This is a genomic window from Peribacillus sp. NPDC096622, assembly GCF_044762665.1.
GTDB lineage: Bacteria > Bacillota > Bacilli > Bacillales > DSM-1321 > Peribacillus > Peribacillus frigoritolerans_B.
Genome location: NZ_JBIWES010000013.1, coordinates 1 through 57,671, shown reverse-complemented (window position 1 = coordinate 57,671; position 57,671 = coordinate 1). Strand labels below are relative to the sequence as shown.

Annotated in this window: 54 protein-coding genes and 4 pseudogenes (1 of these 58 running past the window's edge); 38 read left to right on the top strand and 20 right to left on the bottom strand. The window is 37.0% G+C overall.

All coding sequences use genetic code 11. The annotated features are described in order from the left end of the window. The 3 genes in view from ACIQYG_RS20605 to ACIQYG_RS20595 are tightly spaced (at most 25 nt apart) and all read left to right on the top strand, a layout consistent with a single transcriptional unit that may run on beyond the window. Positions 1-672: the 3' portion of a DUF819 family protein gene (locus ACIQYG_RS20605; RefSeq protein WP_402841782.1), read on the top strand. It extends 489 nt beyond the left edge of the window; the window shows 672 of its 1,161 coding nt (coding positions 490-1,161); the start codon falls outside the window, past its left edge; its stop codon occupies positions 670-672. Positions 673-687: 15 nt separating this feature from the next. Next, positions 688-1,770, top strand: a complete 1,083-nt coding sequence (locus tag ACIQYG_RS20600; RefSeq protein WP_402841780.1) for a dipeptide epimerase — start codon at positions 688-690, stop codon at positions 1,768-1,770. A gap of 25 nt (positions 1,771-1,795) precedes the next feature. Continuing rightward, positions 1,796-2,797, top strand: coding sequence for a C40 family peptidase (locus ACIQYG_RS20595; RefSeq protein ID WP_402841777.1), 1,002 nt, complete (start codon positions 1,796-1,798; stop codon positions 2,795-2,797). Positions 2,798-3,222: 425 nt separating this feature from the next. Here the strand turns inward: ACIQYG_RS20595 and ACIQYG_RS20590 are convergent. Beyond that, a pseudogene (locus tag ACIQYG_RS20590) lies at positions 3,223-3,648 on the bottom strand (formylglycine-generating enzyme family protein); the annotation flags it as partial. A gap of 199 nt (positions 3,649-3,847) precedes the next feature. On the opposite strand from ACIQYG_RS20590, the gene ACIQYG_RS20585 reads away from it, so the two are divergent. The 5 genes from ACIQYG_RS20585 to ACIQYG_RS20565 all read left to right on the top strand — a co-directional run bounded on the left by ACIQYG_RS20585 (position 3,848) and on the right by ACIQYG_RS20565 (position 8,029). Then, entirely contained in the window at positions 3,848-4,645 is a 798-nt protein-coding gene (locus ACIQYG_RS20585; RefSeq protein WP_402841774.1) for a DUF2935 domain-containing protein, read from the top strand. Positions 4,646-4,852: 207 nt separating this feature from the next. Continuing rightward, positions 4,853-5,503, top strand: coding sequence for a GntR family transcriptional regulator (locus ACIQYG_RS20580; RefSeq protein WP_402841772.1), 651 nt, complete (start codon positions 4,853-4,855; stop codon positions 5,501-5,503). Positions 5,504-5,616: 113 nt separating this feature from the next. Then, positions 5,617-6,405 (top strand): SDR family NAD(P)-dependent oxidoreductase, encoded by a 789-nt coding sequence (locus ACIQYG_RS20575; RefSeq protein ID WP_402841769.1) that lies wholly within the window; start codon positions 5,617-5,619, stop codon positions 6,403-6,405. A 34-nt stretch (positions 6,406-6,439) separates the two neighbouring features. Beyond that, positions 6,440-7,192 (top strand): SDR family NAD(P)-dependent oxidoreductase, encoded by a 753-nt coding sequence (locus tag ACIQYG_RS20570; protein WP_402841766.1) that lies wholly within the window; start codon positions 6,440-6,442, stop codon positions 7,190-7,192. A 51-nt stretch (positions 7,193-7,243) separates the two neighbouring features. Continuing rightward, entirely contained in the window at positions 7,244-8,029 is a 786-nt protein-coding gene (locus ACIQYG_RS20565; protein WP_402841763.1) for a glucose 1-dehydrogenase, read from the top strand. A 219-nt stretch (positions 8,030-8,248) separates the two neighbouring features. Here the strand turns inward: ACIQYG_RS20565 and ACIQYG_RS20560 are convergent, their stop codons facing one another. Next, positions 8,249-8,407, bottom strand: coding sequence for a DUF4021 domain-containing protein (locus ACIQYG_RS20560; protein ID WP_402841760.1), 159 nt, complete (start codon positions 8,405-8,407; stop codon positions 8,249-8,251). A 229-nt stretch (positions 8,408-8,636) separates the two neighbouring features. Between ACIQYG_RS20560 and ACIQYG_RS20555 the strand changes: the two genes are divergently transcribed. Next, complete coding sequence (locus ACIQYG_RS20555) at positions 8,637-9,287, top strand: lysozyme family protein (RefSeq protein ID WP_402841757.1); 651 nt, start codon at positions 8,637-8,639, stop codon at positions 9,285-9,287. Between the two features lie 86 nt (positions 9,288-9,373). Here the strand turns inward: ACIQYG_RS20555 and ACIQYG_RS20550 are convergent, their stop codons facing one another. From ACIQYG_RS20550 to ACIQYG_RS20535, 4 genes are all read right to left on the bottom strand, one after another. Next, on the bottom strand, positions 9,374-9,925 hold the full coding sequence (locus ACIQYG_RS20550) for a DUF402 domain-containing protein (protein WP_402841754.1): 552 nt from the start codon (positions 9,923-9,925) through the stop codon (positions 9,374-9,376). A gap of 207 nt (positions 9,926-10,132) precedes the next feature. Then, positions 10,133-10,633: a VOC family protein gene (locus tag ACIQYG_RS20545; RefSeq protein ID WP_402841751.1), complete on the bottom strand. Its 501-nt coding sequence runs from the start codon at positions 10,631-10,633 to the stop codon at positions 10,133-10,135. A 300-nt stretch (positions 10,634-10,933) separates the two neighbouring features. Further along, on the bottom strand, positions 10,934-11,347 hold the full coding sequence (locus ACIQYG_RS20540) for a VOC family protein (protein WP_402841748.1): 414 nt from the start codon (positions 11,345-11,347) through the stop codon (positions 10,934-10,936). A gap of 62 nt (positions 11,348-11,409) precedes the next feature. Continuing rightward, a complete protein-coding gene (locus ACIQYG_RS20535; protein ID WP_402841745.1) occupies positions 11,410-11,877 on the bottom strand; it encodes a DinB family protein in 468 nt (155 codons plus the stop codon). Between the two features lie 164 nt (positions 11,878-12,041). On the opposite strand from ACIQYG_RS20535, the gene ACIQYG_RS20530 reads away from it, so the two are divergent. After that, positions 12,042-12,533 (top strand): hypothetical protein, encoded by a 492-nt coding sequence (locus ACIQYG_RS20530; RefSeq protein WP_402841742.1) that lies wholly within the window; start codon positions 12,042-12,044, stop codon positions 12,531-12,533. A gap of 197 nt (positions 12,534-12,730) precedes the next feature. Continuing rightward, on the top strand, positions 12,731-13,111 hold the full coding sequence (locus ACIQYG_RS20525; protein ID WP_402841739.1) for a VOC family protein: 381 nt from the start codon (positions 12,731-12,733) through the stop codon (positions 13,109-13,111). A gap of 99 nt (positions 13,112-13,210) precedes the next feature. On the opposite strand, the gene ACIQYG_RS20520 is transcribed toward ACIQYG_RS20525, so the two are convergent. After that, entirely contained in the window at positions 13,211-13,531 is a 321-nt protein-coding gene (locus ACIQYG_RS20520; protein ID WP_402841736.1) for a 2Fe-2S iron-sulfur cluster-binding protein, read from the bottom strand. 273 nt (positions 13,532-13,804) lie between these two features. Here ACIQYG_RS20520 and cdaS point away from each other — a divergent pair, with 273 nt between their 5' ends. The 23 genes and pseudogenes from cdaS to ACIQYG_RS20405 all read left to right on the top strand — a co-directional run bounded on the left by cdaS (position 13,805) and on the right by ACIQYG_RS20405 (position 40,096). Beyond that, a complete protein-coding gene (gene cdaS / locus ACIQYG_RS20515) occupies positions 13,805-14,425 on the top strand; it encodes a sporulation-specific diadenylate cyclase CdaS (RefSeq protein ID WP_402841733.1) in 621 nt (206 codons plus the stop codon). A 272-nt stretch (positions 14,426-14,697) separates the two neighbouring features. After that, positions 14,698-15,444, top strand: coding sequence for a type I methionyl aminopeptidase (gene map / locus ACIQYG_RS20510; protein ID WP_192204779.1), 747 nt, complete (start codon positions 14,698-14,700; stop codon positions 15,442-15,444). Positions 15,445-15,682: 238 nt separating this feature from the next. Beyond that, positions 15,683-16,435, top strand: a complete 753-nt coding sequence (locus ACIQYG_RS20505; protein ID WP_402841729.1) for a PadR family transcriptional regulator — start codon at positions 15,683-15,685, stop codon at positions 16,433-16,435. 116 nt (positions 16,436-16,551) lie between these two features. Next, positions 16,552-17,799: a GTPase family protein gene (locus ACIQYG_RS20500; protein WP_402841726.1), complete on the top strand. Its 1,248-nt coding sequence runs from the start codon at positions 16,552-16,554 to the stop codon at positions 17,797-17,799. A 116-nt stretch (positions 17,800-17,915) separates the two neighbouring features. After that, positions 17,916-19,058 (top strand): acyl-CoA dehydrogenase family protein, encoded by a 1,143-nt coding sequence (locus tag ACIQYG_RS20495; protein WP_402841988.1) that lies wholly within the window; start codon positions 17,916-17,918, stop codon positions 19,056-19,058. A 707-nt stretch (positions 19,059-19,765) separates the two neighbouring features. Then, positions 19,766-19,900, top strand: a complete 135-nt coding sequence (locus ACIQYG_RS20490; protein ID WP_402841724.1) for a heavy-metal-associated domain-containing protein — start codon at positions 19,766-19,768, stop codon at positions 19,898-19,900. Between the two features lie 605 nt (positions 19,901-20,505). Then, positions 20,506-20,838, top strand: coding sequence for a (2Fe-2S) ferredoxin domain-containing protein (locus ACIQYG_RS20485; protein WP_402841721.1), 333 nt, complete (start codon positions 20,506-20,508; stop codon positions 20,836-20,838). Between the two features lie 155 nt (positions 20,839-20,993). Beyond that, a pseudogene (locus tag ACIQYG_RS20480) lies at positions 20,994-21,277 on the top strand (Lrp/AsnC ligand binding domain-containing protein); the annotation flags it as partial. A gap of 120 nt (positions 21,278-21,397) precedes the next feature. Beyond that, positions 21,398-22,669 (top strand): ATP-binding protein, encoded by a 1,272-nt coding sequence (locus tag ACIQYG_RS20475; RefSeq protein ID WP_402841718.1) that lies wholly within the window; start codon positions 21,398-21,400, stop codon positions 22,667-22,669. A gap of 108 nt (positions 22,670-22,777) precedes the next feature. Then, complete coding sequence (locus tag ACIQYG_RS20470; RefSeq protein WP_402841715.1) at positions 22,778-24,766, top strand: acetoacetate--CoA ligase; 1,989 nt, start codon at positions 22,778-22,780, stop codon at positions 24,764-24,766. A gap of 217 nt (positions 24,767-24,983) precedes the next feature. Continuing rightward, positions 24,984-25,577 (top strand): TetR/AcrR family transcriptional regulator, encoded by a 594-nt coding sequence (locus ACIQYG_RS20465; RefSeq protein WP_402841712.1) that lies wholly within the window; start codon positions 24,984-24,986, stop codon positions 25,575-25,577. Between the two features lie 110 nt (positions 25,578-25,687). After that, on the top strand, positions 25,688-26,011 hold the full coding sequence (locus ACIQYG_RS20460; protein WP_402841709.1) for an antibiotic biosynthesis monooxygenase family protein: 324 nt from the start codon (positions 25,688-25,690) through the stop codon (positions 26,009-26,011). Between the two features lie 69 nt (positions 26,012-26,080). Beyond that, on the top strand, positions 26,081-26,623 hold the full coding sequence (locus ACIQYG_RS20455) for an NADPH-dependent FMN reductase (RefSeq protein WP_402841706.1): 543 nt from the start codon (positions 26,081-26,083) through the stop codon (positions 26,621-26,623). 326 nt (positions 26,624-26,949) lie between these two features. Next, on the top strand, positions 26,950-27,942 hold the full coding sequence (locus ACIQYG_RS20450; protein ID WP_402841704.1) for a thiamine pyrophosphate-dependent dehydrogenase E1 component subunit alpha: 993 nt from the start codon (positions 26,950-26,952) through the stop codon (positions 27,940-27,942). Between the two features lie 21 nt (positions 27,943-27,963). After that, a complete protein-coding gene (locus ACIQYG_RS20445) occupies positions 27,964-28,998 on the top strand; it encodes an alpha-ketoacid dehydrogenase subunit beta (protein WP_402841701.1) in 1,035 nt (344 codons plus the stop codon). 106 nt (positions 28,999-29,104) lie between these two features. After that, positions 29,105-30,325 carry a dihydrolipoamide acetyltransferase family protein gene (locus tag ACIQYG_RS20440; protein WP_402841985.1) on the top strand — a complete coding sequence of 407 codons (1,221 nt, stop codon included), beginning with the start codon at positions 29,105-29,107 and terminating at the stop codon, positions 30,323-30,325. A 17-nt stretch (positions 30,326-30,342) separates the two neighbouring features. Further along, the gene (gene lpdA, locus ACIQYG_RS20435) at positions 30,343-31,725 is read left to right on the top strand and encodes a dihydrolipoyl dehydrogenase (RefSeq protein WP_402841699.1); all 1,383 of its coding nucleotides are present in this window, start codon (positions 30,343-30,345) and stop codon (positions 31,723-31,725) included. Positions 31,726-31,744: 19 nt separating this feature from the next. Next, a pseudogene (locus ACIQYG_RS20430) lies at positions 31,745-32,522 on the top strand (acetoin reductase). 214 nt (positions 32,523-32,736) lie between these two features. After that, positions 32,737-34,626 (top strand): sigma-54-dependent Fis family transcriptional regulator, encoded by a 1,890-nt coding sequence (locus tag ACIQYG_RS20425; protein WP_402841696.1) that lies wholly within the window; start codon positions 32,737-32,739, stop codon positions 34,624-34,626. Positions 34,627-34,698: 72 nt separating this feature from the next. Next, complete coding sequence (locus ACIQYG_RS20420; RefSeq protein ID WP_402841693.1) at positions 34,699-35,676, top strand: NAD(P)H-dependent flavin oxidoreductase; 978 nt, start codon at positions 34,699-34,701, stop codon at positions 35,674-35,676. A gap of 1,257 nt (positions 35,677-36,933) precedes the next feature. Further along, positions 36,934-37,629 (top strand): response regulator transcription factor, encoded by a 696-nt coding sequence (locus ACIQYG_RS20415; RefSeq protein WP_402841690.1) that lies wholly within the window; start codon positions 36,934-36,936, stop codon positions 37,627-37,629. 3 nt (positions 37,630-37,632) lie between these two features. Beyond that, positions 37,633-38,568 (top strand): sensor histidine kinase, encoded by a 936-nt coding sequence (locus ACIQYG_RS20410; RefSeq protein WP_402841687.1) that lies wholly within the window; start codon positions 37,633-37,635, stop codon positions 38,566-38,568. Between the two features lie 1,087 nt (positions 38,569-39,655). Continuing rightward, on the top strand, positions 39,656-40,096 hold the full coding sequence (locus ACIQYG_RS20405) for a tyrosine-type recombinase/integrase (RefSeq protein WP_402841982.1): 441 nt from the start codon (positions 39,656-39,658) through the stop codon (positions 40,094-40,096). 463 nt (positions 40,097-40,559) lie between these two features. Here the strand turns inward: ACIQYG_RS20405 and ACIQYG_RS20400 are convergent, their stop codons facing one another. Next, positions 40,560-40,904: a hypothetical protein gene (locus ACIQYG_RS20400; protein WP_402841684.1), complete on the bottom strand. Its 345-nt coding sequence runs from the start codon at positions 40,902-40,904 to the stop codon at positions 40,560-40,562. A gap of 437 nt (positions 40,905-41,341) precedes the next feature. Between ACIQYG_RS20400 and ACIQYG_RS20395 the strand changes: the two genes are divergently transcribed. Further along, positions 41,342-41,794 carry a hypothetical protein gene (locus ACIQYG_RS20395; RefSeq protein ID WP_402841681.1) on the top strand — a complete coding sequence of 151 codons (453 nt, stop codon included), beginning with the start codon at positions 41,342-41,344 and terminating at the stop codon, positions 41,792-41,794. 323 nt (positions 41,795-42,117) lie between these two features. Here the strand turns inward: ACIQYG_RS20395 and ACIQYG_RS20390 are convergent, their stop codons facing one another. The 10 genes from ACIQYG_RS20390 to ACIQYG_RS20345 form a co-directional block, all read right to left on the bottom strand. Continuing rightward, a complete protein-coding gene (locus tag ACIQYG_RS20390; RefSeq protein ID WP_402841678.1) occupies positions 42,118-43,677 on the bottom strand; it encodes a restriction endonuclease in 1,560 nt (519 codons plus the stop codon). A 640-nt stretch (positions 43,678-44,317) separates the two neighbouring features. Next, the gene (locus tag ACIQYG_RS20385) at positions 44,318-44,818 is read right to left on the bottom strand and encodes a hypothetical protein (RefSeq protein ID WP_402841675.1); all 501 of its coding nucleotides are present in this window, start codon (positions 44,816-44,818) and stop codon (positions 44,318-44,320) included. Positions 44,819-44,958: 140 nt separating this feature from the next. Then, positions 44,959-45,267 carry a hypothetical protein gene (locus ACIQYG_RS20380; RefSeq protein WP_402841672.1) on the bottom strand — a complete coding sequence of 103 codons (309 nt, stop codon included), beginning with the start codon at positions 45,265-45,267 and terminating at the stop codon, positions 44,959-44,961. A gap of 789 nt (positions 45,268-46,056) precedes the next feature. After that, the gene (locus tag ACIQYG_RS20375) at positions 46,057-46,863 is read right to left on the bottom strand and encodes a DUF6602 domain-containing protein (protein WP_402841670.1); all 807 of its coding nucleotides are present in this window, start codon (positions 46,861-46,863) and stop codon (positions 46,057-46,059) included. 238 nt (positions 46,864-47,101) lie between these two features. Then, positions 47,102-49,438: an AAA family ATPase gene (locus tag ACIQYG_RS20370; protein ID WP_402841667.1), complete on the bottom strand. Its 2,337-nt coding sequence runs from the start codon at positions 49,436-49,438 to the stop codon at positions 47,102-47,104. Then, complete coding sequence (locus ACIQYG_RS20365; RefSeq protein ID WP_402841665.1) at positions 49,428-50,180, bottom strand: ABC-three component system middle component 1; 753 nt, start codon at positions 50,178-50,180, stop codon at positions 49,428-49,430. Before ACIQYG_RS20365 ends, ACIQYG_RS20370 begins: the two co-directional genes overlap by 11 nt. Continuing rightward, positions 50,177-51,601, bottom strand: coding sequence for an ABC-three component system protein (locus ACIQYG_RS20360; RefSeq protein WP_402841663.1), 1,425 nt, complete (start codon positions 51,599-51,601; stop codon positions 50,177-50,179). Before ACIQYG_RS20360 ends, ACIQYG_RS20365 begins: the two co-directional genes overlap by 4 nt. 1,086 nt (positions 51,602-52,687) lie before the next feature. Continuing rightward, positions 52,688-53,509, bottom strand: coding sequence for an NmrA family NAD(P)-binding protein (locus ACIQYG_RS20355; protein ID WP_402841979.1), 822 nt, complete (start codon positions 53,507-53,509; stop codon positions 52,688-52,690). 184 nt (positions 53,510-53,693) lie between these two features. Beyond that, positions 53,694-53,831 carry a hypothetical protein gene (locus ACIQYG_RS20350; protein ID WP_402841660.1) on the bottom strand — a complete coding sequence of 46 codons (138 nt, stop codon included), beginning with the start codon at positions 53,829-53,831 and terminating at the stop codon, positions 53,694-53,696. 388 nt (positions 53,832-54,219) lie between these two features. Next, positions 54,220-54,552 (bottom strand): hypothetical protein, encoded by a 333-nt coding sequence (locus ACIQYG_RS20345; protein ID WP_402841657.1) that lies wholly within the window; start codon positions 54,550-54,552, stop codon positions 54,220-54,222. Here ACIQYG_RS20345 and ACIQYG_RS20340 point away from each other — a divergent pair. Then, positions 54,547-54,741, top strand: a pseudogene (locus tag ACIQYG_RS20340) (tyrosine-type recombinase/integrase); the annotation flags it as partial. The gene ACIQYG_RS20345 and the pseudogene ACIQYG_RS20340 sit on opposite strands and share 6 nt — an antisense overlap. Positions 54,742-55,072: 331 nt before the next feature. On the opposite strand, the gene ACIQYG_RS20335 reads toward ACIQYG_RS20340, so the two are convergent. Then, the gene (locus tag ACIQYG_RS20335; protein WP_402841655.1) at positions 55,073-55,438 is read right to left on the bottom strand and encodes a winged helix-turn-helix transcriptional regulator; all 366 of its coding nucleotides are present in this window, start codon (positions 55,436-55,438) and stop codon (positions 55,073-55,075) included. Positions 55,439-55,694: 256 nt separating this feature from the next. Here ACIQYG_RS20335 and ACIQYG_RS20330 point away from each other — a divergent pair, with 256 nt between their 5' ends. Further along, the gene (locus tag ACIQYG_RS20330; RefSeq protein WP_402841652.1) at positions 55,695-56,297 is read left to right on the top strand and encodes an NAD(P)H-dependent oxidoreductase; all 603 of its coding nucleotides are present in this window, start codon (positions 55,695-55,697) and stop codon (positions 56,295-56,297) included. A gap of 180 nt (positions 56,298-56,477) precedes the next feature. Further along, positions 56,478-56,609 carry a hypothetical protein gene (locus ACIQYG_RS20325; protein WP_402841649.1) on the top strand — a complete coding sequence of 44 codons (132 nt, stop codon included), beginning with the start codon at positions 56,478-56,480 and terminating at the stop codon, positions 56,607-56,609. A 527-nt stretch (positions 56,610-57,136) separates the two neighbouring features. Here the strand turns inward: ACIQYG_RS20325 and ACIQYG_RS20320 are convergent. Continuing rightward, complete coding sequence (locus tag ACIQYG_RS20320) at positions 57,137-57,460, bottom strand: hypothetical protein (RefSeq protein ID WP_402841646.1); 324 nt, start codon at positions 57,458-57,460, stop codon at positions 57,137-57,139. Between the last annotated feature and the right edge of the window lie 211 nt (positions 57,461-57,671).

The window sequence follows — 57,671 nt, the reverse complement described above, 5'->3', positions numbered from 1 at the left end:
ACAATCAATTATTCCATTTGGGTCATGTTCTTGTTTTGGCTGGTGCCTCTTGCTGGAAAATTCAATATTTGGACTAAAGCAGATACATCTTTCATTGATCAAATGACTTCCGAGCTTGAAGCGGGGGAAACCGCCAAGACGGAATTTGGATTCGTGGAATTGATCGGTTTCTTGGCGCTGGCATTAATTGTTTCAGCAGGGGCAACCAAAATTGGGGAGAAACTGCCGGTACTCGGTGCCGCTGTGAATGGAACCACTTGGACGATCATCATCGCTTCGACCGTAGGATTAATTCTGGCTGTCACGAAGGTTGGACGTATTGCCGGTTCCATGGAAATTTCCAAAGTCATGCTTTATATAGTCATTGGTTTAATTGCTTCCCATGCCGATTTTTCACAGCTGTTTCAAGCACCTGTGTATATTATATCCGGATTTATGATTCTATTCTTTCATGGATTGATCATGGTCATTTTGGCCAAAATCTTTAAGTTGGATCTATTTACAATGGGAGTTGCCTCGTTGGCCAATATAGGGGGTGTGGCATCGGCCCCTATATTGGCTGGAGCATTCAACCGGGCGCTAATACCGGTCGGGATATTGATGGCTGTACTTGGCAGTCTTCTGGGCACCTATTTTGGAATTCTTACATCATATATACTCTCAAGCTTTTAAGGAAGGGTTGTTAATATGAAGATTGAAAGTTTACAAGTATCAGTGGAAACCTTGCCACTTGTCAAGCCATTCAAGACTGCATTACGCACCGCAATGGAAATTGAAAACATCATGGTTTCCGTAAAGTTGGAGGATGGAACGGAAGGTTTGGGAGCTGCAGCCCCTACGGTTGCCATCACAGGTGATTCTGTAAAAGGAATCATGACGGTCATTGAAGAAGTGATCACACCACATTTAATTGGCCGCGACATCGAGAATATCAATGCATTGTCTCAACTGATCCAACGATCCTGTGTAGGTAACACAAGTGCAAAAGCTGCTGTTGAAATCGCTTTGTACGACGCAGTCAGCAAACGATGGCAGCTCCCATTATATCAATATCTGGGAGGTAAAACCAATGTCCTGAAAAATGATATGACCATCGGCGTTGATGAACCCGAAAAAATGGCAAAGGCGGCATTGTCCCTTATCGATGGAGGGTTCTCTACGATGAAGATAAAACTGGGGAAAGATTGGAAGAGTGATGTGGAGCGGGTTGCCAGCATTCGTGCTGCTGTTGGCGACCAGGTTATGATCAGGATTGACGCAAATCAAGGGTGGACAACAAAACAAGCGATTTCCATCATTCATGAAATCGAGGAAAGAAAGCTGAACGTTGATTTGGTGGAACAGCCCGTTCAAGCCCATGATATCGAAGGATTGAAAGAAATAAAAAGGTCTGTCCAAGTGCCGATCATGGCCGATGAAAGTTTGTTTTCCCCACGTGATGCCATGAGACTCCTGAATGAACATGCTGTTGATTTCCTTAATATTAAATTAATGAAAACTGGCGGAATCCGACGTGCACTCCAAATCGCCGATATGGCAGAAGCAGCTGGAGTGGAATGCATGATCGGGAGCATGATGGAATCAACCGTAAGTGTAGCGGCCGCGGCTCATCTGGCAACCGCCCATCCAAATATTACAAAGATTGATTTAGATGCACCATTATGGATTAAGAATGAGCCATTTGAAGGCATTCAATTTATAAAAGATCAACTTCTAATTTCCGATAAACCTGGACTGGGAGTCAAGAGGAAATCCTCTTTTACTCAATAAAAACAATTTGGAAAGGGTGAGTATTTTGAAAAGCTTAACTGTGTTTGTACTTTCTTTATTTGCGATTGGTATTTTAGTATTCAGTCCCAATGAAGCTAGTTCAAGAGAGAAGCTGCGAATTGCCTATGTTGATGTGAACGTGGCAACTCTTTGGACTGAGCCGGGATTATTAAGGGAAATCGATGCTCCATCTGCATCAAATCCCGTTGATTTGAACGCATGGATCGGCTCGATGAAATATGAAGACAAGCTGTGGCTTGTAGGTAACCTGGAAACACAAGCTTTATATGGTTCTAAAGTGACGATTCTTGAAGAACTGGGTGAATGGGTGAAAGTAGCCGTTGCCAATCAACCGACACCCCGCAATGATATTGGTTATCCAGGATGGATGCCAAAGGTACAATTAAAAGACGGAAATTCTTTTGAGAAGCAATTTAAACGAGGATTTGCCCTTGTAAATGCCCCAAAGACTTGGCTTTATTCGGATTCGAAACTTCGGTCCAAATTCATGGAGGTCAGCTTCAATACCCGCCTCCCGCTATTGCAGGTGAAAAAAGATAAAGTGAAGGTGATGACACCGAGTAATGGGGCAAAATGGATAGAAAAGCAGGATGTGTCAGTCTATAAAAATGAAAATCAAATACCAGCTCCAAACGGTGAGGACATCGTTGAATCAGGAAAAGGATTTTTAGGGCTACCTTATCTATGGGCTGGAATGTCCGGTTTTGGATTTGACTGTTCTGGATTTACGTATACCATGTATCATGCTAATGGAATAACGATCCCAAGGGACTCTTCCGTTCAGGCTCAGCATGGCAAAAAGGTTGAACAAGAAAATCTTCAACCAGGTGACTTACTATTTTTTGCCCATGATAAAGGGAAAGGAAAGGTCCATCATGTCGGAATGTATATTGGTGACGGCAAAATGATCCATTCGCCTAACAGCTCAACACATGTAAGGATAGATGAAATAAAAACATCGGGTTACGGAGAGGAATATGCCGGGGCAAGAAGATATATCGATTGATGCTTAATAAGCTAGAAGCTTAAGAGCACTGTGCTCTTAAGCTTTTTTCGTATTTAAACAGATCTTACTTTCAGTCTAGCGAATGACAAAACGATGCTACGATTTCTTTATAGAGGAATAGTTTTGAATAACCTGAAGTAGCGGATGCCTATATAATGTTTAGTTAAGATTAATTGAACTAAATTTATTTTAAGGGAGAGAAGATTATCCTTTTTACGCTAGTAAAAACCTTAATTCACTACTTCCTTAATATCAATGAGGAAAAAAAGGGTATAAATATTTACGGATATTTCTCAATATTACTAAATGTAAGGGGTTGCCAATGATGATCACTTTTCCAAAACCTGATGTTGAGCAATTTTTAAGAACGTTTTCCATTGCTGATTTTGCTGTAAGTCCAGATGAAAAGCATCTGGAATTCAAGCCCATGGATTAGGTTCCTTTGTTCCTATTTCATGGATTTTGTCCCCTGAATTTTCGTTATACCTGTTATTCAGCTCTCCTTTTCTATAACCAGCAGTACCGGCTTTACATGCATTGCTTCTGTAGGAAGTCGAAAACCGTTTGATTCCCAATCACAAACAATGTTTTCACTATTAATAGAATAAGACTCTCCCAGTCCAGCTTTTTGTGAAAGTAGATTACAAAAAGAAATGGCATCATACCAAGAAATATTCACAACAGGTTTTAAATCCCGATCAAAAGGAATTAGGTGATTCATTTGTAATAGTATAGTAGAAATCCGTAGTAACAAGATAACGGCCAAGAAGAAACGGTCTGATTTCAGCTTTCCATTTGCTTTTAATTCTATCGTCCCTTAATTCTATTTCTCCACCTGGAACTTTCACCATTGGATAGTTATTGTAACTCATTACTTCCTTTGACAATCTACCTACCTCCAACTGACCCTGATTCACAATTTTCACCACTTGAAGAACATCTTAAGCTTAATCACGCCCCATATAATTTATATTAATAAGTTTGTAGGTTTAGGAATACAAATTATAAGTGAGTTTCTTTTCTTAGACTTTAAATTATGGGGGAGAGCAAATGAACGAGTTTTTGGAGAAAACAGCAAGATTCGAGCATCGGTTTTGGCTGCAAATCTTAGGTGACCATGCCAGGTTCATCCATGAGTCTTTAGCTCCGGTTGAAGTGGAATACATTGAAATTGCCTCAGAATTCATTCAAGTTTTTGATTCTCTCCTTGGTAAAGCCAATTCAGAAGAGATTTCCCAACTTACCGCCAAGGCTGAAGAAGAAACATTAAGATTTCGAGAATTTAAGCTATGCCTAATTAAAGAACATCTGGTGGGTAAAATAAAAATACATCTTTCACCTTCATTCCTTAATCATATGGTGAATGAATTAGAAGAATATTTAAGATTATTGAAATACTTCAATTCAAATCAAATGCCACCGGTTTTTCATGAACTTCATCATCATTTAGTTTGGCTATTAGATGCAGCAGGACATGCAGGTGCAATATCATCCAATATGGATGAAGTTGAAAAAAGGTTAAAAGAGAAAAGTGACCAATATAAAAAACATTTTAATGATTTTTATTTAAAAGCTGTTGAAATGGCTGGATTTTTACGAACCAATCTGTCAACATTCCCAGCATTGGAAAAAATGAATGCGGACGTCACATTGGAAATTAAATTCTTCCAGCACTTCCTGCTTGAATTGGAGGAACTTGACCTCAGTGCGCAGGCCCTTGGAACGCTTTCGCCATTAATGGCAGATCATATGTGGCGTGAAGAATGTTATTATTTAACGAAACTAGCTGAATCGACAGACACGGAAAAGCCAGACTGCGATCCAGCGAAACCGAGGCTAGTGGAATAAAAGTACACCATGGAGCCCTTTCTTTAAATGGGCTCTATATCAGTTGCATTTAACCCCAAAAATCAACAGGGTATGCATTGCTCATCGAAGAAGCTTTCGGTTTATTCTAGGTTGGTTACCATACGGGATGTGATTTTTAAAGGAAGTTAATTCCTATCCTTATGTTATACTAGAAGAACTAAAATAGAAGTATAGGAGTGCTGAAAGATGTTTGGAAATACTTCCAATTTGGCAGATGGCATTTATTTTGGAGAATCGTTACCCCAACAAATTGCTAAACACATTTTAAAAAAAATCATTGAAGGTGAAATAGAAGCTGGAGAGAAAATCGTCGAAGAAGACATTTCCAAAGAATTGAATACTAGCCGTGCACCCGTACGCGAAGCTCTTTATCTATTGCAGGTTGACGGTATTGTTGAGAGGATGCCGCGGCGGGGAACGATAGTCAAGCCATTTTCACAAAAGGAAATCATTGAATATAATGATGTTACGATCGGGCTGATCCAGATGGGCATTGAATTTTCCCAAGGGAAGTGGCACGCAGAAAATAAGCAATCATTACGAATGCATTTGGCAAGTGCTACCGATGAGTGTGAAAAAAGGAATGTAATCGAGTATCAAAAAAGGGCAACACAGATATTTCGATATATTTTTTCAATCGCTAATAACAAAGCATTATCAAGATTTTTTGAAGAAGCCAGTCATATTCTAATGGTTTTTGCCCAAAGTCAATGGAGCACGGAAACAATGGAAAGTTTCCATTTCAGATTAAAAATGTCCATAGAAGCCATTCTAGAAGATGATTTCCTTAAAGCAAAAAATGAAATTCATGAAGCATTGAATCGTGGAGTGATGTAGAGTCTTTGACTCTAAAACCAAATTGTCGACAATCGACAAAAATGGTGTTATGATGTAATCGTATTCAAACAAGAATATCATCACCAAGATTAAAGGGAGAAAGGGAGAATATTATGCAAGCATTCAATTTTACAGAAAAAGTAGCAATTGTTACCGGTGGCGGCGGGGGTATCGGCCGGGCGGCGTCTATTACACTTTCAGAAAATGGGGCCAAAGTGGTTGTTGTAGACCTTTCCGAAGAGGCTGGCATGCTAACGGTTAATAAAATCAAAGAAAAAGGCGGCGAAGCGAAATTCGTTAAAGCCGATGTTACAAAGGAAGATGATATTAAAGATTATGTTCAAAAAACGATAGATTTCTATGGCAAAATCGATATTTTCTTGAATAATGCCGGATGGGAAGGCAAAATAATGCCGCTTATCGATTATCCTACTGAGGTTTTCGATCAATTAATGTCAATAAATGTACGCGGCGTTTTCTTGGGCTTGAAACATGTATTGCCACATATGATTGAACAAAAAAGCGGTGCGGTCGTAAATACAGCTTCTGGAGCGGGTTTACTGGCAACACCAAACATGGTGGCGTATGGCGCAAGTAAACATGCGGTTCTTGGAATGACGAAAACAGCTGGTGTCGAAGTTGCTCCATATGGTGTCCGGGTGAATGCCGTCTGCCCAGGTGTCGTCAATACGGCTATGATGCGGTCGATTGAAAGCGGCTTTGGTCAAGGTGATTCCGAGGCAGCTGAAACGGCTAGAAAACAGTTGGAAGCAACGACTCCGGATGGACGGTATGCTGAACCGCAGGAAATTGCGAATTTAATGATGTACTTAGTATCCGATCTTTCCAGCCACATTACGGGTCAAGAACTTGTAATTGACGGAGGGGCCATTTTAATTTGATAAGCAACAAACTTTGTTATAGGGGGACGATTACATGAGTTTACAAGGAAAGGTCATTATAATTACAGGAGCGGGCAGCGGCATTGGCAAGGAAACGGCATATAGTTTAGCTGAACAGGGAGCTATTGTCGTTGCGGCTGATTACAATGATGTTGCTGCCAAAGAAACGGCTGAATCTATTCAACAAAAGGGAGGCACGGCATCTTTTGTGAAAGTGGATGTAGCTAAAGCGGAAGAAGTGGAAGCGATGGTGGAAGCTGCAATTGCCAATCATGGCACCATCAATGGCATTTTCAACAACGCTGGAATTGGACTAGTAAAACCATTTTTAGAAATGGATCCAGAATCATACCACAGAGTAGTTGATGTTGACCAACACGGCGTATATTATGGCATGTATTATGCAGCAAGGAAGATGGTCGAGCTTGGTGTAACTGGGGCAACGATCGTCAATACAGCCTCAATATATGGAACGATGGTTTCAATTGGCAGCTTTAATTACCATGCTGCAAAAGCTGCAGTCATCGCCATGACTAAATCCGGTGCAATTGAACTTGCGCAATATGGGATTCGTGTTGTCGGCGTTGCACCAGGTTTTATCGAAACGCCGATCATTGGCGAAGATCCAGGGTTCCTGGACAGTTTGGCACAACTTCATATGAGGAAAAAATTGATTCAGCCAGAAAAAGTTGCTGAAGTTGTAACGTTCTTGTTCTCTGAAAAAGCGGATGCCATTAATGGACAAGTCATTCCTGTTGATGATGGATTCTTAAGCTTTAAGGGATAATCAGTATTCAAATAGATTTTCGGGATAACTTAAAAAAGGGAGTTTTGACAAATGAGCAAACGATTCGATGGCAAAGTTGTAATCATTACTGGGGCAGGATCCGGTTTAGGACAAGCAGCCGCATTGGAATTGGCTAAAGAAGGGGCTAAACTTTCATTAGTTGATTTAAACGATGCATCTTTGGAAGTGACAAAAAAATTAATCTTGGAAATTGCACCAGAATCGGTCGTGCTTCTGGTGACTGCAGATGTATCGGATGAAGGAGCAGTTAAGAACTATGTAGACCAAACAGTCAGCAAATATGGCAGAATCGATGGATTCTATAATAATGCGGGTATCGAAGGTAAACAAGCCCCTATGGCTGAGTACGATAGTAAAGTTTTCAACAAAGTAACGGACATCAATATCAATGGTGTTTTCTTTGGTATGAAATACATTCTGCCAATCATGAAAGAACAAGGATCAGGCGCAGTGGTGAACGTGGCTTCCGTAGGTGGAATTCGTGCTGTGCTTAACCAAGCTGCGTACGTTGCAAGTAAACATGCTGTAGCAGGCTTAACAAAAACAGCTGCCATAGAATATGGCCAATATGGAATCAGCATAAATGCCATTGCACCAGGGGTAATCTTAACAGCGATGGTAGAAGGATCATTCAGGCAAATAGGCGGGGAAAATTGGGAAGAGGCAATGGCGGATTTCGTCAGTGTGAATCCTAAGAAACGCTTTGGTAAGCCTGAAGAGGTCGGCCGCTTAGTCGCCTTCCTATTATCAGGGGAATCAGAGTTCATCAACGGTGCAGTCATTCCCATTGATGGCGGACAGTCTTCACAATACTAATCGAGTAAAGGGAGTGACAGTATTTGGTCACCCCCTTTTTTAATCGTATCCTTTTAGTTAATGACCGAATGGATCTAAATTTGAAAAAAACGAAGACTTTCTCGGTTTTCGTTTTTTTTGTATATTTAAAAATCAGTTTATATGAAACAAAATACGAACCTTTGGAATATGAACACATAGAAAAACGCCATATAAGGCGCTTATACAATAACCCAATCGTTACTTTTCTTTATCGTGAAGCTTATCTTCATATTCAGTTTCCAACATACCATACAGGCCATTCATTTCTTGTTCATCCGGATCTGCCCCAAACTCGTTTCTATATTTTTTCTTTTTATCATCAAGGATGATTTCTTCTTTTTCATTCTTCTTGTCCATACATATCACCTCCAACCAATAGGGTGACTCATTGTTCGATAAAATATGCACAGTGTGACACTGTTCCTTCTAAGATTTTGCGGTTAAGTTTAGAGTTGAAGGAAATATATTAATTTCAATTACTGGCAGTCTCATTTGCAAAACATTTAATTGGGTATTCTAAATAGTTATCAGTCTTACTATTTGTTAAGATATAAATATATTAACTTAGAGATATCGGAGAGAGAATGTGAAGAAGAAGAAACGTAATAAATCAAAGAAAGTTTTTGTCATTTTTATCCTGGTTTTTACATTTTTGCTCATTAAGGAGATCATGAAAACCCCCAATTCCGAAAATGTTTCCACATCAGTAAATACGCTTGATTCTTTTGCGAACGTAAAAAAGTATAGCTCACTTCTTCAAGGGGAGTTGTCTAAATACGGACTTGAGGAGCATACTTCGACATTGATTGCTTTGATGCAGCAGGAAAGCCGAGGACGGGGCGGAGACCCCATGCAGGCATCTGAGTCAGCGGGACTTGATCCAAATGCAATCACAGATCCAACGGAAAGCATTAAGTATGGGGTGAAACATTTTAAGAGGATCAATGAATATGGCAATGAAAAGGGCGTGGATTTTGCCACGATCATTCAAGCATATAACATGGGAATCGGTTATATTGATTTCGTTGCGAATGAAGGGGGCAAGCATAATGAAAAACTTGCGAAGAAGTTCTCCATGCTTCAGGTCGAAAAGAACCCCACTCTCTATGATTGCGGCGGAGACAAAGATAATTTTCGATACCCATATTGCTACGGTGACTACACATACAGTGCGAAGGTATCTAAGAACATTGAGGAGCTTGCCAACAGTATATCGGCTCAAGCTGATGGTGAGTGAGAGGGAACAAAAAGCCTACTGAATGAAGTAGGCTTTTTGTTCATGAAGTTACCTCTATTGTGGAGTTCAAAGAATCAAAACCATTGTCATTTATCGTTCAACCACGGAAGGAGGTCGTAATGTTTATAGAGTTTCTTGGATTCTTCAATGATTTGTGAAAGAGAAATATCAATGGAATCAAGTAAAGAGTTTAAGGCTTGTTCTACAGAACCACTCTCAAATTGCTCTAATGGCACAGGTAACTCTTCCTCGTCCAAAATAAAATGGGCGCCACTTGGAAGCACCAAGATATCAATGATCAAATCCTCAAAGGATATCAACTTATCCGCCATATATGTATTTTTTACAATATTAAAATAGGATCCTAAATAATTGCCTTCATTATCTCTCCAAATGTATAAATTATAAGGGCGGTCTTTCCAATAATAAGCAATCGTATAACTTCCAATAGGAATGGTTAATTTTATAGGACCCGCTTTCATCGTGAACGAATCCATGATTTCATGAAACAGCACGACATGATGATTTTGTGCTTTTAAAAGCAAACAGTTATGTTCTACAACTAAGGAATCATAGCGGATTTTTCTTTCTATTATTTCATCGCCACGTTGAAGTGCTGTTGTAAATATATTGTCCATCGATTCTATTTCTCCCTTAAAAACTATCTAGATCATTCATTTTCCTTGAAAGTTTTTCTTTTTTACTTTGATAACGACAGGAAACTTTAAGGAAATTCAAATATCAACACCTAATTTCAAGTACCGAGAAACTAGGCTTTTGTTACTTCAAAATCGTCCATTTTTCTGCAATGAACACAGCTTACTAGAAATTTGTTTCTTGGAACTTTATCCTATATACGCCTGATTTAAAGTTTTAATGTCAATTTTCTTCATTTGGAGCAGCGCTTTCATCATCCTTTCCGATTTTTCAGGATTGGAGTCGTTTACCATCTCGGTTAGATTCGCAGGGACAATTTGCCATGACACGCCAAATTGATCTTTCAGCCAACCGCACACTTGCGCCTTTTCATCTCCGCCTTCGGAGAGTTTTTCCCAATAATAGTCCAATTCTTTTTGATCCTCGCAATGGATGATAAATGATATTGCCTCTGTGAATTTGAATTGCGGACCGCCATTTAATGCTACGAATGCTTGTCCTTCCAATTCAAATTCCACTGTCATCACTGTTCCCTGTGGCTTCCCATGGATTTGATTTCCTTCATTTCCATAGCTAGTGATTCTTCCGATCTTAGAATTTTCGAAGATGGAAGTGTAGAACTTCGCCGCCTCTTCAGCTTGTGAATCAAACCACAGATTGGTTGTGATTTTTTGAATTTTGTTTTTCATGATTTTTCTCCTTTATTATTTTTATGTATAGCCAGGGTAACTAAACTTGCTATTATGATCATGGAAATGGGAATTTAGCCGATTAGATTAAATACCTTGAAATTACCCTTTTACTATACACCATTTATCATGAACCAAGATAATGATGTAAAGTCAGGGTGCGTTGTGTATTCGAACCGACATTTATCTAATCCCCTTAATCCTTTGCTGTTACAATATCCTTGCCTCATGGTGATGGAAATACAAAAGGATATAGAAACTTTTCAAAACCGTGAAAAGTCCTATATCCAAATTTCTTTTCTAGCTTTCGAAGTTAAATTGCCATTGGATTCCGAATTTATCGGTTAACTGACCGTAAATTTTACTCCAGAATGTTTCCTGTAGCTCTAAACCAACCGTGCCTCCTTCACTTAGTTTGTTAAAGATCGATTTAATTTCATCCATATCATTACCGACATATGCCAGGCTGATATTATTTCCTTCTACAAAAGGCATACCAGGAAAAGTATCTGAAAACATGATATTGCTTCCATTAATAGTAAGCCTTGTATGCATGACTAAATTTTTCGCTTCTTCTGGAAGGGGAAATTCCGGATTAGGCGGTGTTTCCCCAAAAGTCATGATATTTGGTGGTTCCGTTCCAAAAACCTCTGCGTAGAACTCTACTGCTTGTCGACAATTTCCATTAAAATTAAGATATGCATCAACTGACATGTATCTCACTCCTATTTTCTTATTTATTTTTCATTGCTCCCACTTTATTACTTAATGCATTATTACCTTACGAAAAATTCCGGTGGTTCAATTCCAAGCGTTCTAAGATAAATATAACCCTGTCCCCTATGGTGGATCTCATTTTCCAGGGCATATTGAAGTCTATCAAAGTGGCTTTGTGAGGGACCGAAAAAAGGATCTTTTTCAACCACTCCAAGCGTTTCCTCGGTCATTTCCTCCCACAATTTCCTCGTCTCATCCCTTACTGCTTCGCATGCTGATACGAGATCTTCTTTGGTGGAAATTACGGAAAAGGAATCTGGAAACTCCCAAATACCCAGTGCAATTCCACGCATATATCCAGTCTCAATGTTCATGACTTCTTTAACCATCTCTGCGAAAGGGCGAAGCTTCCCGGCCGGTGTATAATGAAATAATTCCTCTTCAGGGAAAGCTTCAACCACCCGCAACGTCAATCTCCTGTTGCCTTCCAAAATATTTAACAAACCCTCTTTCGAAAGAACCACCATTTCACTCTCCTTTGATAAATACTCTGTAAAGAAGTTCTGTGAAAAATCGAAAAGTCCTGCAAATTTATGTATATAAAGATTGCGCAGCTTTTTTAATTAAACAATGGAGCAATTCCATTAATGTATAATTAACCAATAGATAATGTGAAAAGGGGAAATGTCATATGTTCGGTTCCTTAAATAAAACTAAATTAATAAAAAATGATTTACAAGGCATTGCGAAATTAATGTATCAGGATGTGTCAGAAGACACTTGGGATCAAGAGAACCTAACAAAGAGAAATTTAGATTTCACTATTGAAAGCATTCGTTATATAGATGCTTATACGAAAAGATTAAGTACTACTCAAATGGGGAGGGAACTTTTAAAGAATCATTTTGATAATTTTGTGATAAGGATAGGTGGGTATATTGGAGAAGTTATAAAAAGGAATATAAATCAAGATTATAAATGGTATGAATATGATTCTGTATATCATTTTTCTTCTGAACTAGATGAAGTGAATAGGGGCATTAAAACAGAGACGGTTCTTTACTCCAAAAAGAGAGATAGAGTTATAATACCATTAACTGTGGTAGCTCAATATCTGGAAGGGAATACGGCACATACAGATTTCTTGGAATACGTAGAAGAAACAATTAAGCAAAATTCGTAAGAGATATCTGCTTTCCTTAAACACTTGTGTTGGTTATTAAAAACCCTCTCAAAAGCGGAAAAATTCAATTTTTGTAAATATTGATTAAATCTTGCATTTATAATACGATTAAATCAGTTTATTATTCCCAACCAGCATGATGCTTATACATAAACGATTCAATCAATAACGGAACCAGCAGAAAAGGAGAGAACCCAATGATTAATAAAGTCGGTCAAATTATGTTATATGTTAATAACCAAGATGAGTCATTGAAATTTTGGACGGGAAAATTCGGATTTAGCGTAATTTCTGAAGAAGATAACGGCCAAGGGTTTAGATGGATTGAAATAGCCCCAACAAAGGAAGCACAAACGAGTATCATTCTGCATAATAAGGAATTCATTGCTAAAATGCAGCCTGAATTAAATCTTGCTACACCTTCATTAATGTTTTACTCGGATAATCTTGATGAATTATATAAAGACTTTTCGGAGAAGAATATCAAAGTGGGAGAACTTGTAAATATGCCATCTGGAAGAGTCTTCAACTTTGCTGATAATGAAGATAATTACTTTGCGGTCATGGAAAAGAAGTAAATCATTTAGCTAAAGATAAAAAAACATCAAAACGACTAGAAAAAATATTTTTAGTCGTTTTGATGTTTTTTGATCAAACTACACTATTTATGAAACTATTTAGTCTTCAGGCCTTGGCCCAGCAGGAAGTCCAGAGTTCTCAACCGTTTTGATCGGCCGAATGGTTATGTCTCCATTCACGTAAATTTGACAAGATAAACGCAAATGATCTTCCATTCCTTTTTCCTCAAAGACCTTTTTTTCTTTATTTGTGACCTCCAAAAAATCACCTGCCAATATTTCCACTCTGCAAGTTGTACACTTAGCCTTCCCACCGCATCGGTGGAGAATATTTATTCCGTTATCTTCCAATGCTAATACTAACTTTTTTCCCATTTCAACTTCAAACGTTCCTTGGTCAAATACTGTTACATAAGGCATCTAATACCACCTCTTATTATAGGATATCTATCAACAGGTCATTAATATATCTATTCTCTTATCTTGCCCATATGACATAAAAAAATGTGAAGTCATTGCTGATTGATAGTAAAGATGAATAATTAATTATCTTGAAGACAAACTTTAAGTACATTCATAATTATTAATTTTACAAGGGTAAATAATGCTAGGGAAATTAAAAAAGGTCTTTTCGAGGCCATTTAACATTTTTGGAAAAAAGAGAGTGAAATAATAAAAGGGAGGTGCATGCCTGTGAATAATGGCAATTGTGATTTTTCACCGATGAAACAAATGTTAAAAGAGGAGATACGCCAAGTAATATCGGCATTACAGGATAATTTAGAAGCAATGGGTGATGAAAATTATTGTCTCCTTGGAAATTTCGAGAAAATAAAGGATAAATTCATATTCATCGATATGAAGGCAGCAACATTTTATTTAAACTGTTATTTGTCACCGTTTACAGACAAATATCCCGAATTATCAATTTGCGTACAAAATTTGTCAAATTTGAGACATGGCGGATTGATCGTGATTCAACGGGGAGATCCTCTTGATTCATTGATTAAACCCGGTATTTCAATAGGAGCGGAGTTAACCCATTCTTTATTGGAATCAATTTTTTTCCCTGGAAATCCACTGCATGATGGTGCCGTTTTGGTTAGTCAAAACCAGATTGTTTCCGCAGCAAATGTCCTTCCGCTTTCAGACAGATCAACAGGGGGAAAAAAACTTGGTACACGCCACCGCTCTGCATTAGGTTTATCTGAACGAAGTGATGCACTTGTATTGGTAGTATCAGAGGAAACAGGAAGAGTTTCTTTTGCGTTTAATGGGAATCTGTACCCAATTAATACACATGGTCCTATATAGAATTTTTGAAACAATAAGCCATATGGTGATTAATATTTTCTAGGTAAATCACACCTGGAATATTCAATTGTGTAAATAACGTAGACGCTCGCTTCCATTTTTAGCACTTTTGTAAAAGCTTATTTTTCTAAGAAATGCAGGTACAGAAAAGGTCATGAATTAATGAACCCGGTGATTTTTACCGGGTTTTTGGTTGCTTTTTATATAAAAAAAGGCATATGATAAATAAGGAGACTCAAGCAGAAAAGTTATAAAACGAAAGAGGATTTTAAATGATAACCATTAAAAGTGAACGAGAAATAAATTTGATGCATGAAGCGGGCAAACTTCTTGCTGCGACGCATAGAGAAATTGCAAAAATGATAAAACCGGGCATCACGACTTGGGAAATAGAAGAATTTGTCGATAAGTACTTGGCAGAGCATGGTGCTACACCTGAACAAAAGGGCTATAACGGCTACAAATATGCAACATGTGCATCAGTGAATGATGTGATTTGTCACGGCTTTCCGCAAAAAAAAGCATTAAAAGAGGGAGACATCGTTACGATTGATATGGTGGTGAACCTTAACGGCGGTTTGGCGGATTCAGCTTGGACATATGCAGTCGGTGAAGTTTCCGATGAAGCTCAGCGCTTAATGGATGTAACCAAGAATGCTTTATATAGAGGCATTGAAGTTGCACGGGCAGGAAATCGTCTCGGGGACATCGGGCATGCAATCCAGTCATATGCAGAAGGTGAAAAGTTTTCTGTTGTCCGCGATTTTACAGGACACGGAATCGGCAAAACCATGCATGAGGACCCAACCGTCCTACATTATGGTAAGCCAGGTAAAGGTGCCCGTTTAAAAGAAGGTATGGTCATCACGATCGAGCCAATGCTGAATGCAGGAACATGGCATATGAAAATGGACCAAGACGGCTGGACGGCGAGAACGGCAGATGGAAAGCTTTCCGCCCAATATGAACATACCCTCGTCATTACAAAAGAAGATCCGATCATTTTAACGGAACAGTAAAAACAAAAAGAAACGGCCTTATCATAGGCCGTTTCTTTTTGTTTTAAACTAATTCACAATAAACCTCGACAGAATATTCGAAATTCTCCCATCCCACAATAGATCGAATCCAAAAAATTAGCACTAGGCAGTTTGGCATTAAAAACTTTACTATTATGTGGTAGCACAGGATAATAAGGGGAAGAAAGAAATATTTATTTATGTATTATTTAAACAGTATATTAAGGGGGGAATGACTGTGAAGAAAGGGGAAAAACTGTCTGCGACGGTTGAAACGGTTGGTTTGAGCCAGCGTGAATTTTTAACGATTTTCTTACTTCACTCTTTGAGGATAAAAGCGAATTATCCAAGAGCGATTCATCAGGACCTGAAAAATACGTTCACGGGAAAAGTGCATAGCTATGACTATCTATGTAAAATATCCAATACACTAGTCGAATCCAATCATTTATCATTATATACGAATAAGGGAAGAAATTATTATCAAATAACGGAAAAAGGCAAAGAGCTTTACATATGGTATCAAGAAAATTTCCTGGAACGGTTTTCCGAAGTGAAAAAGGTCATTGATCGCTTCATGTATGATTTAAGGGGATCTGGTGAAAACCCACCGGTTGTTAATGAGCTTCCTGAAGAATACAGGTCGTATTTCTCGAAAATAATATCGGTGAAGGACCTTGTCCGTTATGTAACTTTAAAAGCCGCTTTCACTAAGAAACCCATTTATATGGGGGAAATTGGCGATCTGCTTAAAAATCAGTTCGGTTGGATCGCTTCAAACGGCTATTTATACGATTTATCTCATGAAATGGAAGAGAACGGCCTTCTTGTCGGCAGGTGGGAAAGTGAAAAACGAACTAAACGGTATTTACGGATCACTGATGAAGGACAGCATCATTACAAACAGATTGCGGATTCTGCCGCCTTTCAAGTTCAGGAAATCCAAAAATATATGGCCAGTGTCGTTATGTTCTTAAAAGAAAAGAGCTAAATGAATAGAGAAATGGAGCCCCTTAATTTTGCAAGGAGAATGGAGTTACATGCTTAAATTGAATCGTTCAAGGGTAAATGTTACTTAAAACACTTCTTAAAATGGGGGAATGAGTGATGGCGGAAAAACACGATGAAATGGGAAGCATATTCAGTTTCATTAAAGGTCAGGTAGATAAGCTCCCAATTTCACAATCAAAAAAGAACAAAATGCTCGACCAGCTCTTAAAGCTTAAAACGATGACAGTTGATGCAAGGGAACCTCGAATTGCTCTTGTCGGAAGGCGAGGATCTGGGAAATCATCACTGATCAATGCGATGTTTGGTCAGGAACGGCAATATGTCAGTTCCGTTAAATCTGGAACAGGTAAGGGGAAATGGCTATGGTACCCGAGTGATGCCGAACCCAAAATCCGTTTGCTGGACTCACGCGGGCTGGGTGAGAGTGAAGCTCCTACGGAAGAGTTCGAAGAAGAAACACCGTTGGATGAATTGATGAAAGCGGTGACTGAAGAACAGCCTGATGTGTTTCTTTTCTTGATTAAAGCAAAAGAAACGGATTCACGTATTGAAGAAGACTTGCAGGAATTGAATAAGCTGCGCAAGATCGTTAAAGAGAATCACCATTATGATGTACCCGTCATCTGTGTGGTCACCCAAGTGGATGAATTAGATCCGCCACATTATAAGCAAGTACCTTTTGATGCCAATCCTAAGAAAAAAAAGAATATTGACGAAGCCATCGATTTGATGTCAAAACGATTTAAAGATAGTGAAATACCACTTTTGAACATCATTCCCACTTGTTCGTATATTGATTTTGATGAAAGCGGAAATATTGAATATGATATGCGTTGGAACATAGATTTGCTTTCTGATTATTTAATTGAGGCCTTACCCAGTGAAGCGAAGCTGAAGACTGCCAAGGCGATGCAAAGCCAATTCGTTAAGAAGAAATTCGCTCGGACGATAGTGGGAACGTTTACGGCAATCGCAGGTTTAATCGGTGCAGAACCAATACCTTTTGCCGATTTTCCCATTTTGACCGGCATTCAAGGTTTGATGATTGTGGTGATTGGTTTTATCGCGGATAAAGAAATCAATACGAAAACGGCAAGTGAATTCATTGCAGCATTAGGAATCAATGTTGGTATCGGGCTCCTTGTCAGGGAAGGTGTCAGGGCTGCAGTCCGTTTCATCCCAGGGGCCGGTCTAGCCGTTTCCGGTGCGGTAGCGGGCGCCGTCACTTATGGAATCGGGCAAGCCGCGATAGCTTACTTTCTCGAAAACAAAAATATTGATCAGGCGAAGGAAGCTTACAAGAACGCGAACAAAGAATATAAAAATGAAGACATTGACTCTTAATGTGCAGATTCCAACCATAAACTACACTAAGGTGATATGATAAAGTGGAGTTCGCAGTTCTGTTTCTGCTGCTGGCTGGTTCAGGATTTTTGTTTACTAGAGGAGGGATGATCTTCATGTCGTTTTTTCAATCATGGAAGCAAAAAGAATATATACAAAAATTAGAGGAAGCGATTCAGGCCTTTTCCGGCCGATCTGAGGCTCTTGATGATTCAAAGGGATTTCCTTTTGAAAACATTCAGGAGTTAAAGGAATTCGGATATCCCCAATTAACTTTAGCAAAAGAAGATGGAGGATATGGCGGTTCCTTATATGATTTTCTCCTATGCCAGGAAAAAATAGCTCAATATTGCGGACCAACAGCCTTAGGAATAGGCTGGCATGTCGGAACGGTCCTATCCTTAACGGAGAAGAGACCATGGGAAAAAGGAGTCATGAATGAATTGTTTGATGAAGTGTCGAAAGGCGCTCTAATCAATACGGCAGCATCTGAAGCTGGAACGGGAAGCCCGACGCGCGGAGGCCGACCGGAAACGACCGCGATCAAAAAGGGTAATCAATGGAACTTGAATGGTAGAAAAACTTTTACTACACTCTCTCCCGTCCTTGATATTTTTCTCGTAACGGCATGGGTACCCGAAGATGAGTGTTTAGGCACATTTTTAGTTCATCGTGATGTTACGGGTGTAAGTATAGAAGAAACTTGGGATATGATTTCGATGCAGGGGACAGGAAGTCATGATCTGGTGTTAAATGATGTCAGCCTGCCTGAAAAGTATTATGTCATGAAAAGCAATCCTGGTGAAAAAAGAAAACCTGAAGCGTGGCTTTTACATATACCGGCATGCTACTTGGGAATTGCAGTGGCTGCCAGAAATTACGCAGTCGAATTTGCGAAAACCTATTCTCCGAATAGCTTACCAGGACCAATCAGGGACCTTCCGAATGTTCAACGTACAATTGGGGAGATGGAACTGGAATTGGGGGAAGCACACCATTTCCTCTACTCTGTCGCAGAAAAATGGATGCGGCAGCCTGAAGATCATGATGAATTATCGAAACAATTGGGGGCTGTTAAATTATCGGTCGTCAACAAATCGATTTCCATCGTCGATAAAGCGATGAGGGTTGTCGGAGCCAAAAGTTTACAACGAAACAATCCCCTGCAACGCTACTATAGAGATGTACGCGCAGGTCTCCATAATCCTCCGATGGATGATGCGACTATAACGATGCTCGCAAAATCCGCACTTTATTAAGGTCGTATTCGAATATGGCACTGATTTGACTTCGTCGCTTTCAGTGTTTTTTTCTATTTTAAGGTTGGAAAAACCAGGTATTCACAAACTTAAGAACAAAGATCTGACCGAGTTAAATGGATTCAATTGCAAAATAAAAAGATTCAGGAAAAATACTATTCACACCTAATCAAAGGGAAGGTGCCCTGCCACCCTAGTTGAAAGCTAACTGATATTTGAATTAAGCTCTGTAGAGATGAGTCTCTACAGAGTTTTTCTACATTTTTCTTTTTTTTGCCCTAAACCATATTCCAACTCTCTGTCACTTATAGAACCTTTATTTTTTTCTAGAATTCGGGTGAAAATAGTAAATGGAAAGCCCGGTTCTTTTTCAAAGGACTGGCTTTTTTTAATTAATCTATGAATTGGTTATTATATCGAGAAGTCCTATGATGATAACCACTCTTGCGCATGTTTGTATGGTATTGCCAAACTTCTATTAGGAACATTCTGACCCAATCCGGAAAGGTTTAACTATGAAACAGCTGCTTTTATGTTCTCTATGATCTTCAATGAGCATTTTTGGTTTTACATAAATTACTTTAAGTATGGCCCCTTTACCAATACCGAGAAACAAAGCGCTCGAAATTGGGGGAGAATCCGCCAACCCATGTACCTGCCATAATTCCTAGTATTAGAAAGTCTCTGAATCGGTGCTTGGCTTTTTTATGTTTTGTGGGCATTGTTATAAAGCGATTGAAGGTATTGCAGAGAAATTACATGGAGTTAACTCTGTGAAAGTAAACTTGGATTCAGGTACCGTTGAAGTGGAATTTAATCCAGACATGAACCATAACATTTAAAAAAGAACGTGCGAATTGTAGCACGATTTCTTTTAGAATAACATATACTTTACCAGGGTATGGTTTATTAGTATGGTTTTTCATTACCCTGGTCGTTAATTGTTTTGTAACTTCCTGTGGAAAAGGGAAATGGCGTTTATACTCTGAAATTCGACCTACCTGAAAACTTTTATAAAGCGTTTGTTGATATTAAACCTAGAAACTTTGCTATCAGGTTGGTCCGATAGAGATGCATGTGGGAAAGGTTATGGTGAACATAAGGGAAATCCACTTAAGGTTGATAAAAATTTAATGAAAACAATAAATGAAAATACAACGTGAATTAACAACTACAAAGCTGGGAAAAAACATAATGGTAGATTAAGTTTTGATACGAAAGGGGTTACTCCAGTTCCCTATCTGGGGGCTTTAGGCCATGTTATTATTTTGGATGTTAAGGGTGGGAAATTTGTTCGTACACCCTACATCAGAAGAAAAGACTCCATTTGAAACAAAATTTGATAAACCTGGCATATACAAAGTGTGGGGAGAATTTAATTTTGATGAAAGTCAATAGCTATCCATTTGTTATAGAGGTCAAATAAAAAGGAAAAAGGGGAATTAATATGAACTTAGATGGGGTTAGCAAACATCTATTAATTTGCAACGGGAAAACATGCACGAAAAATGGAGCAGAAGAAGTAACGGAGACCATTAGGGGAGAATTGAAAAACTTAGAACTACAAAAGGAGATTCATACAACAAAAACATTATGCAACGGCCAATGCAAGCATGGTCCGATCGCTGTTCTATATCCACAAGGAACCTGGTATAAAGAAATGAATAAAACAAAAAGTGAAGAACTTATTCGTCAATTGAAAGAAAATGACACTGTTCATTTAGGCTCTGAACTTTATTACCATGATGGGAAAACATTCAAGAACCATGAGAGTGAATGAACTATACATCTTACTTCCATATCTAAAAAGGGTTTCTGTACAGGGCGCTTAAAAATTGCGATATTCAATGGACTGATCATTTTTACCAATCAGTCCATATTTGCACCAATAGGGTTTACTTCTCCCCATTAATACTAATTGAAAATGTTCTCTTAGAAAAAAAGGAAGTATTGGAAAGGGCATTAGAGTATGTGTCAGAAGTAATGGAGTTTCATTGTTTAACAGGTGAGTATGATTATCTTTTAAAAGTGGATAACAAAGATTGGAAGGAATTAGATTTATAAGAAAGTTAAATAAACTAGGAATTACAAGAATACTAACTAGCCTAGCTCTTAGAAAATTCAACAGTTTCACCAATATGGGAAGAAAATACCCGTTCGTAAAAGTACACTTTTACGAACGGGTATTTTTTATAACATCACCTCAAATTCTTTTCTGATGTCGGAAGAGGAAACTTTTAATTCCCTCATATTAATTTCACTAGCTTATCATTCTCTATCTTGTTATGATTGTTACACCTGTCTAAATCTTCAAAAAATATCGAAAGCTCGGTGTGAAAATGAATCTTATGACCAAAGATTTACTGATTAACTTTTTAATTATCCTTATTCCGATCTTTTTATTGCAAATGAGCTATCTAGTGAAGTACGTTTACCGTTTAGATGCATTAAAAGGACCCTTCCTATCGATATTCCCTATTCTTTCCCTTGTTCTATGCATGCTATTTCCCGTTGTTATGGAAGAAGATTTTGTGTGGGATCTTAGATGGATCCCTTTTCTGTTAGGCGGTTTATATGGAGGCTACCGGTTAGGAATCATATTGATAGTCATCACTCTTATTATCCGCTATTTAACAGGGGGGGAAAATGGATTTTATATATCATGCATCACTTTTCCGCTAGTGGGTGTTTCCCTGTTTTTTATATCTAAATACTATTTGAAAATGTCTGTCAGTAAAAAAATTATCATCGGTATATCATTAATCTTCATTGTACATATTCTCACACAGTTTATTTCAACAGTAGTATTTGAACTTACTATCGGCATAAGTCTATGGAAACAATACTTCACGATCCAAGTCATAGGAATCGTTGTTGTAATCTTACTATGGGAGGTCATCCTCACTAATTTTCAGGTTCTCGAAAAATTAGTGAAAGCGGAAAAATTGCAAATCGTTAGCCATCTCGCTGCAAGCATATCCCATGAAGTCAGAAATCCCCTTACAGTTACCAGGGGATATATACAAATGTTAAGCGAAGACGTGTCTTCCCATACAAAGGTCAGATATGCAAATATTGCATTGAAGGAATTAGATCGGGCCACGGATGTCATTAATGATTATTTGACGTTTGCTGCCATAAGCCCTGAAAACACAGAGCGATTAAGGGTATCGGAGGAAATTCAGCATGTCATGAACAGCATTAAACCCTTGGCTAACAATAATGGAACAGAATTGAAGTTATCACTAATCGAAGATGAAGCTTATTATATCATGGGGGAAAGGAAGAAATTCCAGCAGTGTTTGTTCAATATCCTAAAAAACGGCATAGAATCGATGGACCATGATGGCAAAATATACATACATTTAATTCATGCTGCCTCCACCATCCAAATTAGAATCCAAGATCAGGGAATTGGAATGACGCAGGAACAAATATACCGTCTAGGTGAGCCTTACTTCACGACAAAAAATAAAGGGACTGGATTGGGCATGATGGTTTCATATAGCGTTATCAAAAGCATGGATGGAACGATACATGTGTCAAGTGTACAAGGGAAAGGGACATGCTTCTCCATTAACCTGCCCATACATAAATACGAGCCTAATTGAGTTTAGTGTTAATTGACAGTTTTAAAACTCATAGATTACAATTTAAGTAAACTACCAATATTATGAAATGATTCAATGACGCATTTGATACCTAAGGGAGATGATTGAATGAAATCGCTTACAGATGGACAGATCATTTGGGAACCGACAAAGGAACAAATCGAGCAAACGGTATTGACTCAATATGTGAAATGGTTAAAAGAAAAGAAGGGTTTAACGTTTCATGATTATCATGAATTATGGAAATGGTCGGTAGATGAACTGGAGGAATTTTGGGCTTCAATATGGGATTATTGTGATGTAAAAGCTGCCAGGAAATATGACAGGGTTTTAGCGGAGCAATCAATGCCAGGTGCGAAATGGTTCGAGGGGGCAAGGCTTAATTATGCTGAAAATGCATTATTGAATGATCAAGAAGAGAAAACGGCGATTTTTTTTCGTTCCGAACATATCAGGCAGCAGGAGGTTAGCTGGAAAGAGCTGAAAGAAAAAGTAGCTTCTGTCGCTCATTCATTAAGAAAACTTGGTGTGAAATCCGGTGACCGTGTTGTTGCCTATATGCCAAACATACCCGAAGCGGTGATAGCTTTCTTGGCAACAGTGAGCATAGGTGCCATCTGGTCCAGTTGTTCACCTGACTTTGGGGCAAGAAGTGTCATAGATCGTTTCAAACAAATTGAACCTGTTGTATTACTGGCAGTTGATGGGTATCAGTACAATGGAAATGTATATGATAAAACACCAGTCATCTTACAGCTTAAACAGGAATTGGTCTCTGTCAAGCATACCGTGTTGGTTCCTTACATAGAAAAAAAGATTTTGGAAGTGAATCTGGAAGATACGATTCCGTGGGAAGACCTTTTAAAAGAAAAGGCAGAATTATCCTTTGAAAGTGTTCCTTTCGATCATCCGCTTTGGATTCTCTATTCATCAGGTACAACCGGGATGCCAAAACCGATTGTACAAGGCCATGGCGGTATAGTATTGGAGCATTTTAAATCAACAAGAATCCATCAAGGGATGACTTCCGAAGATACTGTATTTTGGTTTACGACTACGGGCTGGATGATGTGGAATCTCCTTATGGGCGGTTTGCTTAATGAAGGGACCATCGTCCTCTATGACGGCAGTCCTTCTTTTCCGAATATGGATGTTCTTTGGGAATTGGCGGAAGATACAGGCATGACTTTCTTTGGAACAAGCGCACCATTTCTTACGAATTCCATGAAGTTAGGAAACAAACCTCTGGGAAAATATGATTTATCTAAATTGAAGGCTCTTTTTTCCACTGGAGCTCCATTGTCTGGCGACGGTTATAAATGGGTGTATGAAAATGTCAAGAAGGATATCTGGCTCAGTTCATCCAGTGGCGGAACCGATGTATGTGCCGGGTTTGTAGGCGGTGTTCCAACACTGCCCGTGAGAATCGGAGAGATACAAGGAAGGGCATTGGGTGTTTGTGCGGAAGCCTTTGATGAGCATGGTCAAACATTGATTAATGAAGTCGGTGAATTGGTCATTACCAAACCGATGCCGTCCATGCCGCTGTACTTCTGGAATGATCAAGACGGGACAAGATACTACGAGAGTTATTTCGATACGTATCCTGGCATATGGAAACATGGTGATTGGATAAAGCTCGACGATAAGGGCAGATGTATCATTTATGGACGTTCCGACTCGACCATCAACCGTTCGGGTGTACGGATGGGAACAAGTGATATCTACCGGGTCGTCGAAGCGATAGACGAGGTGATGGAAAGCCTTGTCATTGATAGGGAAGTGCTTGGCCGCCGTTCCTCACTGCTGCTTTTCGTAGTCCTTAAGCCCGGGGAAAGACTGGATGAAGCATTGACGGCAAAAATCAAGGAACAAATCAGAGGGCATGTATCCCCTCGCTTTATCCCTGACCAAATCCATGTCGTTGAACAAATTCCTAAAACGTTGAACGGAAAGAAGATGGAAGTCCCGATACGTAAAGTGTTATTAGGTTTCGAGTTTGATAAAGTAGTGAATGCAGACTCCATGGGAAATCCAGAATCGCTACAGTTTTTTAAAGAACTAGCTCTAGAGTTGAATGAGAAAAAAATATTCTAGAATTCAGGCGGAGCAAAAAAGCTCCGTCTTTTTTTATAATTCTCTTGAATGATCTTGGTGATGATTCGCCAATAAGGTTCAATCTTCTGGAATGGCCTACCATCTTAAAAAGAATATATAAATGATGGAAAAATTTTCTTGACAATTTTAAAACAGATGAATAGAATGAAGTGAGAAGTCAGTAAGTACTGACAGTCTGTTTTTAGGGAGTGAGAACATGAGTAGCAGTAAGAAGCTAAGTACCGATGATAAGCTGCTGTTGGCGGCAATCGATCTAATAGCAGAGAAAGGGTACAATGGTGTTTCTACTCAGGAAATTGCCGGTGCCGCAGGTTTGAGTGAAAAAACACTATTTCGTCGGTTTGGAACCAAGCAAAATCTTCTAGAAACGGCATTTGACCGATATCATTATGCCGAAGAGATGACAAATCTTTTTAAAGAAAAACAAATCGTATGGGATTTACATTCAGACTTACAACTGATCAGTCGAACATATCATGAAATCATGAATCGTAACCGGAAAATGATTATGATAAGTATCAAGGAGGAAGGTAATTTACCTGGGTTTCGAGAAAAAACACAAGAGCACCCCCGACAGTTACTGGGAATTTTGACAAACTATTTTAACACGATGCATGAAAAAGGAAAGCTTATTCACACAGACCCAGAGCTTCAGGCGTTGTCGTTCATGATGATGAATTTTGGTGCCTTTATGAACAACCTGGATGCCGATGAAAACTATCCAACCGTGTCCCTTGAGGCATTTATAACGGAGAGTGTGCAAACATTTACTAGGGCTTTAACTCCCTAGTTTTACATGAAGAATAATGACAGTCAGTACTAACACACTTTGATGGTGAAAGGAAATGCCAATTTTTAATGAACTGAAAAAAATAGATTAAATGACAGGAGATTATGAATATGAAATCAAGCAATGCAATAGTATGGATTAATGTATTTACAGCTAAACCAGGCAAACTAGATGAATTGGTTGCTATCCAAACTGAAGAACTACTCAATTTTAAGAAGGGATCTCAAGGTGTTCCAGGTTGGATCAGCAGCCGTTGGCATCGTTCTGTTGATAATAACAAGGCGATTATGGTAACTACCTTTGAGAGTATTGATTTTCATGAAAATTGGTTAGAAAAAAGTGAATTCCGAGAACACCTTAACAAAATAAACCATCTCATTGAAGATACAGAAGGTGGGTACTACACGTTAGTGGAAGAGATTGAAAATTTGTGAATCCATTAAATTATAAGGTTTTTATTTTAAACAAATTATTTGTTTGTCATTAACAAGGAGGAGAAAACATTGGAAAAATTAAAGATTGGAATTATCTTAGGAAGCACACGCAAAGGACGCGTTAGCCCACAAGTGGGAAAGTGGGTAAAAGAAATAGCTGATAAACGAGAAGATGCGAATTACGAAATCGTCGATATTGCAGCCTTTAACTTGCCATTTGTTGGAGAAGGTTCTGGTAAAGAACCAGGAATATTAGCTTGGTCAGAAAAACTCTCTAGCTTGGATGGTTTTGTGTTTATCGTACAAGAATACAATCATAGCATTACAGGGGCATTAAAAAACGCACTTGATTCCGCACGTGATGAATGGAACAACAAAGCTGCAGGCATTGTGAGCTATGGTTCAACTGGCGGAGCTCGTGCAGCCGAACATTTGCGTGGCATCTTAGGGGAATTACTAGTTGCGGATGTTCGGGTAAATCCAACATTATCACTATTTACAGATTTTGAAAACTTCAAGACGTTTAAACCAGCTGATTTACACCTTGACAATGTCAATGCAATGTTAGATCAAACGATTGCCTGGAGCGGTGCCTTAAAAAGATTACGATAAGCTTGATAGTTTACTAGCTTTGTCCTTCCCTCTAATTTATTAACAATATTCTTGATAGTTATTACTAACACTCATATAAATGGTGCATAAAGAGCTTTTTCCTTAAGGAGGCTGCTTCCATATTCAAACCATCTTTGAACTTCAGTGATAAGTGAATTGGGATAGTATATTTTAAACAAAACGAGACAAAACGAGACAGTAATCTCATTTTGTCTCGTTTTTTTTCGACTGAAAATAGATAAAGTCCTAATTTTAACGCCTCCCATTTTGGCACGGCAATTGCACTATATAAGATTGACTCGCTATTACTGATTGGGGGCTGAAAAATGGAAACGGTTCAATCGAATGAAATAAAGTTATCACAGGACAAGGCTTATTGGATGTACAAAAAAATGCTGGAGATCAGAAAATTCGAAGACCAAGTTCATGAATCTTTTGCAAAGGGAATTTTACCAGGGTTTGTCCATTTGTATGCTGGGGAAGAAGCGGTGGCTGTAGGTGTATGTGCCCACCTATCCGAAAAGGACAGCATTACAAGCACTCACAGGGGTCATGGCCACTGTATTGCCAAAGAATGCGACCTAAACGGGATGATGGCTGAAATTTATGGGAAAGTGACAGGGCTTTGCAAGGGAAAAGGCGGTTCCATGCATATTGCCGATTTGGATAAAGGGATGTTAGGTGCGAACGGGATAGTCGGTGGAGGCTTTCCGCTGGCATGCGGTGCAGCATTAACTGCCAAATATAAAAAGACCGATCATGTTAGTGTTTGTTTTTTTGGTGATGGAGCCAACAATCATGGGACATTCCATGAAGGGATAAATCTGGCGGCAATCTGGAAGCTACCCGTAATATTCATCGCTGAAAATAATGGGTATGGGGAAGCCACCCCTTTCAACTATGCTTCTAGCTGTAAAACGATAGCCGACCGGGCGATAAGCTACAATATCCCGGGTGTCCGGGTGGATGGGAAAGATGTATTGGCTGTGTATAAGGCTGCTGAAGAAGCCGTTCAGAGGGCTCGCAGGGGAGAAGGCCCATCATTGATCGAATGTGTTACTTATCGTAATTATGGACACTTCGAGGGAGATGCACAGAAATATAAAAAGGAACAAGAAAAAAAGGAGCATAAACAAGAGAAAGATGCGATTGCCCTATTCAGGAGTTACTTACTGAATCAGAATCTGCTGGCGGAAAAAGAACTGATTTCTCTCGAGAATGCCGTTGAGGAATCTATTAAACAAGCAGTTAAGTTCAGTGAAGATAGCCCATATCCAGAAGCGTCCGATTTATTAAACGATGTTTATGTATCCTATTAAACTATAAAAGGAGGAATTGAGATGAGCAGAAAAATCAGTATGTCGCAGGCAATAAATGAAGCAATGGCCATGGCAATGAGAAAAGACGAAAATGTCATCCTTATGGGGGAGGATGTAGCCGGCGGTGCAGAAGTTGATCATTTGCAGGATGACGAAGCATGGGGTGGTGTTTTGGGTGTCACAAAAGGATTGGTTCAAGAGTTTGGCCGGGATAGAATCCTCGATACACCCATTGCGGAAGCAGGATATATGGGAGCGGCCATGGCAGCCGCTTCGACAGGATTACGACCGATTGCCGAGTTAATGTTCAACGATTTCATTGGCAGCTGTTTGGATGAAGTATTGAATCAAGGTGCGAAGTTCCGCTATATGTTCGGGGGAAAAGCACAGGTTCCCGTGACGATCCGTACGATGCATGGTGCAGGGTTTAGGGCTGCAGCTCAGCATTCACAAAGCCTTTATGCCTTGTTCACCAGCATTCCTGGATTGAAGGTGGTCGTTCCCTCATCCCCCTATGACGCAAAAGGGCTTTTACTTTCAGCCATTGAAGATAATGATCCTGTCATCTTTTTTGAAGATAAAACGCTATACAACATGGTGGGAGAGGTTCCGGAAGGCTACTATACAATCCCAATCGGCAAAGCTGAAATGAAAAGGAAAGGCTCGGATTTGACTATCGTTGCCATCGGTAAACAAGTTCACACAGCGATGGAGGCTGCTGAAAAACTCACAGCTAAAGGCATTGAAGTTGAAATTGTCGACCCGCGGAGCTTGTCACCACTGGATGAAGAATCGATTCTCTCCTCTGTGGGAAAAACAAATCGTTTGATTGTGATCGATGAAGCGAACCCAAGATGCAGCATCGCAACGGATATTGCCGCACTGGTGGCGGATAAGGGATTTGACACGCTCGATGCGCCAATTAAGAGGATTACGGCACCGCATACACCCGTACCTTTTTCTCCACCGCTTGAAGATATTTACCTTCCAACATCAGAAAAAGTGATACAAGCCGTTTCAGAATTATTGGGGGAGCCTTCCATTCTTGGGGTGTAATTAAATCGATATGATGCATGCTCCAGCTTTTTCGCATAGAACTGCAAAAGTTGGAGCAACAAATCCAATGATGGACAAACAAACCAATCTGAAGGGAGAAAAAAATATGGCGGTCGAAGTGGTAATGCCGAAATTGGGCATGGCAATGAAAGAAGGTACTGTATCGATGTGGAGTAAGGCTGTTGGGGATCCAGTCCAAAAAGGTGAAGCAATAGCCAGCATCAATTCAGAGAAAATAGAAATGGATATTGAATCTCCAGCGGAAGGTACGATTCTGAATATAGCTGTTCAAGAAGGACAAGGAGTACCTCCAGGAACCGTTATCTGTTATATCGGTAATCCGAATGAAAAAATAAAGACCGATGAACCTGTTGCTGAAGGAACTCAGTTGAAAATTGATGAACAAGAAAAGCTGAAAACAAAAGAGTCCCACACTTTGCCAATGGGAGATCGTTTGATGATCACCCCGGTTGCACGAAAAATGGCACAGGCAGCGAATCTTGACATTGAGAAGATTCAAGGCACCGGGCCCGGAGGAAGAATCACTAAAGAAGATGTACAGAAAGTAATTGTGAAAAGGGATTCCATGCAGGTAAATACAGGAGAAAGTATAGTTCCGCCACAACCTTCTTTAGAGAGTCCGCAGCAGATTCCTGTTACGGGCATGAGGAACATCATCGCTAAACGTATGAAGGAGAGCTTGCAAAGCAGTGCCCAATTAACTCTAACGATGAAAGTTGATGTCACTGATCTAGTCATTTTGCAAAAACAGGCTACAGAAACGCTACAAAAACATGAATCAACTAAATTGACTATAACGGACTTTGTTGCCAAGGCTGTCGTGCTTTCACTTAAGGAGCATCCTAAAATGAATAGTGCCTATATTGAAGATAAAATCATTTTGTATGAGCATATCCATCTTGGATTAGCGGTGGCCTTGGAGAATGGACTCGTTGTTCCCGTCATTAGAAATGCCGAAAATTGTACGCTAAGACAGTTATCGAATAAGGGTAAGGAATTGGCCCGGTGTGCACGTGACGGTCAATTGCCTATTGAAGACATGCAAGGATCCACTTTTACAATCAGTAACCTCGGGGCATATGGCGTTGAGCACTTTACACCCATTCTCAATACACCGGAAACGGGGATACTTGGAATTGGCTCTGCTTACGATACCCCAATTTATATTGACGAAGAATTGGAGAGAAGAACGATCTTGCCACTCAGTTTAACGTTTGATCACCGTGTACTGGACGGGGCACCCGCTGCTGCCTTTTTACAAACACTAAAACGGTATTTAGAAGAGCCGATCACCGTGATTTTATAGAAAAGGAGGGAAAGTTCTTGAATCGTATAGCTATTATAGGCGGAGGTCCTGCAGGGTATGTAGCGGCAATCACTGCTGCCCAGCAGGATAAGGAGGTCATACTGGTAGTCGATGGGCCATTGGGGGGTACCTGTTTAAACGAAGGCTGCATGCCAACGAAGTCATTATTGAATAGTGCCGATACGTATGATTTGGTGAAACATGCCGGGGAAATGGGAATTCGACTTCATTCCAATTCGATTGAAGTCGATTGGGATACCGTACAGGAACGAAAAAGAGATGTCATATTTAAACTAGTGAACGGCATCCGATATTTAATGAGTAAGAATAAAATAAAAGTCATTCAGGGCAGAGCTTCCATCCTTTCAAACGATCGACTGCTGATCGAGAACGGAAATGAAAATGAAGTGATTGAAGCAAGTAAGATCATCATTTCAACGGGGTCAGAACCGATTCCATTACCTTTTGCGCCGTTTGATGGTGATTGGATCATCCACAGTGGCCATGCCATGTCACTGCCTTCCATTCCCGATTCGCTGCTAATTGTCGGAGGCGGCGTCATCGGATGTGAATTTGCCAGCATTTATAGCAGGATGGGCACCAAGGTTACCGTTATCGAAATGGGGGAAAAGCTGCTTCCAGGGGAAGATGATGATATCACGAGCATTCTGCATGGCGAATTGAAGAACCAAGGCGTTACAGTCCATATCTCCACAGCTGTCAAAAACATCAATGCAGCCAGTAAGACGGTATTTTTGGAGAATAGCGCTGGCGAATTGGAAGAAATGCATGCTGATTACGTACTCGTATCAATAGGAAGAAAACCAAGAGTGAATGAAATGGGCCTTGAAGAAAACGATATTGACTTTTCCCGACTTGGCATCTCGGTGGATGATCGAATGCAAACAAGCAATCCATCGATTTATGCCTGTGGTGATGTGATAGGCGGTATACAACTTGCCCATGTTGCTTTTCATGAAGGACGGGTGGCGGCCCTGAATGCCTGCGGTCAATTTGCACAAGTTAATTACCGGGCAATCCCTCGCTGCATTTATACTTCCCCGGAGATTGCTAGTGTAGGCTTGACCGAAAAAGAAGCGCGTCAAAAATATGGCGAAATTAAAGTTGGTGAATTCGCTTTTTCGGCAAGCGGGAAAGCTGTCCTTTCCAATAAACCAGCAGGAAAGGTCAAAGTCCTAGTGAACCCACAATATAATGAAATTTTAGGTTTTTCCATTGTTGGTCAGCATGCAACAGAATTGATTGGTCAAGGAACGATCATGCTGCATGCAGAAATAACGGCAGATATGATGGAAGATTTAGTAGCGGCGCATCCAACCTTGTCGGAATCCATACATGAAGCTCTTTTAAATGTTGTAGGTCAAGCTGTGCATTGCTAAAACTGAAGGGGGAATTTGTATGGCTAGCGGTCAACGGACGGCGATAGTCACTGGTGCAGGTCGTGGTATCGGACGTGCCATTGCAATAAGATTAGCTCAAGATGGATTGAATGTGGTCATTAATGACGTCAATCTGGATACGGCTGAATCGGTCGTGAATGAGATAAGGGAACTTGGACGTGAAAGCTTTGCCGTTAAAGCGGATGTAAGTAATAGACGGGAAGTATTCGAAATGGTGAATCAAGTTGTGGAAAGTTTTGGACAATTGGATGTTATGGTTTCAAATGCAGGAATTGCTCAAATAAAGCCTATATTGGAAGTAACTCAAGAAGATCTGGAACAGATTTTCAATATAAATGTGAATGGTGTCCTCTTTTGCCTGCAAGCCGCGGCTGAACAAATGAAAAAGCAAGAAGGCGGGAAAATCATAAGTGCTGCCAGCATAGCCAGTTATAAAGGTTTCAGTTTACTAGGTACATACTCGGCCACAAAATTTGCCGTTAGAGGAATTACACAAGCGGCAGCACAGGAATTGGCCCAGTTTGGCATTACGGTGAATGCTTACTGTCCAGGAATTGTCGGGACGCAAATGTGGGATTTGATCGATGAAAAAATGGGCCAATATATGAATCTTACTAAAGGGGAAACATTTAAAAAGTTCACGGAATTCCATAACCTTAGGACGCTCTGAAACCCCAGAAGATGTTGCTAAATTCGTATCTTACCTTGCTTCACCGGATTCGGATTATATGACAGGACAATCCATCATGATTGATGGAGGGGTTATTTTTTCATAAACTAACGCATTAAATTATTCGATGGAGAAGCATCATGTGAATGATCACATGATGCTTTTTTTGTAAACTCAATCTATATATTGTAAGCGAATACATAATCTACTATAATTAAAAAGACCTCGATTAACATCCTATTTTTTTTACTCCAAGGTATTTTTCCTCTAGATTGACTGGTCAAATGAAGGTTTAAACCAAATGATTAGAGGAGGATTATATGCTATCCACCAGTTGTTATCTACGTACATGGGAACGCTTTGTCAGTGAAGGGGTTCTCGATTCAAATCGTCTGAACAAGCGAATATTGGAATCCTGGTATCGATGCAAGAAAGATCAAGTCAACCCATACCTTAATAAAGGCAAACACATTTTAACGAATGATTTATTGGACATTCAAAGAGAAAAAAACTCCTTCCTTTTAGAAGTGGCATCACCCCAATTATCCAGAATGAATCAATCGATAAAAGAATCTGGAATGATGGCTTTATTGGTCGATCCGGATGGATATGTCCTTTCACTTTCCGGAAACGAGAAAATCCTCGATGAGGCAGGCAAAATAAATTTTGTGGAGGGCGTATGCTGGACGGAGGGTGAGGTCGGAACGAACGCAATTGGAACAGCTTTGAAAACGGGTGAAGCCGTAATGATCCAAGGTACCGAACACTATTCAATTGCCTCACACAAATGGAGTTGCTCTGCAATCCCCATATTAAATGAAGACGGTAAGATATTGGGAGTTTTGGATATATCATGTCCAGTAGAATATTTCCATCCCTCCATGCTGGGTATGGTAGCCAATTTGGCGTATACGATCGAACAGGAAATGGGAATGCGTTCCTATAAAAAGGAGCTGGCACTGACCCAGCACGCGATAGAAGTTGCAGAAACCTATCCAGATTTGTCTTTTATCGTCTGTAATCATAAAGAAATGATAATCTCCGCCAGTAAACAGGTTCGCAAAAAGATTCCTCAATCCATTGGTATGGCGTTGGCCGATCTGTTAAATCATGGATATCGAATCATAAAGGAAAATCCGCTTCTATCCAAAGAGGATAATAGGGTTTACGGTAAGTGTTTATTCTTATCAGAGAATCATGGTCATGAAACCAATAGGCTTTTTGCTGCTTCACTGCCTTCAGAAAGATTTGCATTCAAAGGGGAAAAAGGGATTAGTGAATCCTTTCATAACACATTACGTAAAGTGAAGCTTGTTGCACCGACAGAAGCAAATGTGTATATATCCGGTGAAACGGGTGTCGGGAAAGAGCTTATTGCGCATGCCATTCATGAAAATAGCATGCGCAAAAAAGGACCGTTCGTCACGATAAATTGCGGAGCCATACCTAAAGATTTAATGGAAAGTGAATTATTCGGGTATGTAGATGGCGCTTTTACAGGGGCTAAACGGCAAGGGCACAAAGGGAAGTTCGAGCAGGCAAATGGAGGGACCATTTTTCTCGATGAAATCGGTGAAATCCCTTCAGCGATGCAAGTCGCCTTACTGCGTGTTCTTCAGGAAAGAAAAATCGTTCCGGTCGGCGGCACAAAAAGCATATCATTGGATATTCGCATTATCACTGCAACACACCGTAATCTTGAAGCGCTTGTCAAAGAGGGGTCCTTTCGTACTGATTTATACTATCGGTTGAACGTTTACCCCATTCATGTACCTCCATTAAGGGAAAGGATTGAAGACATTCCTTATCTGGTCAACTATCTGTGTTCGAAGAATAATTGGAATATTCCGTTAACAGAAGAATTATTGATTCGTTTAAAGGATTATAATTGGCCAGGCAATATTAGAGAACTGCAGAACGTACTTCAGCGATTGACCATCTTACTTGCAGAAGGACCTCTGGATTATGGTAAAGTCTTGAATTCCATGCATTCACAACCCGTTACACGGCATGATGATTTCCCTTCATGGGAGGAACCTGGTGGTAAAAAAGGCATCAAGGGAAATGAACTGACGATCCGCGAAAAAATTCAACGGGATCTAATGATAGAGGCATTACAAAAATCAAGAGGAAATGTCACTGCTGCAGCAAAATTGATGGATATACCAAGAAGTACATTTTACAAGCGGCTCCATAAGTATGGTATATAGACATGACGTGTGTACATTATGCAAGAAGAGTAGATTTATGGAAATCGATGAAAAATGAAAGGGGTATGGCAAATGAAAACGAGAATTACTGAATTATTGGGGATTGAATATCCGATCATTTGCGGCGGGATGTTTCAAGTTGGCCGAGCACCGCTTGCAGCTGCTGTTTCGGAAGCGGGGGGACTTGGCATCATCACTTCGAAAACACAGGTGACACCAGAAGGTCTCCGTGATGAAATCCGCAAAGTGAAAACTTTGACCAAGAAACCCTTTGCTGTCAACCTGAACCTGTTTCCAAGTCAAACTGCAACCCCGAATGATCAGTTCATCGATATTTTGATTGACGAAAATGTAAAAATTGTTGAAACGAGTGGCCGAAGCCCGGAAAGTTTAATGCCCAGACTTAAAGAGCACGGCTTTACCGTGATACATAAGGTAGCGAACGTCAAAAACGCAATATCGGCAGAGAAATTAGGAGTCGATGCCATTATTATTGTAGGGAATGAAACAGGCGGACATCCAGGCATGGGGGATGTAGGAACGCTTGTTATGCTCCCTAGAGCCATTGACTCTGTTAATATACCAGTAATAGCAGGCGGGGGATTTTCGGATGGCAGGGGCCTTATCAGTGCCTTGTCACTCGGTGCTGAAGGTATAGTCATGGGGACTCGCTTTATGGCCACGCAAGAAGCACCGATTCATGATAACGTGAAGCAGTGGATGGTATCGGCCAATGAAACGGATACGGTCGTCATCCAACGGAATATAGGCAGTCCGTCGCGTGTAGCATTAAATGCAGTCAGTAAAGAAGTGGACAAACTTGAAAATGAAGGTGCCACTATAGAGGAATTGATACCGCTAATTTCGGGACAAAGAAGCAAGAAAGTATACTTTGAAGGAAATTTAGACGGAGGCATCTGGTCATGCGGTCAATCCGTAGGACTCATAAAAGAAGTATTGACCGTCAATGAACTGATAAAACAAATAGTCCAAGAAGCAAAAACCTCGTTCGAATTCATCCAAAGCCGTATCGAATCCATTCGAACATAAATAACCTATAGGAACATGCGATCAATTGTGATTTCGTGTTCCTTTTTTTATCTATTAGACATAAAGTTTCATAGGTGGTCAAGAATAGGCTTTTTCAAAAATGCATTACCGTTATTTATAACAGAAGGGTGAAGGGAAATCTGGTTTATTCGCAACTTTAACGCGAAGGGCCAATTCAAGACAGAAAAAAAGATACATATCCCATCAATTACTTGTTAACTAACTTTAAGCAACTTCTTAATAAAGACTTTCATATGTAAAAAAACAAAGAAAAAGGTAATTAACATTTCGTGATTAGTGTTTACATAACTCTTATTATTCCGCTTAATCAAACGAAGCTTTAGATCTTAAAACCATTGTAATGTCATCTGGCATTTTTAATTACTGAAACCTTTCAATCTCTTTTTATAAAATGTAAAAAGCTACTTTTACGATTTTACATATAAATGAATTGCACTCAAGATAAACAGAAACTGATTGCTGAAAGTAGGTGTGTTTCTTAACAAATTTGATTTGAAGGTTTGCCTTATAACCCTTGGCAGCTTCCTATTGATTCACTGCATGTTTGTTGCACATTTGAAAGCGGTAAATGCTTGTCATGGTACATCAATACTCAATCGCGGATTGTGCATCATTAAGGTTTAAACATTTATTAAAGGTTATTCATCCTGTAGCCTGCTATGAGTTTAATTAAGAAGGCTTATAGGAGATTATGTGGCAAAATAGCGGATCTTTCATCTATTTTAAGTAGAAAGCGGAACTTTCATGATAAAAACTTCTTGAATTGTCATTGGATAAAATTATATTTAAATAATTAATTAGAAGTGTTAACCCGTAATTTTTCTCATTTATCCATTTAATTCATATATCAGCATAATTAAATTGGTAAATCATGTAAGGTAAGCAGGATTAATTGAGATTACTACAGAATTATTAGATAACGCTTTGAATAGGTCTTTAGGAAAGGAAAGGGGGAAGTAATATGAAGAAAAAGATTAGTGGGGCACTTACCATAGCGGCTTTTTTATAGGTGAGGCAATCATTTGCAAGTAGAGATCCTTAGAGTGAAATGACTAAGGATGATAAATTCTAATTGAATAATCCAACTTATATCATAAAAATGACCGAAAACGAAATATGTTAACAATTAGCAGATAAATTAGGGTTCAAAAAAAAGGAAATGGAAAATGAATTTATTTTGTATAAATAAAAGAAAAAATTACATTTACAATTCAAAACATTGAAGGATGTGGAAGTATGCAGAAGAGCATTCTGCTAATTGAGGATGACGTAGAAATTAGTCAATTAATAGAAAGTGCCCTTTTGCAGGAGAATTTTACAGTACATGCCGCATTTGACGGGGAAAAGGCACTAGCTCTCTTTCATGATAAAGAAACTGACTTAATCCTCCTTGACTTAATGATTCCTAAATTGAATGGTATGGATTTATTGAAAAAAATAAGAGAAACGAGCATGGTTCCTGTATTAATTATTTCTGCAAAAGGAAGTGATCTCGACAAAGCTCTTGGGCTTGGATTTGGCGCCGATGATTATATAAGCAAGCCATTTTCGATGATTGAATTAACAGCTAGAGTTCATGCTGCTATTCGCAGGGCAACGCAATATCATCCATTCGAAAGCAACTCCACCCAAAATATTCTTCAATATGGAGAGCTCACCCTTGACTTAAATTCATTTTCTGCAAATGTTAGAGGGAGAACTGTTCAACTGACATCAAAGGAGTTTCATATATTAAAGTTGTTTATGACCAATCGAAGCAGAGTATTTACAAAGGAACAAATATATCACTTTATTTGGGAAGATGATTATTACGGGAATGAAAATGTCATTAACGTACATATAAGAAGACTTCGTGAAAAAATTGAAAAGGATCCATCCAACCCACATTATATTAGAACGATATGGGGGATAGGTTATAAATTAGGTGTGTAGCTCATGGTAATCTTTCTTTGTGCAATGATTATTTTTTTAGTAATCATTAACATCTTCCAGCATTTGTCTCGAAGAAAACTTAAGCAAAACCTTTATGAAATAAGTGGGAAATTAAGCAATATCATCAAACACGAAACATCCGAAAAAGTATTAATACGAACCGATCAGCAAGCCATTCAGCAATTACTCATTCAAATAAACAGGCTATTGGATTTCAACCAAAAAGTTAGTGCGGATTATGTAAAAACAAAAGATAGCTTAAGGAAATTAATATCCAATATGTCTCATGATTTAAAAACACCACTTACGGTTATTTTAGGTTATGTAGAAAAAGTGAAACTGAATGAAGTGATGACTGAAAATGAAAAGAAGGTATTAATGATAAGGCTGCATGAAAAAGTATTGAACTTGACTGGTTTACTTAATCAGTTTTTTGATCTGGTAAAAATAGAATCAGATGATTATGTGATTCCTTTAAGTAAACTATCACTTAATGAAGTTTGCAGAAAAAATGTATTGGAGTTTTATGATTTACTGCTCGCAAAAGGACTTCACGTAGAAGTTGATATCCCAGATCAGCATCTTTACATCTTAGGTAATGAGGACGCCTTAAATCGTATATTTAATAACCTTATTTCAAATTCAATTCGATATGGCAGTGATGGAGGGGTCTTCGGATTAACACTTCGAGAGGGTGATGGAGCTGTTTCTGTAGAGATTTGGGATAGAGGTAAAGGTATTTCAGAAATCCATCAAGATCGGGTGTTTGACCGGTTATATACATTAGATGATGCCAGAAATCCAAAATTTCAAGGGAGTGGGTTGGGTCTAAGTATATCAAAACGCTTAACAGAAGAAATGAAGGGTACCATCCATTTATACAGTAAACCTTATGAAAAAACGAGCTTTACTTGTATATTTAAACAAATAACATATTAAAACTTCTTTAAGAGCTGTTCTAATTGAACAGCTCTTTTTTAACTTTGAGATTGATATTTTCTCTTACCTACTGAATGTCAATCTTAATACTAATATTGTGAACACAGTGCTATGTTTATTAGGAGTGGTCAGCGTTTATCTCTCGATTAAAATGGTGGACAGAGTGGGGGATATTTAGTTTTGGCAATTCGTAACAAACTGATTGGAGACCGGTACTAATCTATTCGCTGGAATATCTATAAGTTAGTTGCTTAAGAAGTAGAATAAAGGATTGGTTTTATTGTTGAAAGTGGATTTTAAAGCTACATTTAAAACACGTAAAGGATAATACATATCAGTAATCATTGATATGTATTATCCCACATTATTTATTAATCAAGCATAGTAAGTATTGAAATAAATCTTAAATCCAAGAAATTCTTTGTGCCAATGTTTAACCCAAACTAATTGATCAAACATTTTTTACTACATAAATGTTACTGTAATTAGATAAAAAGATTATTATTGATAAATAATAGCCATGATTAAATATAAAAATTTTCATTTTGTCTCACTAAGTTAAGTATTCTTAAGATATGAGACAAAATGAGTATTAAATATATAACTTCCTATAATATATATTATGTAAACTAGAAACAAACATAATAGTACCAAGTGGTCTCAGCTTCAAGTTCCTATAAGGTTCATTATTGTCCCCTAACTTGGTTCAAGTTTACTATAATATTCAATGCTGCTTCCGATAACTATCAGGGTTCTTCCTATAAGTCGGTTAGTTCTCAAAACCGAATAATTCCCAGGGGGTCTGAATTATGAATTACGTTCAAGCTTCGGATGATTATCTCATGTACTTAGAAGTTTAGAAAAATTACTCCTTGGACACTTTAATTAGTTACGCATTCGATTTAAAACTCTACGGTGAGTTTTAAACTGCTAACAACCGATCATTGGACTTAGATGAACTCACATCGTCCAGTGTCCGTCGTTTGTGCAAGATCAGGTCATCAATCATAGTATTAAGTCAAGAACATTACAACGCCGCATTTCGTGCTTAAAATCATTTAGTAAATATTGTTTAAAAGAAAATTACATGAAGTCTGACTTCACATCAGGTATTCAAGCACCTAAAGCCGCTAAGAATTTACCTAAATATATGACCTTACAGGAGCTTCACAAATTATTTGCCTATTTAGAACAAGATCCGCGACCGCAAAGAATTAGAAATGAACTAATGTTTAAACTACTCGCAACAACAGGAATGAGACATCAAGAATTAGTGGATTTAACATGGGAGCAAGTTAATTTAGAAAATAAAACGATTTTAGTTCGAGGAAAAGGGAGAAAAGAACGCCTCCTCCCCCTTCATCCCATTGTCTTACCGTTATTTCAAGATTTTCAAGAAACCCTTTTGGAGCAGCAAAAACATTACAGTGAACCGATCTTTTATAATCAAAAAAACAAGCCTTTAAATCTTCGTGGATTGCACAAAAATAAAGGTATATCAGTTGTTCATCATTATGAATTTGATTAATGACACCACCAGTCATTTTCCCATAAATAACTTCTACCATTGTATAAAAAGGATCACCAATTGTATCAGGTGAAGGCATATCAAATGACGAAGTCTCTTTTGGAATATCTGGTAGCTTACCTTCTTTTTCTAAATCAGTCAGATGATTTACAATCTCTGACATTATTAATAAATCTATACTAGATAAATCATAATAATCCTTATCTCCCCCAAATACTTCAGTTAAGTTGGCATTTTCCTTTACACAATCAATATGTACAGGATGCAAATTTACTTCTGATCTACCTTTTTTGAACCGACTAGCGCTCCTAAAACGATCACTAATCGTTTTATCGCATATTGCACAAATAACAATCTGATTCGTAAGTATGTTCTCCATTTGTGTTTCTGCTAAAAAAATCTGTTTCCTACATTCCTCTTTTATTGCCCTCTTTTTTTTAGGTAACGGAATAAAAATATTCATTTATTTTCTTCCTTCCACAAGTTTTCTTAGTTTTTTTGCACAATGATTATGGACCATTTCGATATTTGCATTCTTTTTTGGTCCATTTGGAATGAAAGCAACAAATTTCTCATGCCCCTGCTTAAATACTTTTTTACACATTGGACATTTAATGGTTCCACCAACATTATTAATTTCCTCAAATCGAATCATTGCTGCTTGATTTAGCATTTCTTTATTTCCCGTTCCAGCCTTTTTGTATTTAAGTAAGACTTTTAGTTCGCCGTTAACTTCTTCAACGTCCATCATATTCAGATGTGAATCTAGGTCGCCTTTAAAGCTGATGAGATCTTTTTCTACATCCAAAAAAGCTAGTGCACTTATTTCTAAATCTCCCTAATCAGAAGTATCAACTGGTCCGTTCAATCGTTCGTCGATACACATCGTGTGGGCGGCAAAAAAGTCAAGGTTTTTATGGAGATTAGATCCATTAGGAACAACAACCCCTAGTTTGAATTCTCTTCCTATAATTAACCGACACTTCCTGCAACGGATATTTTCATGGTCTATCTTATCCTTAAAGTATCGCTCTGCTTTTGCTTAGACATAAAAAAATTCTTTTAAATTAATACCTATGTTGGCTAATAAAGAGCTTGCCAGTAAAAGAAATAGGTATGTGTTTTAGGATAAACACCAATGGAGTAGATTAAATTTTTGTTTAATAATAGTTCTTACAAAATATTAGTTTTTAGAATATATCATGATATATTTGATATGCATATATATAACAAGAGGGATGGATTATGAAAATCACCTACAAGGAAATACATAGCAAATTATCAGAACGACTAAACCATATAGTAACCGCACCGAAATACAAAATTAGAGATTTAACAGAAGGGAAAATCAAAAGTATTTTTGGGGAGGACTCCACCCCAATTGAGGGAGTATTTCTTATATCCAATCACACCGAAAATAAAGCCGTATATGTGGGGCGTTCAAGGAACATGGCATCCCGCATAGGTGTTGATTTAAGAGCCACCACCAAACAGCAAGCAAATCTTTCATATAAGTTAACGATATTAGATGAGTATCCCGAACTAAATACAATTCCAGAAGCAAGAGAATTTATATACAATCATTTTTCTGTGCAAATGATTAAAGTAAATAATGAAAATGAACGTGCGGTTCTGCAAATATATGCTGCTATGGAACTGGGCACCATTGAAGAATTTAACAGTTTTAAAGAATCATAAAACATGTTATTTTCATGGAAAACCTGATTAAAGTAAAAACATGAAATGATCGAATGTATATTATTAACGAATTTTAATGGGTGAAGCACACAAAAATAATTTCGTTCTAAATAATTGTAACAATTTCGGATGCCGCCCATTAGGTAGCCGCTACTATATAAAGTCATTAATGAAAAAATTCGCGCTAATTCTTTGGTCCTAAAAAGAAGACAACCTCTCCATCTCCTAAGGTTATTCGTTGATCTTAGAAACAAAATAGCCCCCTTTAATCAGGGGGCTATTTTTCATAAGTGCATAGTGTCATTTAACTTAATAAATAGTTATTACCGTTTTATTTCTATTCTTACCTCATGTCCTTCTTCATTAAATAAATGAACAAGATTAGAACCATCAATTAATGTTATAGGTTTATCTTTTACAAATTCATAACTATCTTTCCCATAATGACTCGTAGTTACAAGGATTCCTTTTACTGCTCCTTCATTTATCATGGTTCCATACAAATCTCTAACAGCCGAAACAGAAACGACTTTGTTATATCGTTTGGCTTGGATTACGAATTTGCCACCTCTTATTGGATCAGGATCAAATGCAATGGCATCCACACCACCATCACGACTAGCTTGGGTGACTTTTACTTCTCCACCATGTTTGGCAAATATTTTTTCGAAAAGTCCTCTTACTAAATGTTCAAAATCATCCCAAGCCATGTCGGCAAGATTTGGAATGGAGTTAGCTTCAGCTAATATATCTTTTGACTCTACAAACCTTGAATCTTCACGATTAATTTTCAATATAGGTTTGACAGGTGCAAGATTTTTTAGCGCTCCAGATGAAAGTCCTTTTAGATTCCTAAAACACTCCTTTGGGTTGACCCTTTCTAAATTAATGGTTTCAAACTCTTCTTTAGTGGTCTGTACACTTAAAATACACGAATTAAAATCTTGACCAGTAGCCAAATCAATACCTTGTACCCACCCATTAAAAACTACCGTTTGTACCTTTTCATTATAGACAGATTCAAACAATTCATGAATAGTTCTAAGTGTTAATTGATAAATTATATCTTCATAAAATTCCTCAAAATCTTTTTTCTTCATTTCTTTAGATACGATTTCTTTTCTTGTTTGAATAAACTTATAATCGATTACGTTGGGTATAGTTGATGGATGTGGGAGAACATAATCAATTATACCTATCTCTGACTCAGGGTTATATTGGACATTGAATTCTTTTGTAATAGCATCTGGATAACTGGAGTTTTCTAATACTAATCTAATATAATCTTCTACTGCTTGACTGTCCCCTTCCTCAAATTTTTGTTTGAATTCCTTTATCGTTATATTGTAATCTTCTTTTGCTACATCGAATTCTTCTTTTTCTTTATTATAAATGACAAGTGCATCTTCATACTCACTATCAGCTTTTTGAACGGCTTCCTCATATTGAACCTTTGCTTGCTCCTCTAATTCAAGTCTTTTCATTTTCATTTTAGGGAATATTCTTTCCCAGAACGTTGGCATAGGAATTTTTAATCTTAACTTAAAGTCTTGAATATCATACCTCTTCTTAGTCACATCAAATGAGCTAAAGTTTTCGTTATCATATAATTTGTCCCAATCAACTTGATCATTTACTTGTAAGGTATAATTTAAAATATTTTTATAACTATTTATCTCCTTTAAAGCATTTTCGCTATCGTATTCTGCCTGTTGTTTCATGTCTTGTATTAATTCTTTCTGACGTTCTCTTTGTTCTCTCTTATTCCAGATTTCCAATTGATTTTGAGCTTTCATAGTAACCTCTGCTGGGGTTTGACCTTTTATTATCTTAGAAAGACCTAAATATGAATTATTTATTGTTGTCTCATAGTTATATGCCACGTTTATCCTCCATTAAAATCGTATAGAAATATTCAATTATAGGCTGATTATACGATATTTTTAAATATTATTACACAATAATCCAAAATCATGGAAAATAAAAATCGATTCCACCCAGTTACAACCACCTTAAAATAATTCTCATATCCAAATAATGTATAGATGCATTTCCGTAACTATTTGAAAAGTTGGCAAATTAGAAATGAAATTATTATATACACCTGAAAATGGATATATTACAATATATTCTTTCGCGTAAGTACTATTTCCGCTAGAACTATACTGCCCCTTTAGTTGCATAGGAAAAGGTTGCCTCTGCAAACTCTCTTATTAAGCACCTTAGAGTTATTAAAATCCTTCACAAACTTGAATTATAAACATGTCCCTTGTTGAAAAATTGTTAAAAATTAATATTCTTAAATTTTTAGAACATGATCCACTACCCCAAAGAATTAGAAATGAATTATCGTGTAAATTCTTGTAACTTTAGAAATGAGACGCCAAAAATTAGTGAGTTATATGGGAGCAAGTTAATTGTTAGAAAAGAACGGCAGAATTAATCTGCCGTTTTCAAGTATTTTATATTTTTCTGCGTTTGTTTTTAAAAAAAATATAAACCGTTTGTTATTTTTATGACGTGCTAAGAGCAGTTTCCGAAAAACCCCTCATATTCCTCATCAGTTAAATAGTCATTATCGTAAGATTTACGGTAATTTTCATCAATAAGAGAATTTAGTTCTTCTCGTTCTTTTACTTTTAATTCTTCTGTTTTGCTCTTTTCATACAGTTCCCATTCATGTTCAATGGCATTATATGCTATTGCATATTGGATCCTCTTTACGATAAATCGATCTTCTTTTAGGACTTTTATCAGGACTTCTTTTTCTACTTTTGAAATTTCTGGACAGCTATTTGATTCAGGTTCATCCACAATTAAATATTTAATTAAAGCGGAATACAAGTTTTCTAATTCCTCTTCACCTAAATCATGAGTTGTAAATGATTCTGGATGCTCATAATATTCTTTTTCCAACTCTAGTTGTTCTAATTGCCATACTAAATTATTATAAATATGTTTCAATGCTAAGTAATTTATATATTCATTTTTTTCAAAATCATAATAAGCTTCAGCACCAGTCATATTCATAACTAATTCAGGAAGAAACCGTTTTGACGCTTCAGATAAATATTTATAGGTATCTTTCTCTTCAATTAATAGATTTGCTGTCGTATTTATCGAATACGGTTCATATACATTCGGCGCTTCTTCATTCTCTTTGGTTAATAGAGAATGGGAATCAGCACATGTTCTTCCGCTTGATTCATTAACCAGTCTACTGATGCAATAGCCATTTCGGTATTATAAATACTTGACTTTAATAAAGATTCGTAGTCCTCTTTCGCTTCTCCATTTGATATGAAAACAGTAAAATGATAGCCTAGGAATGCTCCTAAAAAAGTTCCAGTTAAAGTATGCAACCATTGAGACTTTAAACATGAAAACTTGTTAAAAAACAATTTAATTTTATTCCATATATTTTTCCGATTATCTTCTGTATTAGTATCTATTTCTTTATCTTTAAAATTCAACGAAATTTCTCCTAACTCTTAAACTGAATATATAATAACTTATTTTATGAAAATGCATTTCACTATTTTGCAGCTTCATTTCCGTTTCAATATAGGAAGCGTTTAAAGTACACTTGAAAGGTCATTTTTGTCTGCTGTTATTTTTTCATTTCATTTAATTTCGAAAGAATAGTGCTATTTAACAATTAGAGCTTAGCAACATAGAATTCTCTACCTAAATCAACGATTATTCTTTTATAATAAATATTTCATTTCAAATATTCCCTGTTGAATATACCTAATGAAATTTAATTATTTTTAATTATTTTTGGATATTTTCAGCAATTTCAATGATGGTAAAGTTTTTTCATATTATCTTATTAAAATTGGTCCAATTATATGTGGATATTATTTCTCTCCTCTTTGAATTTTTTATGCATATATTACCATATATTTTTATAGCTAATTATGAAATTCCTGTTTCCTGTACTTACAAAAAGAAAAAAATCATTTATAAATCTAATTGTTAATTCACTCTAAAAAGAACAAAGTAGCTCTTATTAAAGTTGCTTCTTTGTTCATAAGTTCCCTCGTTAAGAATAAGGTATGTACTGAGGAATACTTATAAAATTATTTCACTAACTTATACTTAAGCAGTACCTAGCTAATAAAATAATAAACAGGACTATAATAATTCCGATAAGTGTATATTTAGTGAAACTATTCTTTATCCTTTATATTTTTTACTCCTTTTTCTAAATACTTCTTCTGAACCTTCCATTATATCAAGATGCGACATAAACTTAATTTTTATAAGGAGTGGTATATGTCACCAAAAGATTTTCTTAATATTATTCTTGATTCTTTTTCATTCGGGTACCATAGCGTATTCGGAGCGGTGACGTAAGAATCTAAACTGCTTAACAAGTTAGATACAAAAAAATTAAAAGAATCGTCTTTGGTTTTGTATATACCAAATTCACAGTTTACCCTCGTATCTTCATTCCAGTGCAAGCCATACAGTTTTTGATTTATGCACAAAGCTCCTAAGGCATACGTCCTTAAAAATTCTTCAGTAAGGAAATTGTCTTTGCATCTATAATAATTTTCTATTCTATCAAATACATTTCTTCCCATTTTGCTAATATTCTGTTCCTTAATACGATCATCGTCTCTATTATAATCATAGGCAAAAATTGCGGTATGAACTTCCGATGAACTCTTATTTATTATTTGTTGAGCAGAAAATAAATTATCAAGAGCTGTTATTAAAGTATCGCTCTTAAGATCTGTCTTCACTTCGATAACAGCTTTAACATATGTATTAGGGATTATGACAAAATCAGTAGAATGAAATAGGATTGGAGAAGAATTCTGATAAACCAAAATATCTATTTGTTTACTACATTCTCCTTTTTCATTAACTATAAATCCGCTAGCTACTTCGAATTCAGATGGTATGAATTTCTTTAAAATCCCTTTTAGAACTGCTTCTTTATGTGATCCATCAGATCCCCAATGCTTTGATCCTATTATATTTCTAATTCTGTCTTTTACTACATCCAATTCTTTTGCAAAACTTTTATAGTAACTCGGTAAGTCTTGACTATATCTCATACAATTTCCCTTCTTCCTTATCAAATTTTTAGATTTTTTTACAAAACTCACATAGTTCTATGTTTGAACAAAATTTGGATAAGGAGTTTTATAAGAATCAATTCGTGATGGAAAGGTAAATGTAGACAGCAAGCAAAATGAGAAGAACATTACCTGTTCTCCTCCAACATTGTTGAACACCTACCCCTTTCCATCCTCTTTATTAAAATGAATTCTCCACTCCAAGTAGCGCTCCTGGTTAAATATATAGTTGTTCTTTTACATTAACTTTTTTTGTTTGGTAACCATATTTTGAAAATTTATATCTTATGTATAATGAGATTTGATTTTCATGAGTTGATACTATAATTTGTTGATTACCAAAGTCATTTCTTAACAATTCTACAAGAGAGACCATGTTCATCTCATCCAAGGTCTGTATTGGATCATCAATAAGAATCGTATTAAGACCGCTATTGTTATAGACTTTATTTAACGCTAATGTAAAAGCTAAAACAGTAGCAGATAACTGTCCTGAACTAAATGTATGAACTATATCGTGATCCGTTTTTTGAGGTGGTACAAAGCGTATTGCCTTAATCTGAGTATTATCCGCACTTCCTTCATCTTCCCGAATAAAAATACCTATTCCTCTTTGATAATTTTGGATTATTTTACCTGAATATATAAAGAAAGGAATTTCTATTTCTTTAATCATCTTCGCACGATAACTTTCAATATTTACTTTATATATGCTTAGTGCATTTGAGACTGAAGTGTATACGTTCTCTATTATTTCATATTTAGATTTAAGATTTATGTATTTTTGAAATTGGATGTTTGATTGCATGAAGTATAAATAATTAATGTATTCCTTTTTCAATACAAAGTTAGTAATATCTACTTCCGATATTATCTTTTCGTCTTTATTAAACACATTGTCGTAAATATCCTTTAACTCTGTATATTTTTCATAATCAAAGTCACCTGTCTCCTGTAATGCTTCTCGTAGCTTTTCTATAACTTGTTCTGTTCTTGAAGCTAAATCCTGAAAATTTTGCAGATCTTTATAGACATATTCTTCAATGTTGATATTTAAATCATCAAAAAAACCTTTTACTTTTGAAGGATCAACTTTCTTTTCGAAATATTGGCTTAAAATAGAGTATATTTCATCACTAATTAAACCACTTAAGTAATGTTTAATATCATCTATTAATTTATTAAAGATTTTATTATAAAGTTCTTCAATTTGTAACGCTACCTCTTTTGATGATTGGTCTTGATGTGTTTTATATAGATTAGTTTGACTTGTAATTTGATTTATTAAATCGTTATAACTCTCCCACTCCGTACCACAAAGTGGACATTTTTCACTATTAGTGCCGCCGCCATTCACGATTTTTTCGAATTGTTTTGTTAATTTTTCTCTAGTGTTAAGTAGATTCGCTATCATACCAGATAATTGGGTTGAATTTTGATTCAAATTTTTAATAATAGTTAACTTATCTTTTATATTTTCTAAAGTAATTGGTAAAGTGAAGTGTTCATAAATTGTTTCCCAATTAATATTAGTATTTAACACATCTTTTCCCTCTAACATAACCAGGATGCGATTCAGCTTTTGCTTGATGTTATGTTCGATTTTTAACCCTTCTACTTTTTCTTGAAAGTGAAAAAGAATTAATACATCTTCTATTCTACTCTGACTATGGATTAATTTATTAATTTGTTCATTTTTATATGCAGCTTTAAAAGAGTCGAGATGCTTTAGCAAATACTCAAAGTTATCAATCCTATTAAAATATAGAGATTTTTGATCAAGGTCTAAGGGTTTAACCTCTTTATGATCCCAAATTTCTTTTTTACTCGCTTTTGAAGGGAGTAACTGAACATATTCCACTTTTGTTTCTTTTTCATTTACCACATTTAAGTCTAAACTTTTTTCCATGCTTTGGATTCGTTTTAAGAGTATGTTCTTATTTGAAGATAACCTATTCTTTACTTTCGACAGTTTTTCTCTTTCTGCTTCTTCCCTTTCAATATTAAATAGTTTGCTTATTGCTGACATACGTTCATTTTCTGACTTTTTAAAAAGGTGCGTAGATTCTTCTTGTTCTACGTAATGATATAGGCCATATGTATTTTTAAAGTCTTCAATTTCGTAAAGTTTATTTAAGGAAGTTGATTCATTTTCAGATGTTAACTCTTCCTCCATCTTACTCAGAAAATGCAACGTAGAGGGAAACTCCCCTGGCTTTTTCTTGCTTCTTGATAAAGGTCTATGATCAATTTTTCTACCGATAATGTATTCTTGGTTCTTTTCATCGATAAGTTTTAGCTTAACAATTATTGGTATGTCTTGGTCTTTTGCAAATAAATAATCCTCATACCCCTTTTTACCATCTGCAATTTTAATATCTACAATTCTTCTTATACTTCCTGTTAAGGCCAGCTCAAAAGCATCAAAAATAGATGTTTTACCAAAACCATTTGGTCCATCGAGAACCGTTAAATCTTTTTCTTTAAAACTAAGTAGAGTTTTTTCTATGGATTTAAAATTTTCAATATAAAGTTCACTGATTTTATAGTTCATCCAATTCAACCCCCAATACCGATAATATGTCATTCCAATTTGGGTCATTGTTTTCCATGTTTAATATTCTTTCTACTATTTCTTTATCGTCATTTGAAATCTCATCTTTGATATCTTGTGCTATATTAGGAAGTTCTTCCTTGTTGACTTTGATTTTTAAGAATGGCAATTTAATATAAATTTTTGAAACCAAATCATAGATTTTTGCTTCATCTGTTCCATTTACTTTTTCTAAATCCTTAAATAATGTAAACCATTTCTTATTTGAAATTATCTTTTCTAATTGCTTTACTACTTGGTCTTCCTCATTTAGAATAACCTCTTGAGAACGGAATTCTTCATCTAGAAGCATCTTTAACAGTGAATGTTGTTGAGTAGTAAAAGGCAGAAGATACTTCTTAAAGCGAAAAGGGTTTTCTTCAAAGTCATAAACCTTTTTGTTGAATTCATCTGTATATTCGATTTTGTTTCTTTTGGTCAAAAGTAACATGGACAAGTTTTTATCTACCCCTGGATATTCTTGCGTCTGAAGAATTTGCTCTAAATGATTTTTCATAATACCATCTAACTCTTCTAAGTACATGTACTCCTCGTTAACGGCTAATACTAAGAAAAAATCAAATTTTCGATTTGCTAACCTTTTAGCGAAAAAACCAGTATAATGTTCATTTTTTATTTCGCTTAAATTATTTTCTATTGTAAAATTTGATTCTAAAAATATTTGTTTTATTAATTCTATCATCTTAATAACTCCTCACTTATGCTATCAACCTGAACAAAACGAATTGTTTTCTGATTAGTAATGGTTTGTTTTAAATCTTCCTCTGTAATAACTTCAGCCTCGACATCGGAATGAACCATTGTTATATTTCCTGTAAATTCTTTATCATGGATACCACTATTAATATATGCGTCCATTTCAAAGAGCATCTTAAACATGTCGTCATCCTGACTTAGATTTTCGTAAATATCTTCTCCGATTACTTCAAAAGCATATGGAGCATTATCATTTATAGTAGAAAGAACGTAGCATGTCCCTCTATCTTGTATTACATAAGCAGAATCTGCTTGTATGGGATCCTTAAGTATTCTACTTAATTGTATGACACCATGTAAAAAGCTATCGCATACTCCACTAGGTTGCATAATCTTTCTAAATTCTTCTATACTTAGGCTTCCTTTGTTTTGTAGCACTAAATGTGGTGTCAATTTACGACACAATAGAAAAAATTCATTAGGTTGGAATAGTTTTAAATGATGTAAATGTTTTGACCAGACATCTCTTGTATCCATATCATCATCTGATATTTTATAATACCTACAATATTGATGAAAATCTTCTGAAATCATGTGTAGTAGTAAACCTGAAACGGTATTGTTTGTTAAAATAAATACATTTTGATCTTCAAGAATGTTTATAAACCTCTCAAAATCTATAATAATCTTATTTTCTTTTAACTCTTTTAAATGATCTTTATGAATCATATTCTCAATCATATTTATAAAATTCGAGTAAATATAGTTCTTATTTTCTATGGTTGAATTTTTCATTCTAAGTTTTTCATCATGACACTTAGAATAAAAGGTTTCTATTTCAGATATAATATAATCTTTAATTTTTTTTAACTCTATTACACGTTCAATCGGCACTATGCCGTCTTTACAAGAGATCTTTAATTTGTTATATAAGCCATTAAATTTCTCATCTTGAAAAACCAACTTTTTGTAGGTCGCAAGTTGTGATTTTTTACCCTCTACATTGAACCCCGTTAGGTTGTCAAATAAGTTTTCCTTTGTGAATTTTTTTATTTCAACCGCAGTATGTAAACTAGCCTCTTGTACTGTTTCGTAAATTCCTAGTTTACCCAGTAGATTTAAATTGGCTTCATTATATGAACCAATGGTGTTTGTAGTTGGTTTAGCTTTAACTTGATGTAGAGAAAAATGTTGATTATCTTTTAAAATTGCAAAGTCCTCTAAGTACTCTATTTCTAATTTATACCTTTTTATTTCATTCAAATCGGGATAATATTGATTGATATACTTTAGTACAGTGTAAATAGCTACTTTCCCTTGATATAAAAACCCGCTCCAAGTAGAAGATGCTTTATCAATGTCTTTAGAGTCAGTAACCGTTTCAATTAGTGGTTCAACAACATCCATAGTTAATAATAATCTCCTTTATTGTAATAATAAGGATAATGAGGTTTATCTTCCTAATATATGATAACAAATTATAACACTATTGGTGTTAATTTCTTTATCACTATAATTTATATTATTACTTTATAGAGAATATGATGCAGTATTAGATGTAGATATGAATCGGTTAGGAGAGATCAAGTAATTATTGAAAGTACATTCCATGTTTACGATACATTAATTATAACCACCTCCAAAATGTGATGAATCTGATGCACTTTTAACAGATGCTCAAGTATTAATGGGACGATTTGAATATAATCAAATTAAAAAGAGACTCAGAAGAGGTAAAATAATTGGAGTAGGTCTTTGAAATTGGACAAATGTTCCAGATCCATACAGCCATTTTACATATATTTCTTGTGGGACTCTATTCGAATAGCTTCCTTTAAATAGGTGATCCTACATTTTCTTATCAAATCTACTTTACTCCTTAGATTCAAAAGTTAAAGATTTATGTTCGAATGTTTAAAGAAACAACTTTAATTTAACGGTATCTTTTTCATTATTGTCGCTGCCTTAATATTGAATTGAACTTGAACTTAATTAAAGCTCTTTGATACCTGTGCATTCCGATATATTAATCATTGATGAACAATCATTTATATGCTAATCTTCGATTAGAAGAATAGGATGTATGATTCTTCCAGGTTCCTATAATAAATAAAATTGGAAACCTATAACTATAAGAGTCTTTCTCAATAAGTGATGGTTCGAATACATAATTATGTAAACTTCCCGATAAGTCAGCGTTTCAGGACTTTGAATATATATTATGTAAACTAGATAAATTGTAAACTAACACCAACACCTGTTTATTTAGTCGCACTCATTGATTGGATAAAGTATAGTTATCCTGTGTGACTTTCCAGCCAGCTTTTGATTGTTCTCTCTGTTTTTTAAAATAATCCTCATTTTATTTCAAACCTAGCAAAAAAGTCGATTTCCTCCTCTACGTAAAGTACGTAAAGGAACCGACTTTTTTTGTGGATTTGTTCAGCTAAGGCACTCATTAGTTCAATTAGTTGCTACCTTGGAACGCCTCATTTATGGTTTTTTAAAATATTGCACGTGTTCAGAGACCCACTGGGCGAAGGTTCGTGCGGGCTGGCCAGTAATCTCTTCGACAGTTGGAATCACCGTATAAGCCGATTTAGGCGGATTAAGGTGCCAACGAATTACGTACTCAATAGCATCCTCCTGAACCCCCATCTTCCTCATCTGCTCACGTTCTTCTTCTTCAGAACTCTCAACAAATTGAATGTCACGTCCGATGATCTCACGAATAATCCGAACTCTATCTTGAACGGACAAACTCTCAGGCCCTGTTAATGTATATACTTTACCTGCATGACCGTCCTCAGTCAGTGCAACTGCTGCGACTCTTCCAATATCCGCTTCATGAACAGGGGCAATTCGTGATCCCCAAAACAGGTCTCGAACTACCCCCTCAGAGCGTATGGAGTTTGCCCATTTCCGCGCATTTGCCATAAACTCAAAGGCTTGAAGTTGGGTCCACTCCAGATCGCTTTCTTCAACTGCCCTCTCGAAAGGACCCTTCTCGCCGTTCCATAAAACAGTAACTCTGCGTACTCCAGCCTTCACAGCAAGTTCTACGATTTCCGGTCCCGTTTCCAACGGGGTATATTCTGCGCCTGTTGTAATCAAATGCATGCCGCTTACGCCAACCAACGTAGAAACTAGCGTACTCGGATCACTTAAATCTCCCGCGACAACTTCCACATCAGCAGGAAGATTGGCTTGACCTGGATTACGTGTCAATGCTCGTACCTTTTGCCCCCTTCGAATCAGTTGGTCCACGACGTGTCGCCCTACTGTCCCCGTTGCGCCTGTCACTAATATGGTCATCCGTTTTCCTCCTCCTCTACGGGTACCCACTTATCCCGGTTTTTCTTCATTAGGTTGATTTGCTTTTTAAACGGACTTGCGCCTCATCCCATGCCTTTTTTTGTCGTATCACTTCATTCAGCTTGGTTTCATATATTTGCAGCAATGCTTCACAATACTCGTCCTTTTGTCTTACCCTTAATCTTCAGGGCAATGCAGAATAATCTTTAATCTGGTCGGTTGTTAGACCTAAATTAAGATATAGTTGGATTGTATTAATAGCTTCGATAATCGAATCATCGAACTCGCTATAATTATTGTCTAGACGAAAAGCAGTTATCAACCCTTTTTTCTCATAATGCCGTAAGGATCGATAACTAAACCGGTCATTTTAGCTATTTGACTTATTTTCAAAGCTCCACCTCCCTTCCTTAAAATTATTAATTTCATCATAAAATATGACACTAGTTAGCCTGCGTATCTGGTAAACCAGATGAATTGTTCATCGGAAAAGATTGTGATATTTAAGTCACTTCTTGTGCATAACTGCCCCGTTAGCCATCCATGAAGTGCAAAAATCGGCGATTCACCACAAAGAATGAAAATGGTAAAGAAACTTATTTTCATGGTAGTTCTTTAAGGTATTGAGTTGTTGGTTGGAATTTCTTTATACGCTTTGCTTCTTATTCAAAAAAGCTATCATTTAAGGGCAGCTAAAAACGAACCATTATTTATCTTGTTAGTGGAATCTTAATATCATTACCAACTTCAAGAATGCAGTCTTGACGGGTTTTGACAGGAGCAAAAACCATGTTATATTCATCATCGTCACCTGATACCTCACCCTTATTAAAGATAGGATCAACTTTTTCACCAGCTGATTTTAGAAATACACCAGACTTTTTATTGTCAATGAAATACCCGTATTTTTTATTTACTTTCCTTGCATTAAGCAATTTATGCTCTAACTTGCTCATCTTTCTATACTGGGATCCACTCTCAGCAGTTTGGAGTTTTGTATCAGATCCAGTAACAACAACTCTTGTTTCTAGTGGCGATTCCATTTTAAAACACATCAATTTAGGCACACGTATGCAGTTAAAATGCTTAATAATGGTACAGACATCTTAACTGTTAAAGAGCTTTTAGCTCATGCCTCTCCTGAAATGACAATGAGATATGCAAAATTGTTAGACGGGACAAAACGAAAGGCGTTTGAAAACGCAGTTAAAAACGGTGTGTTCAGCTTCGACAGTTTATGTAGAGAACGATGCTCTCCCTCCCTGCTTGTTCAATTAACGGGCCATATTCTGGAGTAAAAAAAGGCAATTAGGTGGTTCAACTCGAAATGTATGTTATTCCATTAAAAGGCAGTTTAATTGAAGAGTGGATTCAACTTTTTGTTCAGCAATCGTGCCATTTAATTGAATAAGAGGTTGAATAAATGCTTCGGAAGGTAACAACTTTTATTTGTAATCAACAGCTTTAAGGACGGAAGTTATGCCGGGGTACTGATAAAAAAGTACATGTTGTTCGAAATGAAAGGGAAAAGACACCTTTGCCAGAGTCTTTTTTCCATTGAGATCAAAGGGTGTTCGTGTCGTCCCCATTCGTATTATTCATACATTCGATATGCTTAAATCCCCACCCGCACATTTCCGTCAAAACTGAACTTAACGTTCTTCCGTGATCGGACAAAAAATATTCAACTTTGGGCGGGATTTCTTGATACACTCGGCGTATGATGAGTCCGTCCCGTTCCAACTCACGAAGCTGATTGGTAAGCATTCCTTGTGTGACATTCGGAAGTAGACGTCTCAATTCCCCGAATCGCTTTGTGCCTTGATGCAGTAAAATAAACAAAATGAGTGGCTTCCATTTTCCTCCGATCACCTGCAGAGTGACCAATATCCCCTGTGTCTTATTAGAATCGCGAATTTCCTCTCCCATCTTACCATCTCCCGATCACATGATCTTTATCTTGTTAGCTGTAATTTTATCAAATTATCCAGAATGAAAATAGTACGATGATTTATCATACTTAGTACGGTTTACCGTACTACTTACCGACATCAGGCGACGTCTATGGTACGTTTCACAGGACTTAGTCTGAAAAAAAAGCGTACTTTGCAAAAATAAAATTCTGCACAATAATGGGGTAGTAGATCACGATGCTACGAAAAATCGTATCAAAGGAACGAAAGGAATGGATAATATGAAAACACTGGCACTCGTTGTACATCCGAACATTGAATCCTCTCGAGTAAATAAAAAGTGGAAAGAAGTACTTTTAAGTGTACCGGATTTAACCGTTCATGATCTCTATGAAAAATATCGTAATCAACCCATCGATGTGAAATTTGAACACCAACTACTCCTCTCCCATGATCGCATTGTTTTTCAGTTTCCCTTGTACTGGTACAGCAGTCCCGCACTTTTAAAACAGTGGTTTGATGAAGTTTTTACTTTTGGTTGGGCTCATGGCCCTGGTGGAACTAAATTGAGAGGAAAGGAATGGGTGTTGGCTATTTCCATCGGTTCACCTGAACATTCTTTTCAAGCCGGTGGATATAATTTATTTTCAGTAAGCGAACTGACAAAGCCATTCCAAGCATCTGCTAGTTATGTAGGCATGACCTATCTTCCTCCCTTTGTAGAATATCGTTCAAATAGAATAAGTGACCAAGAAATCACCCAAAGTGCAATTCGGTATGTACAGCATATTACAAATGTAGAATTAAACCCGAAGATTCGCCTTCGTAACTATATAAAACAACTAGAGGAAGAAAATATTCGAGTCGACAGATGAGGCAGTTCGAGGCAAATTAATATACATTTTTGGAATTATCATGTTCAGCAATCGGGCGCGTTTGTTGAACAAGAAGTAAGAGGTTTATACATATTAGTTATGACTAATATGTATAAACCTCTATTTTTTATGACTTTTTTACTTTAGGTCTTGATAATTTTATTAATGGCAAAGGAGGAAGTGGAATCCACTAAAAAAGAAGTGGCAGCTGCTAAAGAGGAAATAGAAACGATTAAATCAGAAAGAGAAGCGGAAAAAGCTGAAAAAAAGGCTTCTTTGCTCGACTTTTCGGAAAGTGAACAAAGAGCCTAGAAAAAATAAAAAAGGGGGTATGACCAACCCTGGTTAGTTTGTCATACCCTTATTATAATTGTTGATTAAAGATATTTACTGAATGGAAACTTTTATAAACTAGACTATTTCCTATTTGTTTTATAACACCTGCATCACGAAGTTCTTCATCAATACGGGATAAATTTTAAAAGTAAAGATAGCAAAAATATAACAACGGTTTCACCTATTGAAGCGTTATTAATTGCTGAATTTCCTAAATATTTTTCGTTCGTGTGTTGTTTTTTAGTAAGTTTAAATCCATAAACGATAAATATGACTCCAAATAAAACAATTATGGATATTCCAATATACAGCCAGACCATATTCTCACCTCTAGCTAAATCTTGTTTTATACCAAAATTATATCATTTTCTTGTGGAACTAAACTGCCGTTAGTTTTATAAAGACCGCCTTAAAGACAGCTCCGATCTTCTGCTAAAGCACCAGTTAGTTCAACAACCAAAATTATAAAAAGTAAAGCGTTTAGCATATATTAAGAGGTAATTTTAATGAATAAGGGAAGACAGCCATTCAACTAGATAACCAATATACCAAGTAAAAAATATACTAAATGTCATAAATAGATTCCCTGCAATCCCAAACAAAGAAAATTTATTATTGTATTTTGAACCTATCCCAGCCAAGATGATACCAATTGGATTCATAATAAAAGTCCAAGCCCAAATAGGAAACCCTTGGTCAAGACCTATATTTTGACTAGGAACCAAAAAGAATATAAACCAGAATAGAATTCCTAATAAAACACAAACCAGTGATAAAATACTCCAATAAGATTTCCTTAATGGCAAAACTTCTTTTTTTTCATTCATACATTATCCTCGTTCCTATATTCAATATATAATTACGTTCCGATAATCATCCTAACAGAAATACTGCCCTACGTATGTAAGGAAAATATGCCCATGCATTTCTTTATGCAACTAACCTCCCTCAATTAACTAAACACAATCTCACGATTGCTCTAGAATTCACCGGATTTCATAGTCATATCATTAACCATTATCATTGTAAGCTCGGCAT

Bases quoted from the DNA above. Each gene is read 5' to 3' on its own strand.
- ACIQYG_RS20600 (WP_402841780.1), top strand. From the start codon at position 688: ATGAAGATTGAAAGTTTACAAGTATCAGTGGAAACCTTGCCACTTGTC.
- ACIQYG_RS20585 (WP_402841774.1), top strand. From the start codon at position 3,848: ATGAACGAGTTTTTGGAGAAAACAGCAAGATTCGAGCATCGGTTTTGG.
- ACIQYG_RS20580 (WP_402841772.1), top strand. From the start codon at position 4,853: ATGTTTGGAAATACTTCCAATTTGGCAGATGGCATTTATTTTGGAGAA.
- ACIQYG_RS20575 (WP_402841769.1), top strand. From the start codon at position 5,617: ATGCAAGCATTCAATTTTACAGAAAAAGTAGCAATTGTTACCGGTGGC.
- ACIQYG_RS20570 (WP_402841766.1), top strand. From the start codon at position 6,440: ATGAGTTTACAAGGAAAGGTCATTATAATTACAGGAGCGGGCAGCGGC.
- ACIQYG_RS20565 (WP_402841763.1), top strand. From the start codon at position 7,244: ATGAGCAAACGATTCGATGGCAAAGTTGTAATCATTACTGGGGCAGGA.
- ACIQYG_RS20560 (WP_402841760.1), bottom strand. From the start codon at position 8,407: ATGGACAAGAAGAATGAAAAAGAAGAAATCATCCTTGATGATAAAAAG.
- ACIQYG_RS20550 (WP_402841754.1), bottom strand. From the start codon at position 9,925: ATGGACAATATATTTACAACAGCACTTCAACGTGGCGATGAAATAATA.
- ACIQYG_RS20545 (WP_402841751.1), bottom strand. From the start codon at position 10,633: ATGAAAAACAAAATTCAAAAAATCACAACCAATCTGTGGTTTGATTCA.
- ACIQYG_RS20540 (WP_402841748.1), bottom strand. From the start codon at position 11,347: ATGTCAGTTGATGCATATCTTAATTTTAATGGAAATTGTCGACAAGCA.
- ACIQYG_RS20535 (WP_402841745.1), bottom strand. From the start codon at position 11,877: ATGGTGGTTCTTTCGAAAGAGGGTTTGTTAAATATTTTGGAAGGCAAC.
- ACIQYG_RS20530 (WP_402841742.1), top strand. From the start codon at position 12,042: ATGTTCGGTTCCTTAAATAAAACTAAATTAATAAAAAATGATTTACAA.
- ACIQYG_RS20525 (WP_402841739.1), top strand. From the start codon at position 12,731: ATGATTAATAAAGTCGGTCAAATTATGTTATATGTTAATAACCAAGAT.
- ACIQYG_RS20520 (WP_402841736.1), bottom strand. From the start codon at position 13,531: ATGCCTTATGTAACAGTATTTGACCAAGGAACGTTTGAAGTTGAAATG.
- map (WP_192204779.1), top strand. From the start codon at position 14,698: ATGATAACCATTAAAAGTGAACGAGAAATAAATTTGATGCATGAAGCG.
- ACIQYG_RS20500 (WP_402841726.1), top strand. From the start codon at position 16,552: ATGGCGGAAAAACACGATGAAATGGGAAGCATATTCAGTTTCATTAAA.
- ACIQYG_RS20495 (WP_402841988.1), top strand. From the start codon at position 17,916: ATGTCGTTTTTTCAATCATGGAAGCAAAAAGAATATATACAAAAATTA.
- ACIQYG_RS20490 (WP_402841724.1), top strand. From the start codon at position 19,766: ATGTTTTGTGGGCATTGTTATAAAGCGATTGAAGGTATTGCAGAGAAA.
- ACIQYG_RS20485 (WP_402841721.1), top strand. From the start codon at position 20,506: ATGAACTTAGATGGGGTTAGCAAACATCTATTAATTTGCAACGGGAAA.
- ACIQYG_RS20475 (WP_402841718.1), top strand. From the start codon at position 21,398: ATGAATCTTATGACCAAAGATTTACTGATTAACTTTTTAATTATCCTT.
- ACIQYG_RS20470 (WP_402841715.1), top strand. From the start codon at position 22,778: ATGAAATCGCTTACAGATGGACAGATCATTTGGGAACCGACAAAGGAA.
- ACIQYG_RS20465 (WP_402841712.1), top strand. From the start codon at position 24,984: ATGAGTAGCAGTAAGAAGCTAAGTACCGATGATAAGCTGCTGTTGGCG.
- ACIQYG_RS20460 (WP_402841709.1), top strand. From the start codon at position 25,688: ATGAAATCAAGCAATGCAATAGTATGGATTAATGTATTTACAGCTAAA.
- ACIQYG_RS20450 (WP_402841704.1), top strand. From the start codon at position 26,950: ATGGAAACGGTTCAATCGAATGAAATAAAGTTATCACAGGACAAGGCT.
- ACIQYG_RS20445 (WP_402841701.1), top strand. From the start codon at position 27,964: ATGAGCAGAAAAATCAGTATGTCGCAGGCAATAAATGAAGCAATGGCC.
- ACIQYG_RS20440 (WP_402841985.1), top strand. From the start codon at position 29,105: ATGGCGGTCGAAGTGGTAATGCCGAAATTGGGCATGGCAATGAAAGAA.
- ACIQYG_RS20425 (WP_402841696.1), top strand. From the start codon at position 32,737: ATGCTATCCACCAGTTGTTATCTACGTACATGGGAACGCTTTGTCAGT.
- ACIQYG_RS20420 (WP_402841693.1), top strand. From the start codon at position 34,699: ATGAAAACGAGAATTACTGAATTATTGGGGATTGAATATCCGATCATT.
- ACIQYG_RS20415 (WP_402841690.1), top strand. From the start codon at position 36,934: ATGCAGAAGAGCATTCTGCTAATTGAGGATGACGTAGAAATTAGTCAA.
- ACIQYG_RS20410 (WP_402841687.1), top strand. From the start codon at position 37,633: ATGGTAATCTTTCTTTGTGCAATGATTATTTTTTTAGTAATCATTAAC.
- ACIQYG_RS20405 (WP_402841982.1), top strand. From the start codon at position 39,656: ATGAAGTCTGACTTCACATCAGGTATTCAAGCACCTAAAGCCGCTAAG.
- ACIQYG_RS20395 (WP_402841681.1), top strand. From the start codon at position 41,342: ATGAAAATCACCTACAAGGAAATACATAGCAAATTATCAGAACGACTA.
- ACIQYG_RS20385 (WP_402841675.1), bottom strand. From the start codon at position 44,818: ATGACTGGTGCTGAAGCTTATTATGATTTTGAAAAAAATGAATATATA.
- ACIQYG_RS20375 (WP_402841670.1), bottom strand. From the start codon at position 46,863: ATGAGATATAGTCAAGACTTACCGAGTTACTATAAAAGTTTTGCAAAA.
- ACIQYG_RS20370 (WP_402841667.1), bottom strand. From the start codon at position 49,438: ATGAACTATAAAATCAGTGAACTTTATATTGAAAATTTTAAATCCATA.
- ACIQYG_RS20365 (WP_402841665.1), bottom strand. From the start codon at position 50,180: ATGATAGAATTAATAAAACAAATATTTTTAGAATCAAATTTTACAATA.
- ACIQYG_RS20360 (WP_402841663.1), bottom strand. From the start codon at position 51,601: ATGGATGTTGTTGAACCACTAATTGAAACGGTTACTGACTCTAAAGAC.
- ACIQYG_RS20355 (WP_402841979.1), bottom strand. From the start codon at position 53,509: ATGACCATATTAGTGACAGGCGCAACGGGGACAGTAGGGCGACACGTC.
- ACIQYG_RS20345 (WP_402841657.1), bottom strand. From the start codon at position 54,552: ATGGAATCGCCACTAGAAACAAGAGTTGTTGTTACTGGATCTGATACA.
- ACIQYG_RS20335 (WP_402841655.1), bottom strand. From the start codon at position 55,438: ATGGGAGAGGAAATTCGCGATTCTAATAAGACACAGGGGATATTGGTC.
- ACIQYG_RS20330 (WP_402841652.1), top strand. From the start codon at position 55,695: ATGGATAATATGAAAACACTGGCACTCGTTGTACATCCGAACATTGAA.
- ACIQYG_RS20320 (WP_402841646.1), bottom strand. From the start codon at position 57,460: ATGAATGAAAAAAAAGAAGTTTTGCCATTAAGGAAATCTTATTGGAGT.